This window comes from Pseudarthrobacter sp. CC4, assembly GCF_048957775.1.
Lineage (GTDB): Bacteria > Actinomycetota > Actinomycetes > Actinomycetales > Micrococcaceae > Arthrobacter.
This window is the reverse complement of record NZ_JARCCZ010000031.1, coordinates 1-50,960: the sequence shown is the minus strand read 5'-3', so window position 1 is coordinate 50,960 and position 50,960 is coordinate 1. Positions and strand designations below refer to the sequence as shown.

The following is a 50,960-nucleotide window of genomic DNA, read 5'->3' as shown; positions in this document are numbered from 1 at the left end:
GCGCCCAGGCCAAGGCCCAGGTCGGTGCCGAAGGAACCGTTGTCAGTACCGGTGGTGGTGCTCTCGGACTGGACAGCCGTTGCTGCGTTCAGGTCCGCGCCCAGGCCAAGGCCCAGGTCGGTGCCGAAGGAACCGTTGTCAGTACCGGTGGTGGTGCTCTCGGACTGGACAGCGGTGGAAGCGCTCAGGCCGGCGCCCAGGTTCAGGTTGGTGGTGTTTCCGGTGTCTGCTGATGCTGCTCCGGCTCCCAGGACGAGGAGGCTGCCGGCAAAGGCGGCAGAGCAAAGGCTGGTGCGTAGAAATGACTTCATGTCTGGTTTTCCTCACATTGAATGATGATTCTTTTCCCTCGGTCAACATGACCGGGTATGCCTGCGTGTGCCGCGCCTGTGGTGGCGTGGCAGCGGGCGTCATCAGTCGGGTGAGTACCCTGGATCCTGGTCCGGCGCCCCGGCCAGCGCAAAGCTGAACGGTGAGCCGTCCCCCCGGGATCCGGTGGGGAGAATGAAGCGGTAGGAAAGATCAGCCACGTGTTGCCCGAAACCGGCAGAACCGTTCCCGTTGCTTTGCGAAGCACCTCCGGCCCCTGACGTCAGAGGAACCGGCAGGTTGGCCCGGTTATCCGGCACAGGGAACTGGAACGGGTCAGAAGTTTGCAGTTGCTGAAGGCTATGAGGAGAACGAACTGGTGTGCCGGGAAGCCGCACGGCATTAGGCGTTCCAACCGTCGCCAATTCGGCGGTCTTAGAACTAACACCGTTAACGGCAGTCGATGAATCCGATGCCGCACCAACGGGATCCGAAGCCGGTGCAGTCCCGGCGGAGGGACCGTTGTTACTTCCTGCTGGCTGCGTCAGGACCGGGTTAGTAAGACCATCCTGCGCCGGGCCCGTCAGTCCAGGACCGGACACATCCACAGCAGAAACCACGGGGGCAGTTACAGCGTCAACAACGGGGATAACAGAACCAACGACGCCGCCTACCGGGACCGCTACCGCGTCCAAGACAGGAGTCACGGGAGCTGCCACCGCACTGACAACGGAAGTGACAGGGGCTGCCACCGCGCTAACAACGGGAGCCACAGGGGCTGCCACCGCGTTCACAACGGAGGTGACGGGGGCTGAGACTTCATTCACTAACGAAGTGATGGGGGCTGCCACCGCGTTCACGTTGGGAGATGCGGGAGCCGTGATGGAGGCGACGGTTTGGGTTGCCGGAGCGCTTACCGCTCCTGGAACAGGGGCCGTTGGGCCGGCTGTTTCCTGTGCAGGCTCCGGAACGGCGGCAGCTGCAACCGAGGGAACCACCGTAGAGAGTACAGGCGGTGAAGGGAGGGAAAGAGATGAGCCAAGCCCGGATCCCCGGTCACTGCCAGCCGTGTCGGAATTGGCCGCCCGGGCCTCGCCGGCACCAAGAGCAAGCCAGAAAACCGCTAATAGGCCTCCGAGCAGAAGCAGGCGCAGAGCAGAGAAAGGGATAGCAGCTTCGCGTCCCATTCCCACCTCCGTTCTGCTTGCGCTTCATGCGGCCACCAACAACGCTAACGGCTCCTGCCGAGGCCCTGTCAACCGCAGACGTAGCCAGTGGCAACTAGGCCTACCTCTCATTCGACACGACAGCACAAACGGATGGGTCGACTCTTGAAAACCCATACCAGGACCCATAGCTCGTGCTTCCTCTGTCTCAGAAAACAAAAGCTTTTCAAGACACCGTTACGGACCTGAGGAGGGGTTAGCGGCCGGCTGAGATGTGAATCGCAGCGGTAAGTGGCCGCTTTTTCGCAGCGCTACTTGTCACCCTCGGTGCCCCGAGGCGGCCCTTCTATCCGTCTCTCCTTACGAGATCGAGGACGTGGGCGTAGTTTTCTTCGAGAGTGGGATTCGGGGTAGCCAAGCGTCCCAGGGCAATGTGAACGACGTCGATAGCGACGTTTCTGGTGACACGAACCAGAGGGTATCGCTCCTGAACCACTTCCCAGTGGGCGCCGGGGACAGTATGGGTAAGGAGGTCTCCGTAGAACATCCCGATCGGGCGGACCAGCTCGGCCGGCAAGCCTTCGGCAAATGCCTGGTCAAGAGCGGTGAGGCTGTCTGCCTGGCGGGGCAATGCCTGGCCTCGCTCTTGAAAGTAATCCAGGAGTTCGTCGTATCCGCCGACGTTGGTTGGCAGCGGTCCTGCGCTGCCCGGAATGACTGCCTTGTAGGCGGCGTACCTTCGCGGCATTCCCTGTGGAAGCTTTTGAAGGGGTTCGGCGGAATCCCTGGCAACGCCCATGCGGTTATCCTAGCGCTGCGAATCGTGAGGGCCGAGGACCCATTCCGAAGCCTCTACGGGACAGTTTGTGGAGGGGCAGTCCGTAAGGCGATCCTCCACCGGGCACTCCGATTTTCCACTGGGAGGCGAAGACCGGCAGTTGGGACCCGGCCAGAGACCCTGAGGAGGTGCCTACCGTGTAGCTTCCTTTAACCCGGGGTCCTGTCGGGCGGAAGGTGTCCTGGAAAGCGCTCCGGATGCTTGGGATCCCGGCCCCGCTCGCGCCAGTACTCATCACGCTGCCAGAGCGAGAACCTGATGACGGCGACACCGAGAACAATAACGAAGACGATCTCGACAGCGACCTTTGCAATCACCCAGGGCAGCGGTATGTCCGGGAAGAAGTTCAGGACTCCGAAGATGATCATGAACGGCAACGACCAGTAAGTAATGCGGGTGATTTTCCGTCTGGCCGCCTCCTTAGACGCGGGAGGATCGGCCCTCTCTGGTTTCTCCGCAGATCGTGGCATGAAAGAACTGAACCACCCGTCGGGGCTTCCGGCAAGGTGGCCGCCGGCATGCTTCTACATCGCGTATGAGGAACCTCAACCGGACGCTTAGGACGTCCGTTTGGCCACCGGCTTACGGACCGCGGACCAGGTATCGAGAAAGTCCCACTCGCTACCGAGCTCCCACCGCAGCGCATTCATCTTCCCGTTCAGTTACCCGTCCACGGAGCCAGTAGGAGCATCCTTCTCCTCTGGGTCCGCATATCGGTATTCATCTCGGAGCTTTCGGAGCTCCCTTATGCAAAGAAGCAACAACAAGGCCCCGATAAGTAGAGTCGCCATGGCTAGCACAACATGATCGGCCGTCGGCTGTCGCAGCAGAAGAACAGGTATCACGATCATCGCTGCCACACAGACGAGAATTTGAAGCGACCAGTAGATCCTGGAACGCCTCTCCTGTGGGTGAATCCAAGGTCTCATTTTGCCCGCTTTCCACCGCTAATCCGCCAAGTGACCGTGATGCCGAGAATAGCTGGAGCTTGCGCTTACTGACAGGGAAAACAAAGCGGAGTGTGGATGGCCGGGCAATTCTTGGGGTTTCCTCGACTCAGGTGCCCGGTAATGGATCCCTAACCGGGCGCTCTTGTCATGGCCGCGTCCGGTAGCCCGGCAGGTAGCGTTCGCGAACCTCGAACCAATCGTTGGGTCCGGGCTTCCCGGGGTAGGGCAGCGGAGTCATCGCCAATCGCGACGAGGGAATGACGCCCACCTGCCATTGATCTTCATAAACGATCTCACCTGGATCAGCTGAAGTTTCGCACTCCCAAAAGACGCTCTTGGCATCAAGTATCTCTAGAAGAGGCTGAAGGCGGGCTGTGGCGTAGAGCGTGATTTCGTTCTCACTAAGTCGTCCGGTGCGGCGTAGATGATCCACCGCTACGAATATGCCTACAAAGGCTCCCGTGCGCCCCACATAGTCTGACTGGAACCGTTGGAATTTAGCCATACGGGCATAATTCCAGTTCGGGCCTTCGCCGCCTAGTCCATCGATCTGCACGCCTGTAAGGAAGTCCCTGATGGAACGCCAGCATAGCTGCGTCCATGACGGTGTCCCGCTGTGGACTCTTACCCTCTTAGGCAGAAATACGCCATCCCGAGTACGCCTCGGTAGCCGTCTTCATATGCAGCGCGCTGTTCCTCGTTTTGCTGACGCATCTGCTCTGCGGAAGGATGGTCGGCATCATGTGCTTCCAGCCAGCGGGTAAACCTGGCGCGATACCCGGCCTCGAAGACGTCCCACTCCTGAATAGTTGCCTGGTCGGCTTCTACTACCTCGAAACCAGCGGCGCGGATCTGCTCGCGTAACGCATCTTCTGTTAGGTACTCGTCGTCACGACCAGCTAGAGGGGCGGTGGCAGCCGGATGAGGTGCTGCTGACCAGATCGCCTCGCCGTAGACGAGTCTGCCGCCGGGAAGCACCAGAGCCCGAAGGGCGCGCAGAGCTGCGGCGTAGTCGAGCGGTTGCGCGTCCTCTAACGGCGGCCCCCAGATCTGGCTCGCGCCGATGCAGATGACAGCGTCTGCGGGGCGTTCCTGGGCTTCCAGCCCAGGCACCGAATCAAACGTCACTCTGTCGAGCAGCCCACGAGTCAATGCCTGTTGCCTCGCCCGGTCGATCGACGCGGCAGCACTGTCCACTCCGCGTCCCCGCGCCTGCGGGGCCGACGTCAAAACCCGAAGCAGTAGTTCACCCCATCCGCACCCCATGTCCAAAACCTCAGCCGGCGCCGGGTCGGACAGGAACGCCACAAGGTGTGCAGCGCGTTCCTCGGAGAGCGGGGTAAGCCACGTCAGGGACTCGTAGAGCCGCGGTAGTTCAAGTGAAGTGCTGTCGGTCACTCAATGATGTTCTCATGGTGCACGGAAGCGACTGCCTGTCCGTGAGCCGATCCCCCTACGGGCGCTGCTGTGACGCGTAGCAACCAAAAACGCCGCCACTAGCATTCGCCAACCACCACCCCCTAGTGAAAGAGAACGTAGAAGACGATTGCCAGCGCCGGGAAGAGCGCCTGGCCGATTGCGCTGACCAAAAGGCGCTTCTCTGTGACCCACAGCCAGAAACCAAGGAAGACGTGGCACGAGCAGCAGAAGATAACTATGGCCGACCCGCTGGCGGGATTGCCTGAGAAGTTCACCAGCCACAGGCCCACTGCGATGCCCAAGCCGAAGGTGATGTTGTAGGCGCCAACATTCATCGCCCACATCCGCACTGCGCGCACGTCTTCCGGCCTAATCAAGAAGATCCGGTGGAACCGTTGATCGCCATGGAAGAAGATCTCCAGGATGCCAACGCTTATCAGCGCCAGGCCGGTGGATCCGGCGAGTATCTGGCTCAGCACATTCATGCCGCGCTCCTAGGCCAATCGTGCAATCTCCGCTTCTTGCGTGCAGGTTACGCTTCAGGCGCGAAGACCTTCAAGGAGCGGCTTGCAAACGCAGTCCACTACCCATGCCCGCCCGCCTCCAGCCCGGCCCCAACAGCCCGCCTTAAACACATCCGTCTCCGCTGACCTACGGCTCTTCAACTACAGCGCCGACATCCGCCGAGCCAACGGATCGCTGACCAGCGGCCGCCACACGATCCTTCACCGGACACTAACCTGGTTGCTTTGACCCTACTGTTGCCCACTTGACGCTAAGCTCAGTCTGGTTTGAACGAACGTGAACATCCTTGGGGGAGTTATGGATGCTGGTCCGCTGAACTTCGTTGTCCTCTCGGCGGTGGTTGCCGCCGTCTTTTTCTATGTCCTCTATCTAGTGATTAGAGCGGCGGTTCGTGACGGTATCGTCCGTGCTGATGAGCGAAGGACCGCTGATATTCGGGACTCGGAGCTCCACTAGAACGCAACGTCCGCTGTCGCGCCGGCGGGTCGGTAAGCGCGGCCGCTCGGTAGAGCCTGCGACTATCTAATTATGGGAAATGGGAACACTGCGAAGCTTCACCACTACGTGCCGCAGGGATATCTACGTGGATTTGCGACCGTCAAGGAACGCATCACGGCTGTCCCGCTCGAACGGACTCGCTCGTCATTCACCACATCGGTGAAAAACGTTGCGGCGCGAACGCACTTCCACACGATCCCAGGCGTAGAGGAGCCGGACGGCTTCGAAAAGATCTTGAGTCGCGTTGAAGGGGACGTAATCGGGATCATCAGACGCATGGAAGGCGGCGAGTTCCCTCTGTCTGAGGAGAATCGCAGCACGGTGTCTTTCTACCTGGCGCTGCAAGCGGTGCGCGGGCCTGACACCCGAAAGACAATCGAGCGGCTGCAGGCGAAGATGGTTCGAGTTGAGGTGGGCGCCGGTGGCCGGAGAAACGTAAGGCGGTGGATCAAGGAGAACCTAGGCTTCGACGCGACTGCAGATCAAGAACAGCGCATCTGGGACGAGGCCACTCAGCCCGGCGGACCACCCATCACAATCTCCGTCGCAGCCCACATCTCGCACATGATCGACACAGCAGATCATCTCGCAAAGTATCTTGCGACGCGACCCTGGTCTCTCGTTCGGTTCGAGAAGCGTTCCCTCATCACGTGCGATTCGCCGGTCAGCCTAATCAGGAATCCGAAAGATGACGACTTCTATTCGGGCGTTGGGTTTGCAACTGCCTGGGGCATCACAGTACCTCTCACGCGCAAGCTCGGCCTGCTCATGAGTGATCCGATGGTTATCATTGAGCGCCTCGATCCCTCCGATCCGATGATTCAAGAGATCAGAACACGAGTCATGAGTGGCAGCTTTGACCGCGTCGAGGCCGGAACCACGGCTATGGAGCGCCTCTTCAACGAGCACACGGCTGAGAGTGCTCGGGAGTACATCTACTGCCATCCTGACGACGAAAAGTTTGTGCCCTCCGAGCTCCACGAGCCGACGCTCATCAACATGGATGCCAAGGGTTTCATGGATGATGAATTCGATGGGGAACCATGGTTCGGTCGACAGTCCGAGAAAGCCGACTGACAACACCATCGGGCACGACTGGCTATCGGACGGCGTGGTTCCCGCGAAACATCAGGGCCGTCCAAGCCTGCTACCAACGACTAGGGCAATATCTCCTGTGCGTTGTATGCGACGCACTAAGAGATGCAACCCAGCTCTGACCACCCCCGGGTGATTTCGCTTGTCGTCGCGATGGCGCCCATGACGGTCGCCCGTAAGCCGGTCCTCCACCGGCCGCGGTTCAGTCCCACTTAGCGTGCGTCAAAATTCACGGCGTTCCGGGCTTCCCGGATTCCCGTAAGACCCGCCCGCAAAACTGCCCGGTGATGGGGCCCTAAACGCTACACTCGTCGTCATGCTTATCGGCTACGCCCGTGTCTCCACCAACACTCAAGATCTGACCGCCCAGCGCGACGCTCTCGCGGCCGCCGGCGTGGATCCCGACGCTATCTACGTCGATCATGGATTCACCGGCACCCAACGCGAACGGCCAGGCCTTGGCAAGGCCCTGGCCGCATGCCGTCGTGGTGACACCCTTGTGGTGACCAAGCTTGATCGCCTCGCTCGGTCGCTGCCCGATGCCAGGGACATCGCGGACGAGCTCACCCGCAAAGGGGTCGCCCTCAACCTTGGCGGCAGCGTCTACGACCCTCACGATCCAGTAGGGAAGCTGCTTTTCAATGTCCTAGGCATGGTTGCCGAGTTCGAAGCCGACCTCATTCGCGCCAGAACGCGGGAAGGAATGGCAGTGGCAAAAGCCAAGGGCCGGCTGCGAGGGAAGCAACCAAAGCTCTCGAAAGCCCAAGAGGCTCACCTCGTTAGCCTCCACCAAGGCGGGGTGCACACCACCACCGAGATTGCCGAACTATTCGGCATCGCTCGCTCCACGGTCTACCGCGCCATCCAACGAGGGACACCAACGCCACCCAGGTGACAAATAGCACCGCAAAAAGACCGCCATTTATCGCCGAAAGTCACACCGGGGGTCGGTCGCTCACCGAAGTCACACGATGCCCTGCCGCGGAAAATTGGCTCGACAAAGAAAAGCGGCAGCCCGCGCCCTGGTTCTCACAAATAGTTCTCGAATCTGTACAGTCGAACTAACACCCCGAACCGAGTTTCGAGAAGAGAACACCCGCCATGACCACGCACCGCATCGGCTACGCCCGGGTGTCCACCCGGGACCAGAACCTGGACCTGCAGCGCGACGCCTTACAGAAGGCCGGATGCGACAAGATCTACAAAGACACGATCAGCGGCACTAAGTCCCAACGCCCCGGCCTCGACCAAGCGCTGGACAACCTGCGCAAAGGTGACGCCTTGGTGGTGTGGAAGCTGGACCGCCTGGGCCGGAGCGTAAAAGACCTTCTGGATTTCGCCGGCGGACTGAACGACTGCGGCGTAGGATTCGTTAGCCTCACCGAGGCGATCGACACCACCACAGCGTCCGGACGCTTCTTTTTCAATGTCATGGCCTCCTTGGCCCAGATGGAACGGGAGCTCATGATCGAACGTACCCAGGCCGGCCTGCAGGCCGCTCGCGAACAAGGACGGGTCGGCGGCCGCAAACGCATCATGACGGATGCCAAGATCCGCTCAGCTCGAAAGCTCCTCAACCAGGGCACCCCGCCCCGGGAGGTTGCCGACACCCTAGGGGTCTCCGTGCCCACCCTCTACCGATGGGTCCCGGCAACAGGCGCGACCGAGGCACCAAAGAAGTAGTTCCTGCAGGTTGGTGCGGACGACTTCTGAAAAATGACTGCTGGTGCAGAGGACTATTGAGCAGAATGCACTTCCGTGCAGGGCACTCCTGACATTTCAATGTCCATACTCGCCTGCACTACCCCGGAATTCCGCGGGTTCCTGTGCAGTCGACTTCTGAAAACGACACGCACGTCAGCACCAGGTTGCCCCGAAAGGGGACCGGCTAACGGGACGCGACTTCGAAACCGACCCGCAAGACCTTCTTCAAATAGTTACTGCTGACCAGCCTGTTAATAGGCGCATCTGTGGGAGGGTTTGAACCATGAACCTCGTCCTGGTCATCATTGGTGTCGTAATCGGTGTTGGTGCTGCAACATATGGTGCGAGAAAGCCTCGGGCAAAGGGGGAACCATTTGACACGAGGCGCAAAATCTCCCTGGTTATAACTTTGTTTGGGTTGCTCTTCGTCATTTGGGGTGCGGTCCTGACGATCCGAGGAGCGTAGACGGCAACGACGCATCTGAGCCGCAGTGCTGGCTGGTTCCCCGCCCCCGCACGGATAAACGGAAAAGATCCCGATGAGCAGGATTCAGCTATCGGTTATCCTGATTGCCGTTGTCATCATTCTTGGATTCATCGTGCTCGTTTCTTCGGAGGGCTCGGCAATATCCCGGTGCAATAGGCACGAACGATGGCCAACCGATAGAAGAAAAATCTCGTCACAGGTGTAGGAGAGGTTCAGCGGGTGACCTCTGAAAGAGGCCCGCCGGCAACCCGTCCCGATAGCCCGATCGGCTTACGGGCGCCTGTCTCCGGTGGAGTTCATGACGCCTTTCATGGCCGCGCTGAAAGCTGGGGAGCGATGCCAGGACGATCAACCATAGGCTGATCGCGCGCGGCCAGCTCAGCGCCTGTCGGGCAACATCGCCCTGAGTTCTTCTGCACGAAAAGCGCTGCGCTGGCGCTGGCCTCGAGTGAATCTTCTGGCCTGCAAATCCAGGACTGCCCGGCCTTCCACCGTTCCCACGCCCAACAGCTGACCCACGCGACGGATTGCTTCGTCCACGTCCTCTGAATCCTCAATCACCTGGAAGACCTCGTCGCGCCGATCCATCGCCTGCATCAGAGCCTCGAGGATCATCAATTCTTCCCTGTGCCGCTCATCCTGATCCATACGGCGATTCTTGCACGACCGGCAGTCTGCGAAACAACTCCATCCCGTTCGGGGATCCTTCACCGGGCGGCCGTTGAAGTGGCTCAGCCGGGCCGTTTCACTGATCGTCTCCAATACCCCAGGGTAATGAGGCTGCTTTGGCGCCCTCGGGGGAAAGGGCGCGCTGATTTTTGTTGTTCTGGACCCTGTCCGCGTATTATTCGCGGCTAACCTTATTCGGATGGGACAAAAGCGCGCGATCCGAATCAACCAGGATGTAGTTGAGCGGCCAGCGAAACCATGGACACCGACGGTGCATGCCCTGCTCAAGCATTTGAACGATTCGGGGTTGCCCGTTCCCAAACCGATTAGCGTCCGCGGCGGCCTGGAGTACGTGACACTCATCCCCGGTGAGGCCGGCTTGGGTGCGTGGGGCCAGCAACTCAGCAACGAATCGGTTCGTTCTGCGGGTCGGCTGCTGCGCAGGGTCCACGATGCAACAGCAGGTTGGGAGCCTCCCGCAGATGCGAAGTGGGCGGTGCCCTTCTCGCCCGGCGACGTAATTTGTCATGGCGACCCGCAGCCTGCGAACTTTGCCTGGCGCGACGGTGTTGCCGTCGGCCTGTTCGATTGGGACGTCGCCCGCCCCGGCCACCGACTGAGCGATGTCGCATATGCTCTCGAATGGTTCGCACCCTTCGAGGACGACCCAACAGAGCTCCGAACCCGCGGATTCGATGAAACCTTGGACCGTGGAGCCAGGATCACGGCGTTTCTTGGTGGATACGGTTGGGACGGACCGCTTGATCTGGTTTCGGCGGTTACCGCCCGACAAAGGACAGCCATAGACGAGGTTGTCTATCTCGGCGGGCTGGGACACCAGCCCCAAGCCGAGTGGGTCGCGGCTGGCTGGCCAGATCGGTGGACTGCAAAGCTAGCCACCACTCGACGCGTGGGTAAGGAAATCGGCGTCTAGAGCAAGTGGAGACCGTCGACGCGAACTCAGCCGGGCGTTCCCGCCGTAGCCTTGTCGAAATCCCCGCGCATGACCAGAACTGGGCATAGATCGGGGGTGTCTCGGAACCCTTCTGCCTCAAAACCCCAGGACTTCGAAGTGCAGAGGCTTCGAGAACACTCCGAGTCGGATATGGAGACAGGCTCCATTGTCCGTAAGGGGCCTTCATCGGACGTATGGAACTCTGCCAGTTCTCACGGCGTTTCGAACCCGAGCGCCGCTTGGGAGCAATTCGGATTCTGATCAGCGAGAGCCAACGACGGCGTATTCGCCGTTCAGTTCGTTCGCCAAGCGTTCGATGTTCCGCGTCGAGGGTTGGCCCGTTGCCATTTGGCTGAAATCTACAACCATCCAATTGATGCCCTGCACGAGATGAATCTTGCCCTGATGTGAGTCAGACAAGAGCTGGTAGCTTTCCTGAAGGGCATTCTGGTCCGGGTAGAGGTCCAACTGAACAGTCTCGAAGCACAGTTTCTGTGCTGACGTCAGCGGGACGCCATCACCCATAAGAACAACTGGCTCACCAGCAGGATCAGATTCACAGCCCAAGATGCCATCTACAGCAGTGTAGGCCTCATCAATGGAGCTGAAGGTGTTTACATTCCCGCGCGATGGCTGGTCCAGGGGCGCGCAGCCCGTAAGCGGGATTACCGACAAAAGAGCCGCAAATGCAATGTCTTGCAAACGTACACGCATCATCCTTTTACCCCCCGGTTACGACGGAACTATTCCACATGGGCGCGAGCAGGGCGAGGTCTTGAACAGCCCGGTAGAGGATCCTCGATTGGGACGGGCTTGCGCAATGGAATGCCGTCCACTGCGTACGCTCATTGAATGGGAGAGTTCATTCGATACCAAAGTGCAGTCCCAAACCGGAGGGGACGTTTCCCGGGCGTTTTCGCGATGGCCAACGGCCTCCGAAATGAAGGGCTTCTCAGCGAAACAGACCGGCAATGGCTTGAGGTTTCCAACGCCATTGCGACCGAGAGCTACACGGATCCCACGACACTGGCGGCGGATTGCTACGACTCGGAGCTGAACCCCGGCGCCCGCTCCTGGTTCAAAGCCGAGGCCTCGCAACTTTTGGAAATGACAACTGAATACCTGCATCTCCTTGACCGGTACGGTGTCCCCTGGATGGCACTTCGCACCCGTAGTCCCGGCCGCCTTGTGTACGAGGACGCAGTGCAAGTAGTTGCAGTTCCTCACACTTATCCAGAGCATTGGCCCTTCCAACCCGCCCGATAAAGGATCCCCCTACGGGACAGCAACCCCACGTGTGTCTCGTAACCTCCCGCCTCATATCCCTAGGGTTTTGAGTCACGGCGGTTGAGCAATAGGTCAATCGAAGCTTTTGAGGTAGCTGTCCACATCGGCCCAAATCTCAGCGTCGGTCCTAGCCGGGTCGTAGGTGCTGCCGAGCTCGTCCCACAGATACCAAAGGTGCCAGGCTTCCTCGGCGTCCCTGTCTTCATATTCGACTTCTCGAAGGTATTTAACGGCGTCTCGGAGGACTTGCCCCTTGGTTCGCTCGCCAGCTTTCCAGGTGGCTAGTTCGTATGCCCAGATCAGTGGCCATCGATCTTCAAGTGGTATGGGCTGGAGTTCGAGGTCTTTTAGGGTTGCTGTCCATAAGTCGCGGATGTCGTTGGGATCCTCGTTGTCGGCGCCGGCAAGCATGCGAAGGTTCTCCGAATCCATGCCATCTGCTAGCCACTATGCCGCAATGTCAGACAACTGCTACAAGGCGGTAATCACCGCAACAGCCGGGTCGAAGCCGGTCGCGGACGCCGTCAAGCGAATCTCGCCCGGACCGGTCCGGCGCACAATGGCCAGCAACCGGCCGTCGTACGTCGTGCATGAATGGCCCGCGAAAGACTCCTCAGTGCGCACCCGTCCCGAGCCAATCCCAGCGAGTTCACCCCCAGAGACTTCGACGGTCACGAGCCGGTCCGAGTCGCAGAGTACTGTTCCCCCGGCATCCTGAATCGTGATCACGACGTATCCGAGCACCCCGTTGCTGGCAATCTCTCCGCACTCGGCACGAGCTACAAGTGCCGGCCGGCCGGCGGTGTGCAGGCTGGTTCTGGAGACCTCTGCGCCGTCTGTGTAAGTGACGGCGGTGAGCGCCCCGGGATGGTATTCCGTCTCGAACCGCGCAATCAACGGCAGTTGGGTTCCGATGGCACATCGGGCGAGTACGGTCCCGTCGAGGCACAGTTCGACTTCGTCAGCGTCGGCGTATACGTCAACGATCACCGGAGACCCCGCTGGTACGCCCCATGTCCAACTGGAGACAACATCGTCCCAGGACCACGGCGTTTTTATTGTGGGTCTGCCGTGATGCTGCGGACGATGCACCGCGATCGCCGGATCCGTCCGCAGTCCATAGGCAATTTCGCGATAGTACGACGCCGGAAGACGGTGGCCGGTGATGTCGATGTCACCACATGCGCCCAGCAGGTACGGATAGGGGCCGGCCGTCCCGGTTGGCTCGTAGTCCTCACCGTCGGTGTAGTCCACCCGGCCAATGCCTGCCTCACCAATGTAATCCCAGCCCGTCCAGGTGAAGTCGCCGATCACGTGTGGGAACCGACGCACGTCGGCCCACAGCGACGCGATCCGGTCGGGGAACGTTTCGGATCCGACGATCACGCGATTGGGGAAAAGCTCCGCGTCAAGGGCATAGCGGGAGTCGGCATAGTTGAAACCGACGACGTCGAGCACCGCGGCGGACTCTTCGGTCGAGTCGGTCACCAACGACGAGGCGTTCGCAAGTGCCATTTTCTCGCCCATGTTCGCCATCATTGTGTTGGGATCGGAGGCTTCAGCATCAGCCATCGCCTCGCCTATCCGGTCCAGATTCGCGATGATCCCGTTGATGCCGTTGGTGATGAACCGAGTGGGATCAAGCGCACGGAACTCCTCGGCAAGACGCCGGCTCCAGGTGGCCCCGTGCGGCGTAGCCAGTTCAAGAATCTCGTTTCCGATTGAGTACAGCACCACACTGGGGTGGTTGATGTCCTTTGCCACGAGAGCCGCAATGTCGCGCTGCCAGCGCTCATCGAAGCCGATGGACGCATCGAAGGACGTCTTCGACTTGGTCCAGACGTCGGTCAGTTCATCCATCACGATCACACCGTGCAGGTCGCATGCATCAAGCAACGCACGGCTGGCCGGGTTGTGGGCGCTGCGGATCGCGTTGAACCCGGCGGCTTTGAGCAGCCGCACGCGGCGTTCCTCCGCATCCGCGACCGAAACCGCGCCCAGCGGGCCATTGTCATGGTGGATGCAGGCACCGCGCAGGTCCAGGGTGACGCCATTGATTCGCAAACCGTGTTTCGTGTCCAGTTGCAGACGGCGGATTCCGAAGCGGGTCTCGTCCGCATCGGATTCAGCGCCGCCGTCGAGTTCGGTCAGCACGGATTGGACGCGGTAGAGGTGCGGGGCATCCGGACCCCACAGACGGGGGTTCCACAGAGGCAGGCGCACCCGCGCGACGGAACTGCCGCCGGGAAGCACCGTCACCGGCGACGTGCCGGAAGCCGACTCGGCACCATCCTCGTCGACCACGACCCAGTTCAGCCGCCGGGTGGCCGTATGACGGGTCTTGTTCTCGATGCGCGTGGCGATCTCCACGATCGCCCGCTCATCATCGATGTCGGTACTGGTGACAACCGTGCCGTCGAGCGCTATGTGCACGGGGTCAGCCACAATGAGGTGGACCGGACGGTAGATGCCGCCGCCGGTGTACCAACGGCTGTCCTTGTGGACGCGGGCTTCGACAGTGATGGTGTTCGGCTCACCGAAGCGGAGAAAAGGATCAGCGTCCACGACGAATGCGGCGTAACCGTTCGCCTCATGGACCGCGAAATCACCATTGATGTAGACGGAGGCGTCGCGGTAGACGCCCTCAAACTCGACGCGCACTGACTTGTCCCGCCATTGGAGCGGGACATCGAAGGTCTTCGAGTACTCGAAGACTCCTCCCGGGATGTAGCCGCTGTGCACGCCCTCGTCCGCAGACCTGGGCAGGTCCCGCAGTGCATCATGCGGGACGGCCACCGGTACAGCTGCCGTCGCGGCATCCCGCGACTCGAAGGCACCGAGCTTGGGACCGGCCGTCCAGCCGTCAACAAAAGAAATGCGGTTCAATGAAATGCCTCCCGGCATAGGGTAGGTGGGTCAGGATTCGAGTCGAAGAATACCGGCGGCTCCGCACTCGGGTTGAGGCACGTTCACATGGCCACACAGCCGATGCAGGGCTACACTGCCCGGAACCTGACTGCCATGAACTGCCTGCCCGGGAGCTCCACGCGGAACCGTCCCGCCACCGTGTCCGGAAGGGTTTCAATGGTCATATTCCAGGTGTCGATGACGTCCACTTCGTACTTCCGTCCGGCGGGCATCACGAAGTTCCGGTAGGTGGGCTGGTTGAACCCGAAGTAGCTGATCTCGTATTCGTACCGGATCCCGGCGGTGGGCACGTCCCAGGCGCCGGGCAGCGGCTCTAGGAATCCGCCCGGGGTTTCCTCCATGATGCGGCGGAGGAAGGCGATGCGCTCCGGGCTGCTGCCGTGGAACTCCCCGCCCTTGGCCCACCACAGGATGTCCTCGGCGTGCATGTAGGTCTCGCCGTGGCCGACGTAGCCGCCGCGGAGGGAGCCTTCCCAGAACCGGCGGGTCATTTCCTCGCCGGTGATGTTGCCCCAGCCCTGATCGATGTTGCCCTCGTAGGCGCACTCGTCGATGACCACCGGCTTCTGCCAGCGGTCCCGCCACTCCCCCGTGAACTCCGCGGTCTTGTGCACGTCCTGCCGCTGGATGCTGCTGTGGGTGATCCACGGCCGGCTGTAGTCGTAGAAGTCCTGGCAGTTGTGGATGGACAGCAGGTGCCCGGACGGATCGTTGGCCTGGACAATGCCGGCGAAGCGTTCCCAGTCCCCGGTGGTCTTGCGGAACAGCAGGTCGTATTCGTTGGCCAGCGACCACCAGACGTTCCGGTGCGAAGCGAGCCGGGCCACCACGTACTTCAGGTAGCGGTCGTCCTGGCCGGGAGTCATGGTGGAAAATCCCCAGCGGTCGTAGGCATGGAACAGGATGAGATCGGCCTCGATGCCGAGCTCGTCCAGTTGGGTGATGCGTTGTTCGAGGTGGCGGTAGAACGCCGGGTTGGGCCGCTCATAGTCGAAGCCACCTGCCAGGGAGCCCTCGAACGCGTACAGGTCCGGTTCGTTCTCGTTGAACAGGTAGGACTTGGGGAAGACGCACATGCGCATCTTGTTGAACGGTCCTGTGGCGAGCGTCTCCAGGGTCTGCTTTTCGAGGGCATCGCCCTGATGGGTCCACGCGTAGGCAGTGGTGCCGATCGGCAGGTAGGGGGTGCCGTCGTCGTACGCGAAGTGGAAGGTGCCGGCCACGCGCACCACGCCCTTGGCACCTGCTGCGGCTTCCGCGGCACGGAACGAACCACTGACGCCATCCAGCGAGCGTGCGTTGCTGGAGGTGACGAAGGTCCACTCCCCCGCTTCGGGGATCAGGAGCCTGACCTTGTAGCTGCCGTCCCCGTCGTAGAAGCCGGGGACGCTGAGTTCCTGGCCGGAGGGGGCGGTGAACACTGCGCGGAGCTCGACGTCGGTGAACGGGTTGCCGTGCGAGGGGCCGGCGAAGGCGGCTTCGAAGCGTTGCTGCGCCGCCGCCGTCGTGGGCAGGAAAACAGCCGCGCTGCCCCGCAGCACGGTTTCCGGCTCATAGCCCGCGCCCGGAGCCGGAACGTCGACGGCGGCTGCCGCAGCGCGTTCCGCTGCAGAGTCCTCCGGCTGCAGTTCACCGATGAGCCGGAGAATCTCGGCCATCTCGGCGGGCCGGCCCTTCAGTGCCTCCTCGGTTCCCAGGATCATGCCCACCTCGTGGAAGTACAGCGTGTGGAGCAGGGGATTGTTCGTCAGTGTGGGGACGTGTTCAGTGAGGATGCGGTTGCCCTCGGCATGCCGCATCACAAAGTACAGCGGGCTTTCTGCGGTGAAAGTAGTCATCGAGACCTTCTGGATTAAGGGGCTTGGTTCAGGAGTTTTCAGGATTTCCGGCAGAGCGCCGGTCGGCCAGCGCGGCCAGCGCAGCGGCAATGTCGTGTTTGACGGCGGGCTGGGTGAAGAGCAGGCTCTGCTCCAACGTGGTCTGCCGGTACCAGATGGTGTCCCTGCGGAAAGCTACAGCCTCGGCGGGATTATGCGCGTCGATTGCCTTCCACGCGGCGGCATACGCCGCGGGGTCGTCCATGACGTCCGCGAGCGGGGAGGACAGGGACACCGTGCCGGATGCAGCTGCCGGCTCCGCACCGGCAACGTCCCAGCGATGCCGGCCTGAGCCCACCTCAAACTCCGCGGAACCACCAGGGAGCGATACCACGGCGCTAGTGCCCGGCGGCACGGTGGCCTCCACCAGGATGCGGTCACCCACGCGCTTCCAGGCAACCCGGGCCAGGCCGTAGGGGGTCTCGTGCGACGTCGACGCGTGCGTGAGGCTGCTGAGCGGACGGGGCGCGATGGCCAGTTTCCGGTACCCGGGAGTTGCCGGGGCCAGGCCGGCGACGGTGCGGTGCATCCAATCGGCGATCGCACCCAGCGCGTAGTGGTTGAAGGACGTCATTTCGCCGGGGTTGACGCTGCCGTCCTCGAGGATGGAGTCCCAGCGTTCCCAGATGGTGGTGGCGCCCTGCGTGACCGGGTACAACCAGGACGGGCACTCCGTCTGGGTCAGCAGCCGTTCGGCAGCGTACAGGTGGCCGGTGACGGTCAGGGCATCGGCGATCAGCGGCGTCCCCACGAATCCGGTGGCGATCCGGTAGCCGCCCAGGCGGGCGAGCTCGGCCAGCCGGTCCCCGAGAGCCTGGCGCTGGGACGGGTCGGTGCTGATCCCGAACATCAGGGCCAGCGAGTAGGCAGTCTGGGCGTCCGAGACCATCCGGCCGGCCGGAGTGACGTACTCGGCCAGGAAGGCGAGCCGGGTCGCCTCAGCAAGGGCCTCGTACTTACCCCGGTCAGTGTCATCACCGAGGACGGCGGCGCCCCGTGCCACCAGGTCCAGGGACCGGAACAGGTATGCGCTGGCCACAATGTCTCCGTGCGTGCGGGCGGCGCCGGGCTTGTCCGGCGGCGCGGCGGGGTCGAGCCAGTCACCCAGCTGCATCTGGCCCTGCCAGAGTCCGGAACTGTCCCGGACCTTCAGGAGGGCATCGGCCCAGTCCCGCATGCTGGCGTACTGCCGACGAAGCAGGCCGGTGTCACCGAAGCGTTCGAACAGCACCCACGGGACCACGGTTGCGGCGTCGCCCCACGCGGCCACAGGCGATTCGAGCATGTCGAGCACGGACGGCACGATAATGGGAACCACGCCGTCGCGGTGGCCCTGCTCAAGGGCCAGGTCCTGCAGCCAGGAGCCGAGGAAGCCCAGCGAGTCATAAAGGTAGCTGGCGGTGGGGCTGAAGACCTGGATGTCGCCGGTCCAGCCCAGCCGCTCGTCGCGTTGCGGGCAGTCAGTGGGCAGTGCCAGGAAGTTGCCCCGCATCCCCCAGAGGGCGTTTTCGTGCAACCGGTTCAGCAGCGGGTCCGAACATTCGAACCAACCGGTGCGGCGCATGTCGTTGTGGATGACGACGGCGGTGATCGCCGCCGGGTCCAGCTCGCCGGGCCAGTTGTCCACCTGGGCATATCGGAAGCCGTGGAACGTGAAGCGCGGCTCCCATTCTTCTTCGCCGTTGCCGGCCAGGGTGTAGGTGTCGGTGGCGGCGGCTTGGCGCAGCGGGCGGAGGGACAGTTCACCGTCCTCAAGGACTTCGGCATGCCGGAACGTAATGGTGTGGCCGGCTTCGCCCGAAACGCGGATCCGCAAACGGCCCACCAGGTTCTGGCCGAAGTCCAGCACGGTGGCCCCCGACGGCGTGGTCAGGACCTCCCGGACGGGCACCTCCTCGATGCGGCGCACGGGCGGGGCTGTGGCCGGGGTGGCCTCCGCCCAGCTCCCTCCCGAGTCGACAGCGGCGGGGAGCCAGTGCGCGTCGTCGAAACCGGCTTCGGACCAGCCGGCCTCGGCGCGCCCGGCATCGTAGGCCTCGCCGGCGTAGATCCCGCTGGACACCAGTGGGCCACCGGTGAAAGCCCGCCAGGCCGGCCCGCTGGCCACGGTTTCCCGCGTTCCATCGGTGTATTCAAGGCGCAGTTCCACCTTGACCGCCGGCTGTTCCCCGTAGAACGGTTTGGCGAAGCCATGGAAGCCGTACTTTTCGGTGAACCAGCCGCCGGCCAACCAGACGCCGATGGCGTTGGGGCCCGGAGCCAGGAGCGCCGTAAGGTCGGTGGTTTCGTGGTTGAGCCGGTCCGCGTACGCCGTCCAGCCCGGCTTCAGGACCTGGTCATCCACCTCACAGCCGTTGATTTCGGCCTGGTAGACACCGTGGGCGGTAGCGAACAGGGTGGCTTTGGCCAGTCCCTCCCGCACGGTGAACTCGTGCCGGAGCTGGCCGGGCTGGCCCGGCGGGTGTTCCTCCCCGGCCGCGGCCGGGAGGCTGAGGGCCTGGGCCTGCCACGGGCCGTCCACAAAACCACTCTCCAGGGAAAGGGGTGCGCTCCAGTCCGTGGTGCCGCCGTCGTTCCCGGTGACCCTGACCTCTACCTCCACCTGCTCACCCGCGGCGATGTCCCCGAAGGGCCAGTCCACCAGCACGGACTCCGGGCTTTCGTGCACGGTGGACTCCACCGTCCCGGCACGGGCCAGCCGAAGCTCGGCCCGGACCTGCCGCCAGTCCACGTTCCCGGTGGTCGTGGTCCAGCTGAGCCGCGGCCGGGGAACGGCGACGAACGGCGTGTCCGTCCGGTACTCGGCGGTCAACCGCGCGACCGCGGGCTGCTGGCTGATGGCTGACTGCGGTGTCAGGAAGGTGGATGTCACAGAAGACCTTTCAAGGGGGCGCGGGTGTCGAGACGGCTGGGGCGGTCCCGGAGCTAGCGGGGTTCGCGGCCCTCGCTGCGGAACCAGTCAAACGAGACGGTTCCGCTGCTGGCAAAGACGCCCGCCACCCGTCCGGTGAAGGACGCAGCGGTCTCGGCCGAGAGGTACCGGCCGTCGAGCTCGGCCAGGGTGACGGGTTCGCCGTCGATGACGGCCTGCAGTGCGATGGTGTCCGAGCTCAAGCTGCCGATGGCGTTGTCCGGGTTCGGCTCCCGGGTTTCGATCCGCAGTTCCACCGGACCGGCGGGCGCCGGTCGGGTCCAGCTCTGTTCGATCGAGGAGATCCTGGCCCGGGCCGTGATGGTGGCTCCGTCCGTTTGGATCGAGTAGTGGTGGGCCTCGTCGTAGCGGACTGCCAGGCCGCCCGCACCCTTGCCGGACTCTGGCGATCCGGCATTCACCAAAGCAGCGATGGTTTCCACTTGGGATTGCTGGCGGCGGCCCAGGAACGCGGGACGGGCATCGTCCAGGTCCGCGCCGTCGCTTGTCAGGGTGAGGCTCCCGGGGACTTTTTCGGTGGAGGCGAAGGCGCCAGGGAAGCGCCGGACGGCGACCCAGCCGCCGTCGAGGTCCGTGTTCGTAAAGTCATCCTGATACGCGAAGCCGCCGTCGCGGGGGTTCAGGATGACCGGCTCGGCAACGGGCCAGCCGTCCTCCCACGCGACCGGGGTGATGAACGTTTCCCGGCCCAGGGCGGAGAAGGCGCGTGTCATGCCCTTGGGCCGCATGCCGAGGAGCACCATGGCCCAGCTGCCGTCGGGGGTCTCCACCAGGTCACCGTGGCCCGTGTTCTGGATGGGCCTGTCGGTGCTCCGGGCACTCAGGATGGGGTTGCCCGGGTTGCCCTCGAACGGGCCGGCCGGGGAGGTTCCGCGGGCGATGCTGACACTGTGGCCGCGTTCGGTGCCGCCCTCGGCGATCATCAGGTACCAGTAGCTGCCATGCCTGTAGAGGTGCGGCGCCTCGGGGAACATCAGGCCGGTACCGGACCAGACGCTGCGCGGTTCCTCCAAGGCCTTGCCAGACTCAAGGTCAACCCGGACCTGGAGGATGCCGCCGTGCTCGTTGATGTTACCGGTGACCGTGTCCAGCCCGGAGTAGGTCATGTAGGCGGTGCCATCCTCGTCCCAGGCGAGGTCCTGGTCGATGCCGATGGCACCTTCGATGGCGAGCCCGTCGCTCCAGGGGCCGGCGGGGTTCTTGGCGGTAAAAACCAGCGTGCCGCGGGCCATGGCGTCCGTGACGGCGACATAGAACAGGCCGTCGTGGAAGCGGATGGTCGGTGCCCAGGCGCCGCCGAGGGTGGGCACGTCCCGCGAATCCAGCTGGCCCTCCCGGTCCACCACGTGGCCGATCCGGGTCCAGTTGACCAGATCGGTGCTGTGGTAGACGGGGATTCCGGGGAGATATTCGAACGTGGAGGTAGCCAGGTAGTAGTCCCCGCCCACCTTGACGATGCTGGGGTCCGGGTTGAAGCCGGGGATCAAGGGGTTTGGCAGGCTCATGCGGCGTCTTTCTGGTCTGCTGCGGACAGCGTCAGCGCGGTTTCGAGTGGCACGTTGGTTACGGAGGTGCCGATGCGGAGGGTGTAAGTTCCGGGTTCGTAGGTCCAGCCGTTGTCCCAGTAGGCCAGGAGGCGGGTGGGTACTTCCAGGGCGGCGGTGGCGGTTTCGCCGGGTCCGGCCCAGACCGGAGCAGAGGCGACGAGCCAGCGGACCGGGCGGTCGACGGCGGAGCCCGGTTTTTCGGCGTAAACCTGGACCACGTTCTTGCCCGGCCGGGTACCGGTGTTGGTCAGGGTCACGGTAAGGGGGACGACGGCGCCCGGGCCAGCGTGTGCGGGTGCGTCGGCTTTGTCCAGGGTCCAGCCGGTGTAGCCGAGGCCATAACCGAATTCATAGGCAGGTTCCGTGCCGGCTTTGAGCCAGGCGCGGTAGCCGATGTGGATGCCCTCGTCGTAGGTCAGGGTCCCGTCGGGTGCCGGGGTGACGTTGATGACGGGGACGTCCTCCTGGGTGGCTGGCCAGGTGGTGGGCAGCCGGCCGCCGGGTTCGCTGGCGCCGGTGAGGATGTCGGTGAGGGCGTGGCCGAACTCCTGGCCGCCGAAGTAGCCGATCAGGGTCGCCGCTACCTCCTCGCGCCACGGCAGCAGGACAGGTGAGCCGGAGTTGACGATCACGATGGTGCGGGGGTTGGCGGCGGCGACTGCGTGGACCAGGCGGTCCTGCAGGCCCGGAAGCGCCAGGGACGTCCGGTCGTAACCTTCGGATTCGACCCGCGAGTTGGTGCCCACGACGACGACGGCGGCCTCGGCCGCGCGGGCAGCCTCCACGGCGTCGCGGATCAGGGCGTCCGGGTCGGCGTCGTCCGCTTCGATGCCGATGGTGACGGCCAGGGCGTTGGACAGGGCGCCCTCGCGGTCATGGGTGTCCAGTTCGATCCGGACCTCCAAGGGGACGCCTGCCGTGGCCTGGACCTGGACGGACGCGGACGGCGGGGCGAGGAATGCCGCGCCGAGGTCCGTGCCGGTGGCTTCGATAGTGGCTTCACGGGCCAGGATGCCGTCGACGAAGATCCGGCCGTGGCCCACGGTGGAGAAACCCAGGTTGACCGGTCCAGTCTCCTCGGGCGTGAAGAAGGTGTGGAACTGGACCATGGAGGAGGCTGCGATGGGGGCGTCCCCGCCGAACCAGACCAAGGCAGTTGAGCGGCGGTCCTCGGCGAAGAGTTCGTTCCCGTTGGAGTCCAGGAACCGGACCCGCAGGCCGGGGGTTCCGGTGGCGGGGTTGGTGAGCTGTTCCAGCGGCAGTTCCGAGATGCCTTCCTGGACCACGGCGCCCACGCTGTAGGTCACGTTGTCGGCACCGAACGCTTCGCGGATCCCGTCCAGCGGGGTGATGACCTTTTCCGGCACCACCGTGGCAGAGCCGCCGCCCTGGGCCCGGGCGTAGCGGGCGTTGTGCCCAATCACCGCGACCTTCTTCACTGAGGCAGGATCCAGCGGCAGCACGCCGTCGTTCTTCACCATGACGGTGCCGGCGGCGGACGCTTCACGGGCGAACGCGGTGGGGTCCTCCCGGTCCGCCGGTTCGGCAGCCACCGGCTCGAAACCCTCCAGGGCGCCGACACGGGCGGCGAGCTGCAGGATCCGGAGCACCTTTCGGTCAACCGCGGATTCCGGAACCCGACCGGCTTTCACTGCCACCACCAGGGCTTCGCCCCAGGGACCGTCCGGCCCGGGCATGGCCAGGTCCTGGGACGCGTTCGCGGACTCAAGGCTACGGACGGCGGTCCAGTCACTGATGACCACACCGTCGAAGCCCCATTCGCTGTTCAGCGGGGTTTCCAGCAGGTCGTTTTCGGTGGCGGTGGCGCCGTTGATGGAGTTGTAGGCGCTCATCACCAGCCACGCCTTCGATTCAACGATGGCCTTTTCGAACGCGAGCAGGTAGAGCTCGCGTAGCGGCCGGTCCCCCACTTTCACATCCACGGTGAAGCGGTCCGTCTCGGAGTCGTTGGCGATGTAGTGCTTCGGGGTGGCTCCCACCCCGTTACGCTGCACTCCGGCAACGTACGCCGCGGCGAGTTCGGCGGTGAGGACCGGGTCTTCGCTGAATGCTTCGAAGTGCCGGCCGCCCAGCGGGGAGCGGTGCAGGTTGATCGTGGGACCAAGGACGACGTCGACGCCCTTTCGCCGGGCTTCAACGGCGGAAGCTGCGCCGAGTCGGTCAGCGATGGCCGGGTCCCAGGACGAGCTGATCGCCGCGGCGGACGGGAAGTTCATCGACGGCTCCCGCTCATCCCACACCTCGCCACGGACGCCGGTGGGGCCATCCGAGAACAGCATCCGGCGCAGGCCAATCTTCTCCAGCGGCCAAGTGGTCCAGAAGTCACGGCCGGTCAGCAGCTGGACCTTATCTTCGAGGGTCAGTTCAGCCAGGAGGGCTTTGAGCCGGACGTCGGTGCTCTGGTCAGTGTTCGTGTCAGTGGTGAGGGTTTCCATCGTGGCTTTCTTGGCTGTTTTGTGGAGGACGTGGTGCGTGTGCGGCTAAAGAGACCAGCTGGCCTCGGGTCAGGCGACGCCGGCCTGGAGGTCCTGCTGATGCTGGAGTTCCAGGAGGCGGAGCCGGTCAGCACGGTGCTTGGTCTGCCGGTCGGGATCGGGAATAGGGGCGGCCATGAAAAGCCGCTGGGTGTAGGGGTGTTCGGGAGCCCCGGTAACCTGCTCGCCGTCGCCCCATTCCACGATCTCGCCGTGGTACATCACGGCCACGCGGTGGCTGAGGTGCCGGACCACTGCGAGGTCGTGGGAGACAAAGAGGTAGGCGACGCCGGTGCGTTCCTGGATCTCGATGAAGAGTTCCATCACCCTGGCCTGGGTGGAGAGGTCCAGCGCGGACACGGGTTCGTCGCAGACGATCAGCTTCGGATCCAAGGCCAAGGCCCGGGCGATCGCGACGCGCTGGCGTTGGCCGCCGGAGAACTCGCGTGGCAGGCGGTGCGCGGCATCGTGCGGCAGCCGGACCTGGTCGAGCAGTTCAGCGACGCGCTTGTTGGCGGCCTGCCGCTCCACCTTGCGGACCGTCAGCGGCTCGGTCAGGATCTGCTCGATCGTCATAGATGGGTTCAGCGATGTGTACGGGTCCTGGAAGACCACCTGGATCTCGTGGCTAAGTTCCTTGCGCTGGGCCCGGCTGGCCTTGGAAATTTCCTGGCCGCGGTACTTGATGCTGCCGCCGGTGACCGGTGCCAGTCCCAGTGCGGCACGGCCCAGGGTAGTCTTCCCGGAACCGGATTCGCCCACCAGTCCCACGGTCTCGCCCGGCCTGATGTCCAGGGAGACGCCCTTCAGCGCCCGGAACGGTTCCCGGCGGAAGCCCTTGAGCGGGTATTCGACCACGACGTCCTTGACGTCGAGCAGCGTCTCTGTCATGACGTCACTTCCTTCAGTTCCTTGGTTCCGTCTGTCGCCGCGTCAGCAGGGCCGAGCGGGCCGCGGGGTGCGGTGTCCTCGAGGATCGCGTCCAGCACCTGCCGGGTGTAGGGGTGTTGTGCGTTGTTGAAGATGGCCCGGACGGGTCCGGTCTCCACCACGCGGCCGGTCTGCATGACCGAGACACGATCACACAGATCGGCCACCACGCCGAAGTTGTGGGTGACCAGAATTACCCCCATATTCAGTTCGCCCTGGAGTTCGCGGAGCAGGTTCAGGACTTCGGCCTGCACGGTGACGTCCAGGGCAGTGGTGGGTTCGTCGGCGATCAGCAGGTCCGGCTCACAGGACACGGCGCCGGCAATCAGGACACGCTGGGCCATGCCGCCGGAGATCTGGTGCGGGTACGCATTGAAGGTGCGTTCCGGGTTGGGAATGCCCACCTTGGCCAGAAGTGCCAGCGCCCGTGTCCGGGCCTCGGCTTTGGAGATTCCCAGGCAGACGCGCATTGGCTCCATCAGCTGGCTGCCGATCGTGAAGGCTCCGTCCAGGTTGGACATGGGTTCCTGCGGGATATACGCGATGCGCTTCCCGCGGACCTTGGTCATCTCCTTCTCGGAAAGGTGTGCCAGGTCCTGGCCCTCGAAGAAGATGGACCCGCCGGTGATGCGCCCGCCTTGGGGCAGGAGCCGGAGGATGGAGAACGCGGTCTGCGTCTTTCCGGATCCGGACTCCCCCACCAGGCCGTGGACTTCGCCGCGGCGGACCGTCAGGTTCACGTGGTTCACCACGTGGGTGGTGGAGCCGTCGGACTGGTCGTAGCCGACGCCGAGGTCGGTGACTTCCAGCAGCAGCTCTCCGGCATTCTCATTCAACTCTTCGGCGTGGACGACGGCGGCCGCACCGCGTTTCTCGGCGGCACCTTCTGCGTCGGCTGCATCGGCTGCTGCCGCGGCCTTGCGGCTCTTCTTGACCGGTCCGCGGCTGCGTTCCAGCTCGTCGCGCATGGCGTTGGCCAGGAGCGTCAGGGCGATGCAGACCAGCCCAATAATCAGGGCGGGCCACAGGACCAGGGTGGGGGATTTAAAGATATTGATGAAGCCGTCGTTGAGCATGCTGCCCCAGGTGGGGATGTTCAGGTCGCCCAAGCCGAGGAACTCCAGTCCAGCCTGGATGGCGATGGCGATGCCGAGGACCATAGCGGACTGGATGATGACAGGGGCCCGGACCACGGTCAGGATATGCCGGCCGATGATCCGGAAATCGCTGAGGCCGGAGACGCGCGCCGCATCAACGTACAACTCGTTGCGGACTGCAGTGACGGATGTATAAACGAGCCGGAAGAACGCCGGCGAAAGCAGCACACCGAAGATCACCATGGACAGCCACATGGAGGGGCCAACTACGGCGCGGGCCGCCAGCAGGACCACCATGCCCGGCAGAGCCATCATCAGGCCGGTGAGCCAGGAGGAGACCGAATCGAACCAGCCTGCGTAGTAGCCGGCGATCAGCCCGGCCGTGACGCCGATGACCAGTGCCACGGCAAGGGCCACCAGGGCTCCGGCGAGGCTGAACTGGCCGGCGAACAGCAGGCGGCTGAAGACATCGCGGCCCGCGCTGTCAGCGCCGAGGAGGTGTTCGGATCCGGCCTTGGCCAGCACATCCTTGAGGCTGGCTGCGTTGGGATCATGCGTTGCCAGCACCGGGGCCAGGATCGAGGCCAGTGCCACCAGGAACAGGACCAGCAGCGAAGCAGCACCCGTCGGGTGGGTCAGGAGCTTGCGGAACAGGGAAACCTTAGCTGCCGTGGTAGGCAGTGCGATGGGAGCTTCGATCATGACAGCCGAACTTTCGGATTGAGCCAGCCTTGGGCGAGGTCGATGATGAGGTTGACGGTGACCACGATGGCAGCCGTCGCAACGACGACGCCCATCACCACCGGAATGTCACCCTGGCCGGTGGCGGCGACGGTGATCTGCCCAAGGCCGGGCAGGGCAAAGATCTGTTCAACGATGACGGCGCCGCCAAGCAGTCCAATGAACTGCACGGCCAGCACGGCAAGGGCCGGACCGCCGGCATTGCGCAGCACGTGTTTGTAGACCACCCGGTTGAAGGACAGGCCGCGGGCGCGCAGCGTTCGGACGTAGTCCTGGCGGAGCGCATCGATCAGTGACCCGCGGATCTGCTGCACCACGGCAGCGATGCAGCCGATCGATAGCGCGATGATCGGCAGGGTGACTGTGGCCGCCCAGCCGCCGAATGACGTCGTAATTGGTACATACCCTGTGGCCTTGAACCACTTGAGGTTGAGGGCGAACAGGGACACCAGCCCCAGCGCGATCAGGAACCCGGGGATGGCGAAGCCAAGGACGCCCACGAACTGGACCATACGGTCCACCCAGCCGCGGCGCACTGCCGCCCAGACGGCCACTACCACCGACACGACCGCAGCGATGATGGTGGCACCGAGGACCAGGGAGATGGTGACGGAGACGCGGCTGCTGACCCCGACGCTGACGAGCTGGCCGGTGAACCAGGATCTGCCAAGGTCGCCCGTCAGGGCCCCGCCCAGCCAGTCCCAGTACTGGACAACAAGCGGGCGGTCCAAGCCCAGCTGATTGGCCTTCAGCGCAACCTGGGCATCGCTGGCGGTGGGTCCCACGATGCGGCGGGCGATGTCGCCGCCGCCGGCGTAGAGCAACAGGTAGGCCACCGTGGTGATGACGAACAGCAAGAGGACACCGGCAAGCAGGCGCCGCAGCACGAATCGGTACATTCGAAATTCCTTAAGGAAGGTTCCTGAGGCTGCCGGGCCGGGCGAGGGGCCCGTCCGGCAGCCGGTCCGCTAGGAGGCGGGGGTGAAGGACCAGAGGAACGGGTAGGCGTTGCCCGTCTGGACCTCGACGTTGGTTTTTGCGTCGGTCACGAAGCTGGACTGGGGGCGGTACCACGGGGCAAACCAGGCCTGTTCCACGATGTACTTGTTCAGTTCCTTGGCAGCGGACTTCTGCTCTTCAGCGGAACCCATGTGAATCTTGTTGACCAGTTCGTCGACCTTGGGGTCCTCGTACTTGTACGGGTTCCAGGGGGCGTTGGGGGTGAGCTTCATGTTGATCAGCTGCCAGTCTGACTGCTGTTCAAGGATCATGTAGCTGACGCCGAACTTCGGGGCCAGGAGGTCGGCGATGAAGTTGTTTCCGACGTCCGTGAACTTTACGTCAATGCCCACGTCCTTGAGCTGCTGGGTGATCAGCGCCGGGATGGTGTTGCCCAGCAGGGTGGAGGACGGCAGTTCCAGGGTGAGCCCGCTGGCGTAACCGGCTTCGGCCAGCAGGGCCTTGGCTTTGGCGGGGTTGTAGGTGTAGCGGGAGTCAAGGGACTTGTCATAGGCGTCCGACGACGGCGGGAACACCTGGGTGGTCAGCTCACCGTAGCCCTGGCCAATGGATTCCAGCATGGCCTTGGAGTCGAAGGCGTAGTTGAGTGCCTGGCGGACGCGGACGTCCTTCAGTGCCGGGTTGGTGGTGCCGGCGCGGTCGAAGATGAGCAGGCCGGACCAGTTCAGCTCGAGGGGGTTGACCTTGTAGCCGGCTGCTTCGATTTCCGACAACGTGTTGTTGTCGATGGTATTGGCGGCGTTCAGGGTGCCGGATTTGATGGCATTCAGCAGCGAGGTCTGGTCGCTGTAGACGTTCAGGACCAGATTGTCATAGTGACGGAGGTCTTTGGCCCAATAATCCGGGTTGCTCTTGTAGGTGTAGGAGGTGCCCGTGACCGTTGCGGCGGTATCCAGGATGTAGGGCCCGGAGCCGACAGGATTGGTGGCGATGTCCGCGTTGCCGAAGGAAGCCGGGCTCTGCATGAACGATGCGTCCTTGGACAGGTAGTTCAGGAAGGCCGGGTCCGGAGCGGAGAGGGTCAATTCCAGTGTGGTGGCGTCCACGGCCTTAGCGGTCTGCAGGGCGGCGAGGAACTGCGCGTCCGGGGAGGTGCCGGCCTTGAATCGCTCGAGGTTCTGCTTGGCGGCGTCGGCGTTGAAAGCTGTGCCGTCAGTGAACTTCACGTCATCGCGCAGCTTCAGGGTAAGGACGGTCTTGTCCTCGTTGTAGTTCCACTCCGTGGCAAGCATCGGGACAAGCGTTCCGTCCGGCTCCATGCGGATGAGGGTGTCGTATACGGCCTGGTAGAACGGCGAGAGGTTGGCGAACTCGGACTGGTCGGCGGCAAAGGTCTTCGGCGCCAGCAGGGCGCCAAGGGTGAGGGTTTCGGAGGACTGTTCTCCGGAGGCATCTCCGCCCGCGGAGCAGCCTGCGAGGCTCAGGGCAACGGCGGCAACAATTGCGGCCATTCGCTTCGATCGGAACATCTTTGGTCCCTTTCACGGTCAGTGGCGTCCACCATGGACGGCCATTGGGAAAGACCGTAACATGAAAACCTAGTGCCTACTAGGTTTTCATTCTGGAATCTTGAATCGATACGAAATGTGACGCCCCACACAGTGGCCGACCCGCCCGCGCCACTTGTCCGGCGGCTCGCTTGATAGGGTTTTGTGATGACTGATTCTCCTGCCGTGGCGGTTGCCGATGCTCCCCGCAGGGGCCGGCCGCGGGGCAGCTATGCCAAGACTGAGGCCCGCCGGAAGGAGATCCTGACGGCCGCGTTCGAGGTTTTCGCGGCGTCAGGCTACCGGGCGGGGTCATTGAAGGATGTGGCTGACAAAGTGGGCCTGACCCAGGCTGGGCTCCTGCACCACTTCCCAAGCAAGGAAGCGCTGCTGGAAGCGGTGCTGACCCTTCGTGATGAGGAGTCCGTGGACCGGCTTGGCACCGCCGACGCCAAGGGCATGGACCTGTTGCGGGGGCTGGTTGAGCTGACGCGCTACAACACCACTATCCCGGGCCTGGTGTCCCTGTACTGCATACTCTCGGCGGAAGCAACTGACCCGGAGCATCCAGCCCACGAATACTTCTTGCGCCGCTATACCTGGGTCCGGGACACCATCTCCGGGGCCTTTGCGGAAGTCGCAAGGCTTGGCAGGCTCCGCCCCGGCATCGCTCCCCTTGCAGCCACGCGGCAGCTCATCGCCCTGATGGACGGGCTGCAGGTGCAGTGGCTGCTGGACAACGACTCTGTGGACATGCCCGCCGAGGTGGCTGCGTTCCTGGAGGCCATCACCACGGAAAAGTTCTAGCCGGGCCGCACGGTCAGCGCGGCCCGTGGGCGCCGCCCTACAGCGCCGTCAGGCCGCCGTCCACCGTGAAGATCCCGCCGGTTGCGTAAACCGAGTCGTCGCTGGCGAGGAAGACCATGATGCCCTCCACGTCGGCAGCCGTCCCCGGACGGCCCAGCATGGTGGAATTCACCAGGCCAGCGCGACTGACAGGGTCGTCGGCGATGGCCTGGACCAGGGGTGTTTCGGTGTAACCCGGGACCACGATGTTGACGCGGATGCCGGCGTGCGCGTAGTCGGCGGCCACAACTCGAGCGAGGCCATGGACGCCCGCCTTGGAGCTCGTGTAGGCGGTGAAGGTCTGGCCGCAGGCCACCACGGCGGTGGGGCTGCCCGTGCAGATGATGGACCCGCCGCTTCCTTCCATGGCCCGGACGGCGTGTTTGAGTGTCAGAAAGGCTCCGCGCTGGTTGATGGTAACCGTCTTCTCCCAAACGGCCAGGTCCAGGTCGCCTACTTTAGCGTCCTGGCCGAACAGCTGGACTCCGGCGTTCGCCACCACCACGTCGAGCTGGCCGGCCGCTGCAACCTCAGCGTAGGCAGCAACCACACTCCCTTCGTCTGAAATGTCCATCCGGAGGGCGTGGGCCCCCGAAGCCCCTGTAGCGGCGGCGGCTTTCTCGACGGCTTCCACGTTGATGTCGGCGAAGTAGACAGTGGCTCCTTCGGCGACGAATCGCTGGGCAACGGCCAGGCCTATCCCCGAGCCGGCCCCCGTGACGAGGGCAGTTTTTCCTTCAAGACGCAGACCCATTGGGGTCTCCTTTCACATAGGTGGCGCCGCCGGCTGAAGGCGGCAGCAAAACGAGATGGGGTGGTTCAGTCGGTGCCGGAAACTTGGTGTCCGGGAAACGGACGACGCCGGCGGACCAAGGCCCGAGCGTCAGCCGCCCGCCCGCGGGGTCGCCGTCGCTGTTGGCATTGAAGCCGATGGCAGCGGAGGTCGCCTGCCCGAAAGCGGCCCACGTGGCGCGGCCAGCGCCCACGCCGTCCGGAAGCCGGACATCCACAGCAATGGCCGAGCCGGAGAGATTGCCTGCGAAAATGACAACGCCAGCCGCCGCCAGCACCGGATAGAGCGTCACCGGCCCCAGCTCGGCGTCGACCGACATGACCACGGAGTCCCGGAGCCCGGCGAGCTCCCTGAGCAGTTCACCGGCGGGGTTCAGCCGGCCATCGGCGTCACAAAAGCCCCGCGGGCCGGACGCCTCAAAGTAACTGACGGACGCCACCCCGTCCATGGTCAGCGCATTGATACTCGCCAGCGTCCACGCCGCGGTGAACGGCTCGCCTTGGAGTTCGTCAGCTTCGGCCCCGGTGTCGGCACCGGACGTGGCTACGGCGTTGAACCGCGGCAGCAGCGTAACCGGACCAACGTGGACGGGTCGTCCGCCGCCCAGGCGCAGCGCGTTCCGGGCCACGAGCCGCTGCATGGGCACGCTGTCGATGACGTGTGCAGCCTCGGTACTGTGCATCTGCGGCGTGATGCTGAACGTCAGGGCGTCAGAATCCGACGGCGTGCGGCCGATCTCGCGGTTCAGTTCCGTGAAGTGCGCCCGGGTTCCGGCCAGGAGGCTTCCGCCGAACCCTGCGTCACGCGCCGATTCCTTGAGTTCCGGCCAGGTGTCCGGCTCAGTGATGTGGCTGGCAGGATGGAACACCGCGAGCCTCTTGGCTTGCGGCAGATAGGGCGCGAAGTCTGCGACGGCGGCTACCGGGTCCGCGGTCACTGCCCGGATGTCCAGCCCGGCTCTATGGATGGAGGCGGCGGTCGCCGCGGCCGCCAGCTGGGCTGCCCAGTGTGATCGGTCGGCACCGCCGTCCTGTTCTTCGACAAGTTCAACCACAAGGGCGTCGAGCCCGGGGATCGCAGGGAGCACCCCTGGCTGCGACCCGGCCCCCACAGCCAAGGCGGGAACCCGGCCGGCATCGGCATCAGCGCCAATCCGCGCCGAAACCACCGTGGACACAATGAAAGTGTCGCCGTGGGCAGCGACAGCAGCGAGTTCCACAGCCTCCTGTGGCTCCAGCGCGGCGGCCTCGAGGAGGACGGACTGCCGAACAGTGTCCCCGGCAGCCACGTCCACCGGAAAGGGCAGCGACAGCGGCGTGCCGTACGTCTTGAAGGACGCGTCCGTCCAGTTCCGCTGGTCCTCCGTCTCAAAGACGTCACCGGTGAACGAAAGACGGAGGGCAGTACCAGCGTCGGCCCACTCAAGGGCTGCGATGTCCGTAAAGGGCTGGTGCGGGCTGATGTCGCGAGGAAACTGCGCGGATGTAGTGCCGCCGTCGCAGTGTTCCACTGTGATTTCCCGGCCGGCCTCAGCCGGAGGGTGGAGTACCACTAAGCCGATCCGGTTGCTGCGGAAGGCATGCGCAGCAGCACCTTCAAAGGAAATTTCCACGGTCGCGGGAGTGAATTCGGCCGTCAGTACGCCGTCGTACTCCACGCCGTGGCCGGCGAACGCTACGGTCCAGCGCGCCCGCAGGCCGTCGTCGTCCCGTTTGACTTCGACGTCTCGAATCGAGGGTTTCGGAGTCCGCCAATCGTGGTCCCGAACTACCGCCTTGACAGCTCGCAGGACCTCCCGGCCCGCATAGCTGATGTGTGCGAGTTCGTCGCCCACAAGCCGGGCGGTCCACGGACCTGCGGAGAGAACCCGGACTGGGGGTGCAACGCGGGCCTGGACGGAAGTTGACTGTTGCGGCTGACCGGTCAGGGGCTGGGAAGACACATCACTGCTCTCTGCCTTGTCCGGGGCTGCCATGGCCCGGATGCCCGGCGTCGCTAAGGCAAATTCATAGAGGACCTGTGAGGCAGGCCCTATCCGATTATGGAATTACCCCCACAACAAGTCAACCGGTTGACCAATGGCCGGTCGGCAGTCGGACCAGCAGGAGCCTCCTCGAAAAGCTACTGCGAGGCGTCAAAGCCGGCGAGCAGCCGCCGGGACGCGGTCTGCATGTGCGAGCGCATGGTCTTGGTGACCGCCTCAGAATCACGCGCCTCAAGAGCGGTGAATATTTCGGCGTGTTCCTTGAGCGCGGCCGCCGCATGCCCTTCGTCAGTCAGCGCGCGGTCCACCCAGATCCGCAGCAGGGAGCGAATGCTTTGAAGTAACTCCTTGAGAACCTGGTTTCCGGAGCTTTCGGCGATTTCGCGGTGGAATGCGGCATCGGCTTCCACAAAGACCGCCAGGTCATTGAGCGTCTCGGCCATGGTGGCCAGGTTGCCCCGCATGCGCTCAAGGGCCTCATCGGTGATCCGGTCTGCGGCGAGCTGCGCGGCCTGGACTTCCAGGCCACTGCGCAATTCCACGAGCTCACGGGTGCGCGGCGCACCCAGCATCAGGCCCCAGCTCAACGTGCGCGGCAGGAGTTCGGAGATGCCATCGCGAAGGTAGGTGCCGGACCCGGGGCGCACAATCACAATCCCCAGGATCTCCAGGGCGGCAAGCGCCTCACGCACCGCGGACCGGCCAACACCCAGGGACGCGGCCAACTGGCGCTCCGCCGGGAGGCGCGTCCCGACGGCGATATCACCACTGGTGAAATAAGCCAGGAGGCGCTCTGCGACTTCAGAGACAACGGAGCCTTGGCCCACGGAACCGAGCGCTGCACTGATCTTGGCCGACGACTCGGCAGAGTTTATGGACACATCCCAAGCGTAACAACAGGGCCTCCACGGGACGCCAATCTTCACACTCAAGAAAGGGAACACATCAACCGGTTGACCAATTTTGGTTACGCTCTTATCGTTGAAGTCACACATGCTTTAGCCGCCGGCCCGATCCCCCTGCGTTTCCGGCGTTGAAACAGCCCAAGCCTCCAGTGACGGACGCTGCCGGAATAACAACATCTAGGAGTCAACGTGGACACCATCCAATCGGTGGTCGAAAAATCAGCAATCAGGAAAGTGGCGATCCGGCTTGTCCCGTTCGTCGCCCTGATGTTCTTCATCAACTACCTGGACCGCACCGCCATCTCGTTCGCCGGCCCCAACGGCATGAACACGGACCTAGCGCTCTCCGCCGCACAGTTCGGCTTCGCGTCAGGCGTGTTCTTCATCGGCTACATCCTGCTGGAGGTCCCCAGCAACCTGGCCCTGCACAAGTTCGGCGCCCGCCGCTGGCTCGCCCGCATCATGGTCAGCTGGGGCATCGTGTCCCTGCTGTTCACCTGGGTGGGCAACGTGGAGCAGCTCTACATCCTGCGCTTCATTTTGGGTGTGGCCGAGGCTGGCTTCTTCCCGGGCGCCATCCTCTTCCTCAGCCTCTGGGTCCCATCCCGGCACCGCAGCAAGATCCTGGCCCTCTTCTACCTGGCCCAGCCCCTGACCACCGTGATCGGTGCACCGCTGGCCGGCCTCCTCATCCAGCAGCACGGCCTCTTCGGCCTTGAAGGCTGGCGCGTCATGTTCTTCGGCGTTGCCCTCCCCGCCATCATCGTCGGCGTCATCGCCTGGTTCTACCTGGCCGACTCCCCCGCGACTGCCACCTGGCTGACGCAGGAGGAGAAGACCTGGCTGACCGGCGCCCTGGAAAAGGAAAAGCAGGAAACCGCCGCCAGCAACAAGCATGTCAGCGTCCGCACCGTCTTCGGCAACGGCCGCGTCTGGATGCTCTCGCTCATCTACTTCGGCTTCATCTACGGCCTGTACGCACTCGGGTTCTTCCTGCCCACCATCATCGCCGGCTTCGAAGGCATCTACGGCACCAAGTTCGACGTGTTCCAGAAGGGCCTGATCACGGCAATCCCATACCTGCCCGCGGCTTTCGCCCTGTACTTCTGGTCCAAGGATGCCACCAAGCGCGGCGTCAGGACCTGGCACATCGCGCTTCCCGCCCTGACCGGCGCGATCAGCATCCCGCTGGCCCTGTTCGCCGGTTCCCCGGCAGCCACCATCGCCGTCATCACCATCACCGCCATGTCCATCTTCGCGGCGCTGCCCAACTTCTGGACGGTGCCCACGCAGTTCCTCACCGGCGCCGCGGCAGCAGCGGGCATCGCTCTCATCAACACGGTGGGCAACCTGGCAGGCTTCAGCGCCGGCTACATCACCGGCTGGCTCAAGGACCTGACGGGCAGCTACACGGTTCCCATGTTCGTCGTCGGCGGCTTCATGTTCCTCTCCTGCATCCTCATGGTGACCCTCAGCCGCGCCGGCAAGGTCAGCGAAGGCGGCCAGGCCGAGGCGCTGGACCCGGCCGGAGCCGGACAGCACGCAGAGCCGTAAATACCGCGCCACACAAAACCCGGTGGCGTCCCCCTCACCCGGGGGCGCCACCGCCCCAAACTGCACCACCGAACGACCTCCCACCACGTCAGTCCCAGGAGCTTTCCCATGACCCGCCTGTTCAACGAACCCGCAGCCTTCGCTGACGAAATGATCGAAGGCTTCGTCGCCTCCCACGGCCGCTGGGTCAAGCGCGTCTCCGGCGGCGTGGTCCGCAACACCAAGAGCACCCCGGACACGGTGGCCCTGGTGATCGGCGGCGGCTCAGGCCACTACCCTGCCTTCGCAGGGCTGGTGGGACAGGGCCTCGCGCACGGCGCCGCGATGGGCAACCTCTTCGCCTCCCCGTCCGCGCAGCAGGTCTACAACGTGGCCAAGGCAGCGGACAACGGCGCAGGCGTGCTGCTGGGCTACGGCAACTACGCCGGCGACGTCCTGCACTTCACACAGGCCCAGGAACGCCTCCGCCGGGAAGGTATCGACTGCCGGAGCATCGCCGTGACCGACGACGTCTCCTCGGCCCCGCTGGCCGAACGCGCCAAGCGCCGCGGCATCGCCGGCGACCTGACCGTCTTCAAGGTGGCCGCCGCAGCCGCAGAGGCCGGCTACTCCATGGACGCCGTGGTGGACATCGCCGAGCGCGCCAACGACCGCACCCGCTCCTTCGGCGTCGCCTTCAGCGGCTGCACCCTGCCGGGCGCGGACCACCCGCTGTTCTCTGTCACGGAGGGCCGCATGGCCGTGGGCATGGGCATCCATGGCGAGCCTGGCATCGGCGAGACAGACATTCCGACGGCGGATGGACTCGCCGAGCTGCTGGTGTCCAGGCTGCTCACCGAGATCCCCGACGGCGTCACCCTTGCCGGGGACAAAACGGGATCCCGCGTGGTTCCCATCCTCAACGGCCTGGGCAGCGTGAAATACGAAGAGCTCTTTGTGGTCTACCGCCGGGTTGCCCAACTCTTGGCCGAGACCGGGCTGGAAGCGGTGGACCCACAGGTGGGCGAACTCGTTACCAGCTTCGACATGGCCGGAACCTCCCTTACCCTGTTCTGGCTCGACGACGAACTCGAAACCCTGTGGAACGCCCCCGCCGATGGTCCCGCTTTCCGCCGCGGCGCCGTCACCGCCGATGCCCTGGAGGCAAGGGACGCGGTTGAAGAGGCCGACGTCGAACTTTCCATCCCCGGTGCCACAGCGGACTCCCGGGCAGCCGCCACGCGGGTCCTCGCCGCGCTGGATGCTGCGAAGACCGTGGTGGACGCCAACGCCCACGAGCTGGGCCGGATCGACGCCATCGCCGGCGACGGCGACCACGGCATTGGCATGGAACGCGGCGTCCGCGCCGCAGTCGAAGCCGCAACGGACGCCGTCGGACGCGGGGCTGGGGCAGCCACCACCCTGTACTTCGCCGGTGACGCCTGGGCCGACAAAGCAGGCGGCACCTCCGGCGCGCTCTGGGCCGTCGCCGACGCCGTGGGTGACATCAAAGCGCCCGACGGCGATGCTGTCGCCGCCGGGGTCGCAGGGGCAGCTGCGGCAATCATGGAGTTCGGCAAGGCCAAGCCCGGCGACAAAACCCTGGTGGACGTCCTGGTCCCGTTCCGCGACGCCCTCACCTCAGAGGTGGTCGCCGGGAAGAGCCTCACCGAAGCCTGGGGCACCGCAGCCGCCACCGCCCAGGAAGCCGCCGACGCCACAGCCAACTTGCTTCCCCTGATGGGCCGGGCACGTCCGCACGCCGAGAAGAGCCTGGGCACCCCGGACGCCGGCGCCGTCTCCATGGCACTGATCATCCGGGCAATCCACAACACTTTTGCCGAGAACACCCCAACTAAGGAGAAAGCATGAGCGCCAGACTGCGCCTGGTCATTGGAGCCGACGACGCCGGTTTCGAGTATAAGGAAGCCCTAAAAGCTGACCTGGAAGCCTCCGAACTGGTGGAATCCGTGACCGACGTCGGTGTGGACGCCGCCAGCCACACCCCCTACCCGTCCGTGGCTATCGCCGCCGCCGAGCTCATCGCCGCCGGCAAGGCAGACCGCGCACTGCTCGTCTGCGGCACTGGCCTGGGCGTGGCCATCGCAGCTAACAAGGTCCTCGGAGTCCGCGCCGTCACCGCGCATGACAGCTTCTCGGTAGAACGCTCCATCCTCTCCAACAACGCCCAGGTCCTCACCTTCGGCCAGCGCGTGGTCGGCCTGGAACTCGCCCGTCGCCTCGCCAAGGAATGGCTCACCTACACCTTCGACGAAAGCTCCGCGTCTGCAGAGAAAGTCACGCTGATTAAGGACTACGAAGGTGTCACTTCCTGCTAACAACCCGAAGGCCATCATCGGCGTCAGCCTGAAGATGTACTTCGGCTACCAGCGCTCGGTGGACTACTGCCGCGACGTGGCGGCGATCGCCCTCGCACACCCGGCAGTCCGGAAGGACGGCGTTGAACTCTTCGTACTGCCCACCCTTCCGGTTCTTCCCGAGGCCGCCCGCATCCTGGGCCCCGCGGGAGCCGCCACCGGCGCGCAGGATATCTTCTGGGAGGACGAAGGCGCCTTCACCGGCGAGGTCGGCGGCAAAACCGTGGCTGAACTCGGCGGCCGCTACGCCGAAGTGGGCCACGCCGAACGGCGCCGCATCTTCGGCGAGGATGACAGGATCATTGGCCTGAAGACCGCCGCCGCCTACCGCAACGGCCTCACCCCGGTCCTGTGTGCCGGTGAGCTGCATCAGGGAACCGTGGAGGAGGCAATCACACGCTGCTCCGCGGAGATTGACGCCGCGATCAACCGGGCCCGGACCCTCGGACCGGCCGGCCGGACCATCGTGGCCTACGAGCCGCAGTGGGCCATCGGCGCCCCGGAACCCGCGACGCCGGAGTACATCAGCGCCGTCATCACCGGACTGGACGCCCACCTGCGCGCACTGCCCGGCCAGGAGAACAGCCGCGTGATCTACGGCGGCAGCGCCGGCCCGGGCCTGATCACCAAACTCGACTCCGCCGTCGCCGGCCTCTTCCTGGGCCGCTTCGCCCACGATCCCAAGGCGCTGAAGACCATCCTGGACGAGACCGCCGCACGGCTAGCCGCAGCGGAGGTGACAGTATGACGTCACGCAGTGGGCAGGGTTCGAGAATTGGCCTGAGCAGCTACGCATTCTTCTGGCAGCTCTCGGACAAGGTCTCGGAGCCGCTAAGCATCCACGACGCGCTGGAGCGCACAGCGGACCTGGGCGTGGACCTCTTCCAGGTCTGCGATTATGCGCCGCTCGACGCCATGGCCGATTCCGAACTGGAAGCAGTCCGGGCCACAGCGGACCGGTTGGGCATCTCCCTGGAGCTCGGCACCAAGGGCATCCGCCCGGAGCACCTGCGGAAGTTCCTGCACATCGCCGGGATACTGGGTTCTCCCCTGCTGCGGACCATGTTCAACACCCTTGGCCACACCCCAACGAACAAGGAGGCGGTGGGAATCTTCAAGGAGGTCATGCCCGCGTTCGAGGCTGCAGGGGTGAAGATTGCGGTGGAGACCTACGAGCAGGTTCCCACCTCCCGGATCCTGGACGTGATCCGGGGCGTGGACAGCCCGTACCTGGGCATCTGCAGCGATCCCGCCAACACGGTCGCGGCGCTGGAAATGCCGCGCGAGGTGATTGACGCCGTCGCGCCCCATGTCCTGAACATGCACATCAAGGATTTCGCGTTCAGCCGCAAGGACGGCTGGGTCGGCTTTACCTATGCCGGGGCCCCGCTCGGCGAGGGCCTGCTCGACTACGACTACATGGTCAGCGCCATCAAGCCCCACCAAAGAAATATCAACCAGATCGTCGAACACTGGCTGCCGTGGCAGGACTCCGAGGCCGAAACCATCCGCCTCGAAAACCAGTGGACCCGGCACAGCATCGAATTCCTAAGGAGCAAATGAAATGTCAGCAGAAAAATTGACCGTCGCCGTCATCGGAGCCGGTGGCAAGATGGGAATGCGCGTTTCGCGGAACCTGCAGAAGAGCGCCCACACCGTGTTCTACAGCGAGAACTCCCCCGCCGGGCAGGAACGCATCAAGGCCGAAGGGCGCGACATCAGCACCACTGACGACGCCGTCAAGGGGGCCGACGTGGTCATCCTCGCTGTCCCGGACACCGTCCTGGGCATCGTCTCCGAAGGCGTCGTCCCGCAGATGAAGGCAGGCGCGATCCTGCTCACCCTGGACCCCGCCGCCGCCTACGCCGGCCTGCTGGCAAAGCGCGACGACGTCGTCCAGGCGGTTGCGCACCCCTGCCACCCGTCCGTGTTCCTGGAGCGCACCACCAAGGAAGAGTGGGCCGACACCTTCGGCGGCGAAGGCGCCCCGCAGAACGTGGTTGCCGCGATCGACGACGACGCCTCCGAGGAGGCCAAAGCAGCTGCCGAGGCAACCATCCGCGTCATCTACGCCCCCGTCATCGACGTCCACTGGGTCACCGTCAAGCAGCTCGCCATCCTGGAACCAACCCTGGTGGAAACCGTGGCCTGCATGATCGGCACCCTGCTGAACGAGGCACTGCACGAGACCGTACACACCGCCGGGGTGCCCGAGGAAGCCGCCAAGGCCATGCTGTTCGGCCACGTCCAGATCGCCTTGACCAACGCCCTCCGCGGCTCCAACCCGTTCTCCGAGGCCTGCGAAATCGCCATCCAATACGGCAAGGACACCATTATCAAGGACGACTGGAAGAAGATCTTCGACGACTCCGAACTCGACAGTGTCATCGCCAAGATGCTCAAGCTGGACGCCGTCAAAGGCTAACCCGCGGAGGAGGCAGCTCAGCGCTGCCCCCTCCCTCCAGGAATCCAGGCGATGAATACACCTGTAACATCCGGCGGTGCGGCCCTCGAGAACTACAAACCCTGGCAACCAGCCGAGGATTGGACCCTGCTCGAGGGCTGCGACGTCGAGGTTCAGCACCGCAAGGGACTGCTGGACCAAGGACGGGTCGGTGCTAACTGCTGACGGAAACATCCTCTGGCTTCTGTGCCATCTGTTGGCAATAGGCAGAAGCGCAGCAAGCGGGCGGCCCGGACGCGGTCCCGCACAAGCGCACGGACCGTTCAACCCTGGCGCAGCGCCGCTGCCGTGGGCGTAACGGCTGATGCTTCCGGTGGCACCGATTACCAGAGCGGTGGAGGGCCGGTGGTTCATTGTTTCTCTTTGACTGGGGCCGCTGTGGTTTCGCGCTGGGTGGCGGCCCAGCTGGCCAGGACTTTGAGGGCGTCCTCGGAAGGGGTGGCCGGCTCTGCGGTGTACACGTTGATGCGCAGGCCCGGGTCCGCGGGGAGTTCCAGGGCCTCAAAGCTTAGGTCCAGGTCCCCCACGATCGGGTGATGCAGGCGTTTGCGGCCGGTGCGGTGGTACTTCACGTCGTGCCGGGCCCAGCGGGTGCGGAACTCCTCGCTGCGGGTCGAGAGCTCGCCGATCAGGTCCGACAGGTCCTTGTCGTACGGGTTTTTCCCTGCTGTGGACCGCAGCACGGCAACAATATCGTCCGCGGCGCGTTCCCAGTCGGCGAAGAACTCCCGCGCTTTCGGATTCAGGAAGGTGAACCGTGCGCTATTGGGCGGGGTGCCGCCGTCGGTCATCATCTCCAGGTACAGCGCCCGGCCGAGCTCGTTCGAGGACAGGATGTCGCCGCGGTCGTTGCGGACCCAGGCCGGAGCTGTGGTAATCGCATCAATGACGCGCTGCACGCTGGGCCGCACCGTATGCGGGCTCCGCTTGCGGCGCACCCGCGGCGCAGACATGGACGCGCGGGCCAGATCAAAAAGATGAGCGGTCTCAGCGTCGTCCAGCTGCAGAGCGCGGGCAAGCGCCTCCAGGACGCTGTCCGACGCGCCGGAAAGGTTCCCCCGCTCCAGGCGGATGTAATAGTCGATGCTCATTCCCGCGAGCATCGCGACTTCCTCGCGGCGCAGGCCCTTGACCCGCCGATTGCCGCCATAGACGGGCAGCCCGGCTTCATCGGGCGTTAGCCGGGCCCGGCGGGAGGTCAGGAACTTCCGCACGTCGTCGTTGTGTGTCATGGCATCCACGCTACGCCGCCGCCCCCGGGGCGAGGGAGGCACTGGCGTTACCCTGACAAGCCGTGACTCCCGGGGGCCAGGAGATCACGGTTGAGTGGAAATCATGAAACCTGCATCCGCACCCACCGCCCACCCGGCGGCGCCTGCCCGCCCGGCGGCGATCCTGGCGATCATCCTGGCCAGCTACTTCATGATTCTGCTGGACAACTCGGTGATCTTCACTGCCCTGCCGAATCTGCAAGAAGACCTGCGGCTCACCACTGTTGAGCTCACGTGGGTCCAGGACGCCTACGTCCTGGTCTTCGGCGGCCTGCTGCTTCTCGGCGCCCGGGCCGGTGACCTGCTGGGCCGGCGGCGGGTGTTCGTGTTCGGACTGGTGGTGTTCTCGATCGCGTCGCTGCTGATCGGCCTGGCCCCATCGGCAGGGTGGGCCATTGCCGGCCGGGCCGTGCAAGGCGTCGGGGCTGCCATCGTGGCGCCCGCGTCCCTGTCCCTGCTGACGGCCAGCTTCCCCGAAGGCCGTGAACGGACCCGGGCCGTGGCGCTGTATGGCGCCACGGCAGGGATCGGCGCCAGCCTGGGACTGGTGATCGGGGGCGCCCTGGCCCACTGGATCTCCTGGCGCGCCGGGTTCTTCGTCAACGTCCCCATCGGGGCTGCCATGATCGTCCTGGCCCCCAGGTTCCTCCGCGAAACCGGCCGCGCCACCGGTCGCTTCGACATCGCCGGAGCACTCACCGCCACCCTCGGCGCCGGGGCCCTGGTGTTCGGCATCATCAACGCCGCCGAAGCAGGCTGGGACTCGCCGCTGACCCTCTCAACCGTCAGTGTCGGCGTCGTACTCCTCATCGCCTTCGTCCTGATCGAACGCAAGGCCGCCCAGCCCATCATGCCGCTGTGGCTCTTCGCCAGCCGCCGCACCGGCGCCTACCTGGCCCGCTTCCTCTACCTGGGCGCGATGATCGGATTCTTCTTCTTCACCACCCAGTTCATGCAGGAAGTCCTCGGCTTCGACCCGCTCCAGGCCGGCATCGGATTCCTACCCATGACCGCCGTCAACTTCGCCGTCGCCATGGCCAACCCACGCATCACCCGCCGGATGCCCGGCTCCATCCCGCTCCTGGCCGGGATCCTCCTCACCCTCGCCGGAATGGCCTGGCTCAGCCGCGCCGGCATCGACTCCTCCTACCTTCCCGGCGTCGCCGTGCCCATGGTCCTCATCGGCACAGGGCAGGGCCTGGCATTCGCACCCCTGACATCCTTCGGCATCACAGGCGCACCCGCCGCCGACGCCGGCGCCGCCTCCGGACTGCTGAACACCTTCCACCAGATCGGCACCTGCCTGGGACTCGCCGTCGCGGTCGCCGCCGCCGCAACCGCCCCCACCGCCCCATCCGGACTCGCCGCCGCACATCTGGCCGCCCATGTCAGCGCCGCCCTCACCGCCGGCAGCGTCCTCCTCCTCCTGGCCCTGGCCGTCACCGCGGCCCTCATCCTGCCCGCCGACCTCGCCGCACGCCGGACGGAGAAACGGCCGACGGCGGCACGCACCACACAGCCCCAGCCCGCCCGGTGAGTACTCACCCGAAAAGGGGTACTGGCCGCCCCTCCCACAAACCCGTCCACCCCAATACCGTGAAAGGCATGGTTATGGAACTCACGCTCAACAACGGAATCACAATGCCGGCGCTCGGCCTGGGCGTCTTCCAGAGTCCCCCGGAAGAGACGACGGCGGCCGTCCAGACCGCGCTCGAGGTGGGCTACCGGCACATCGACACCGCCGCCGCCTACGGCAATGAGCGGGAGGTTGGCGAGGGCATCCGCCGTTCAGCCCTGGACCGGGCCGACGTGTTCATCGAGACCAAGGTCTGGGTGAGCGACTACGGCTACGACCAGGCGCTGCACGCCTGGGACAAGGCCGCCGGCAAGCTGGGCGTGGAGCAGCTGGACCTGTTCATCCTGCACCAGCCCGCCCCGGACCGGTTCGAGAAGACCATCGCCGCGTATAAGGCGCTGGAAACCCTGCTCAAGGACGGGCGCGTGCGGGCCATCGGCGTCAGCAACTTTCTGCCGCACCATCTCGCGCAGCTGCTCGACGCAACGGATTTGGTTCCCGCCGTCAACCAGATCGAACTGCACCCCTACTTCGCCCAGCGGAAGGTCCAGGCGGCGGACGCGGAACATGGCATCCTGACCCAGGCGTGGTCGCCGATCGGCGGCATCACCTTCTACCCCGGCTGGGGCGAAAACCGGAAGAACGTCATGCGGGACCCGGCGATTGCCGCCGTCGCGCAGGCCCAAGGCAAGACCCCCGCCCAGGTGATGCTCCGCTGGCACCTGCAGCAGGGCCGCTCCGCCATCCCCAAGTCCACCAACCCGGCCCGCATCGCCGAGAACTTTGACGTGTTCGACTTCGAGCTTTCCGCGGCCGAGCTCGAAGCCATCGACGCGCTGGACACCGGCATCCGCAGCGGTCCGGACCCGGAGGTGGCCCGCCCGGAGCGGTTCGCCATGGTCATTCCCGAAGCCTAAAACCGCCAGAGAGAAGGAACCATCATGGAATACCGCCCGCTTGGCCGCACCGGCGTGCAGGTCAGCCCCCTCTGCCTTGGCGCAATGATGTTCGGCCCGTGGGGCAACCACGACCGCGCCGATTCCACCCGCATCATCCACCGCGCCCTGGACGCCGGCATTAACTTCGTCGACACCGCCGATGTTTACTCGGGCGGCGTATCGGAAGAGATTGTTGGCGAGGCGCTGGCCGGACGCCGCGACGACGTCTTCCTTGCAACCAAGTTCTTCATGCCCATGGATGAGAACGACCCCAACCGGCGCGGCGGCTCCCGCCGCTGGATCATGCGGGCCGTAGAGGACTCGCTTCGCCGGCTGAACACCGACTACATCGACCTCTACCAGGTCCACCGGCCCAGCCCCGACACAGACGTGGAGGAAACCCTCGGCGCGCTCACCGACCTGGTCCGCCAGGGCAAGGTCCGCTACATCGGCTCCTCGTCTTACTCCGGCTCCCAAATCGTCGAAGCCCAGTGGGCCTCCCGGGACCGCAACCTGGAACGGTTCGTCACCGAACAGCCGCCCTACTCCATCCTGACCCGCGGCATCGAAGAGGACATCCTCCCCACAGTTCAGCGCCACGGGATGGGCACCCTCACCTACAGCCCGCTGGCCGGCGGCTGGCTTTCCGGCCGCTGGCGGAAAGACTCCGCATCCAGCCCCGCGTCCAGTGCCCGCCCCAGCTCCCGGTTCGACATGACCCAACCCGCCAACCAGCGCAAGCTCGACATCGTCGAAGAACTCGCCCAGGTGGCCCAATGGGCCGGCGCCACGCTCATCGAACTGGCCATCGCGTTCGTGATCAACCACCCCGGCGTCACCTCCGCCATCGTCGGTCCCCGTACCATGGGACAGCTCGAGTCCTACCTGCCCGCGGCAGAGACCACCCTCGCCCCCGAGGTGCTGGACCGCATCGACCAGCTCGTGGCCCCCGGCGTCACCATCAACCCCGACGACAACAGCTACGGCGCCCACGAACTCACCGTACAGGCACGACGACGGAACCTGGCGTGAGCGACGACATCATCCCCGCGGAGGTGCGGGAGCTCCACGACGTCCTATGCGAAGCGATGGTGTCCAGCGATGTAGCACAGCTGGACAGCATCCTCGCCCAGGACTACACGCTGACGCACATGACGGGGTACGTGCAGCCCAAGGCCGAGTGGCTTGAGGCCATTCGAGCCGGCGAGATGCGGTACCACCGGATGGAAACGAGGGAAGCCACCCACGGCGCAGACCCCGCGGCGCCAGAACTGACCGCCCGAACCCTCACCGACGCCACGATCTGGGGCCCCGGAGCCACATGGCGACTGACGCTGCACCCTCGTTTGAACCCAATGGAGACATCTGGGTGATCACACGCACCGTGACATCGACCTGGTAACCGCCGCACCTGAAAGCCTTCTGGGAAAGCCTGACTACCTCGATCCGGGCCATCCGGCGGGATCTGCGCGGCATCGTGTTGCTCAGCACTTTGCTGGTCGTTGCCGCCGTCGCGCACCTTCTGGGCTCTGTCACGCCCTGCTGGAGCGGAAGCGTGAAGTGCTTCTGGAACTTCGCCTCGCCGGCACGGCGGATCACGCCGTAGCCCCGAATCCAGACCCGGCTCGATGTCGAATAGCAGCGCCTCACGGGCGTCGAAACCATCGATTGACAGTCATCCGAACAACCGACCAGCTGTGGGTCCAAACCAAGAAAGGGAAGATCATGACTGACCAGCATCGGGATTCGAGATGTACATGCCGCGGCTGGGGCCCTTCCCTTTTCTCAAGGTCAATGCACAAGTGATCGCCAAAAGTGTTCGATGTATCGTTTCCCCAGCAGGAGGGACGGCGGGTTCACCGGCCATTTCCTCTGGATCCGAATCACCTGGCAGCTGCCACCGAACTCGCTGTCGTACCAGATGTGGAGCACAGATTCTTCTCGTTTCAGACTATGGCGCGGTGTCCGCGTACTTTTCTCGTTACACCGATCCCGGACACCTGATGATGCCCAGCGGGCGAGCCCACCAATGTTCGGGCGGCTGTGGCTCTGAAGTGGCTGCCATATCGTTCCATTAGAGCCACTGCATCAGGGATGCGTCCAAGACCCAGAAGCAATCGGCCTGATAGGCGTAGGCTATCTAGGCCGATGTCCCGCGTCCGGGTATGGAAGCGTTTAAGGCCCCTCGCAAAAACCCGAGGTTGGGATTCCCAGTAAGGAGTTGCGTGGATACGCGAAAGTTGAAGTATTTTTTGGCAGTCGTGGATCACGACGGGTTCAACCGCGCGGCAGAGCATTTGCTGATCGCCCAGCCCTCGCTCTCGCAGACCATTGCGAGTTTGGAAAAGGACCTGGGCGTGCCGCTGTTCCACCGCATCGGCCGCCGCGCCGTCCTCAGTGAAGCGGGAAAGGAACTCGTCGGACCGGCCAGGCTGGTGATGCGCGATCTCGATGCTGCCCAGTCGGCGGTGCAGGCTTTGCGCGGGGTCCGAAGCGGGCGGCTGGACATCGTTTCCATGCCCTCCCCCGGCATTGAGCCGCTGACGTCCATGATCGCCGGCTTTACCCGGCTGCACCCTTCTGTCCGGCTGAACGTCAGCGCGGCCTTCACTCCGGAAGAAGTTATTGACTCTGTCCGGTCCGGCAGTACGGAGATCGGCCTCGCCGGCTCCCCCAGCCCCATCCGGGTGCCCGGAGTACAGGTTCTTGAGCTGGAACGCCAGCCCCTGATCCTCATCGTCAACCCGCACGCAGACACCTTCAGCCCCGGGGAGTCGATACAACGGAAAGATATGGGCGGCCACCGACTCATCGCGAGCCAGCGCGGATCTCTGATGCGCTGGCTGGTCGATGACGCGCTGGCCCACGGAATCGACACCGAAATCGTCGTCGAAGTCGCTCACCGGACCTCGATCCTCCCCTCGTGCTCGCGGGTGTGGGCCATGCGGTCATGCCTTCATCCTGGGCACCCCTGGCCCACAAATCAGGACTTAGAACCCTGCTGATAGAACCCGTCTCTCACCTGGACGTTGCGGTCCTCAGTCGAAAAGAAGACCTCACGCCAGCTGCCCGGGCCTTCCTGGCAGTGGCAGAACTCCACGCCTCCCCCGGACCCTAAGACGGCCGCCAGCCTGTCACCGCATCGATAGGCAGATCCTATTTATCGGATCGAATCTTGGTCTTGGACGCCATATAGGAGCAGGCCGTCTACTTGAAGAGGAAGAACAGTGTGACCCCACTAACAGGCTCACTGCTAAATACTCAACGAGGAGGTAGGCACATGAGCGCCACCCAGAATTTCCGCATCGCATCCATCCCCGCCGACGGCGTGGGCAACGAAGTTGTATCGGCAGGACGCCGCGTCCTGGACGCACTGGCCGAGAACTCCAATGGCAAGTTCGCCTTCGACTGGACAGAGTTCCCCTGGGGCTGCGGCTACTACGCAGAAACCGGCACGATGATGGCCGACGATGGCTTGGAGACGCTGAAGGACTTCGATGCGATCTATTTCGGCGCCGTGGGTTGGGAGAACGTTCCGGACCACATTAGCCTCTGGGGCCTGCGCCTGAACATCACCCAGAACTTTGACCAGTGGGCCAACATTCGTCCGGTGAAGTTCCTCCCCGGTGTCCAGTCCCCGCTGCGCAAGGCCGACAACACTGAGCTCGACTGGGTTGTTGTCCGCGAGAACAGCGAGGGCGAATACGCCGGTCTCGGCGGCCGGAACCTTAGCGGCCGCGGCCCCGGCAACGAGGTCGCCCTGCAGACCGCGCTGTTCACCGAGAAGGGCTGTGAGCGCATCATGCGTTTCGCTTTCGACCTGGCCCGGACCCGCACCGTGAAGAAGGTTTCCTCGGTCACCAAATCCAACGCCCAGCAGTACGGCATGGTCCTCTGGGACGAAGTGTTCAACCGGGTGGCCCTGGACTACCCGGACGTCCAGACCGAAAGCGTCCTGGTAGATGCCATGAGCGCCAAGTTCATCCTGAAGCCAGAGGACCTGTCAGTCGTTGTGGCGTCCAACCTGAACGCTGATATCCTCTCCGACCTTGGCTCGGCGCTGGCCGGCAGCCTGGGCCTGGCGGCCAGCGCCAACCTGAACCCGGAGCGCCGCTTCCCGTCCATGTTCGAGCCGGTCCACGGCTCCGCCCCGGACATCGCCGGGCAGGGCATCAGCAACCCGATCGGCGCCATCGCTTCCGCCGCCCTGATGCTGGACCACTTCGGCCTCCACGAGGAAGCACGCAGGGTCGAAGCCGCCATCGAAGCTGCCACCGGCTCAGGGCACCTGACCCGCGACGTCGGCGGGAACGCCAACACCGACGACGTCACTGAAGCCATCGTCAAGGCCCTGACCAACACCCTGGCCGCCGTCTAGCCAGAAAAACCGCCGGGACGACCCCGGCGGTCAGTACCCAGCCCGGAGTGGACGGCGGCAGAACACCGCCGCCGTCCACTCCGTCATGCCACCTTCATCAAGAACTTCCAGCTACATTCCACAACGAGGTAGGAATCATGGATCACATCAGCTCAGTCGGGACAGCTTCGGCGGCCCGCAAAACCCCTTTGTACCGTCAACTGTATTTCTGGGTACTGACGGCCATCGTTATCGGCATTCTCGTCGGCTGGCTCGCGCCAAGTGTCGGGATCGCCATGGAACCCATCGGCACCACCTTCGTGGATGCGATGAAGATGCTCATCGGCCCCATCGTGTTTCTGACCATCGTGGGCGGCATCGCCAGCGTCGCTGACCTCAAGAAGGTCGGCATGACGGGACTGAAGGCCCTGACCTATTTTCAGGTCGGCACCATTCTGGCCATGATCTTCGGCCTGGTGGCCATCAACCTCTTCCGGCTGGGCGATGGAGTCAATGCAGATGCTGACAGCATCGAGACCTCCGAGTCCGCCGCGAAGCTGATCGACGCCGGAGCGAACCAGGAATGGTGGCAGTTCCTCACCAAGGTCATTCCGGAAAGCATGGTTGCGCCCTTTGCTGAGGGCAACATCCTGCAGATCATCTTCATCGCCGTGATCTTCGGCATCGCCCTGAACGCCATGGGCAAGGTCGGCGCCCCGGTCCTGGACGGTGTGCAGCGCCTCACCGGGGTCATGTTCAAGATCCTCAGCTTCATCATGAAGGCAGCCCCGATCGGTGCTTTCGGCGCCATGGCCTACGCTGTGGGCAAGTTCGGCGTCTCGTCCCTTACCAGCATGGGTGGATTGATCGCCCTGTTCTACATCACCTCCATCCTCTTCGTGGTGATCGTGCTCGGCTCCATCATGTTCTTCCTGAAGCTGAACATCTTCTCGATGATGCGCCACCTCAAGGAGGAGTACATGCTCATCCTGGGCACCTCCACCGCCGAACCGGCCCTGCCGGGCCTGATGCGCAAGCTCGAGCACGCCGGCGTCAAGAAGGAAACCGTGGGCCTGGTTGTCCCCACCGGTTACAGCTTCAACCTTGACGGCGCCGCGATCTACCTCTCCCTGGCTGCCCTCTACATCGCCCAAGCCACCAACACTGACCTAACCCTGGGCGAACAGCTGGGTCTTCTGGCCGTCATGCTCCTGACCTCCAAGGGCGCTGCGGGGGTTGCAGGCGGCGGCTTTATCGCCCTCACCGCCACCCTGACCACCATCGGCACCATTCCCGCAGCGGGCATCATGCTCATCTTCGGCATCGACAAGTTCATGTCCGAGTGCCGCGCGCTGGTGAACTTCACCGGCAACGCCGTGGCCACCCTCTTCATCGCCTGGTGGGACCGCACACTGGACGCTGACCGTGCCCGCCGGGTCTTCGCCGGTGAAACTGTGGAGCCCATGCCCTCCGAGGACCCCGTCCATCTGGATGAAGTCGTCGACATCGATGACGATCTCACTGAGTACGGACACCATGGGCCCGGGGAAGCTGTTTCCAAGCACGCGGGCCCGGTTGCCGAGCTTGCCCCCGCGGGCTCTCGTCCCATCCACTCGGAGACTGTCTAACCAACATGAGCACAACTACTGCCCCCAAGACCGTGCGGATCCTTATCGCCCCCGACAAGTTCAAGGGCAGCCTTACAGCCAGCGAGGTAGCGCAGGCCCTGGCAACAGGGCTTCGCTCCCCGGTTGACGTCCCAGGCACGGCCGGAGCGGTTCAGTGCGAACTGCTCCCCCTGGCGGACGGAGGTGACGGCAGCGTCGACGCGGCCGTCACCTCCGGCTTCGCTCGCCACAGCTACACCGTTGCCGGCCCCACCGGCCAACCCGTACAGTCCAGCATCGCTTTCGACGGCACCACCGCCGTCGTCGAGGTGGCCAACACCTGCGGACTCGGACTCCTGCCCGCGGGCAAACTGGAGGCATTGAACTCCTCCAGCCGCGGGTTCGGCGAAGCCGTCCTGTTCGCGCTGAGCCTTAACCCTGCACGGATCGTCCTGGCACTGGGCGGCAGCGCCAGTACCGACGGCGGAATGGGAATGCTCACCGCCCTGGGCTACAGCTTCCACGACTCCGAAGGGCGCCAGCTCTACGGCAGCGGAGGAGCGTTGGATCAGATCCAGTCCATTCACCGCACCGCCCTCCCGGAACTGCAGGACACCGAACTCGTCGTCGCGAGCGACGTTCACAACCCCCTCCGCGGCCCCAACGGTGCACCTGCTGTCTTCGCCCCCCAAAAGGGTGCCACCGCGGAGGACGTCGCATTCCTCGACGACAGCCTAGGGCACTTCGTAACCAAAATGGCAGAAGCCGGATCCGCCGACGCGGAGTCACTGGCCGCACACGAAGGCGCCGGAAGCGCCGGCGGCATCGGCTACGCCTGCCTCCTGCTCGGCGCCAAACAAGTATCCGGAGCCGACTACTTCCTGGACCTGCTGGACTTCAACGCCCGCAAGGACAGCTGCGACGTGGTGATCACCGGCGAAGGCAGCATCGACGAGCAGACCCTGGCAGGAAAACTGCCCGCCGCCGTTGCCCGAAGGTCAGGCACCCGCCCCATCATCGCTGTAGCCGGCCGCTCACTGCTTCCCAAGGACCGATGGTCTGAAATGGCCCTCACCCGGGTTTACACCCTGGCCGAGTACACCGATCTGGACTCCTCCAAAGACCCTCGCCTCTCCGCCACTTTGCTCCGACAAATCGGCAGAGACATCGGAACAAGCCTCCTGTAAACGAACTTCAAAACTACGGGAAGCAGAAACACCCGCCCGGGGTAACGCGGGCGGGCGTTTCCGTGTCGGAACTCATGCAAAAGATACAAGGGTAGGTATATGAGACGCGCAAAAATTGTGGCTACGTTCGGCCCGGCAATCGCCAGCTACGAGAACACCCTCGCG

41 protein-coding genes and 1 pseudogene are annotated in these 50,960 nt (G+C 64.3%); 20 read left to right on the top strand and 22 right to left on the bottom strand.

The features are described 5' to 3' along the window. From PV768_RS19020 to PV768_RS18995, 6 genes are all read right to left on the bottom strand, one after another. Positions 1-311 (bottom strand): hypothetical protein (locus PV768_RS19020; RefSeq protein ID WP_421093887.1); only part of this gene is annotated, 311 nt, incomplete at its 3' end. Between the two features lie 1,510 nt (positions 312-1,821). Continuing rightward, positions 1,822-2,274: a DUF6278 family protein gene (locus PV768_RS19015; protein ID WP_421093886.1), complete on the bottom strand. Its 453-nt coding sequence runs from the start codon at positions 2,272-2,274 to the stop codon at positions 1,822-1,824. A 188-nt stretch (positions 2,275-2,462) separates the two neighbouring features. Continuing rightward, entirely contained in the window at positions 2,463-2,681 is a 219-nt protein-coding gene (locus PV768_RS19010) for a hypothetical protein (RefSeq protein ID WP_421093885.1), read from the bottom strand. A 727-nt stretch (positions 2,682-3,408) separates the two neighbouring features. Next, entirely contained in the window at positions 3,409-3,819 is a 411-nt protein-coding gene (locus tag PV768_RS19005; RefSeq protein WP_421093884.1) for a hypothetical protein, read from the bottom strand. 68 nt (positions 3,820-3,887) lie between these two features. Then, entirely contained in the window at positions 3,888-4,661 is a 774-nt protein-coding gene (locus tag PV768_RS19000) for an SAM-dependent methyltransferase (protein ID WP_421093883.1), read from the bottom strand. Between the two features lie 122 nt (positions 4,662-4,783). After that, positions 4,784-5,167 (bottom strand): DUF1304 family protein, encoded by a 384-nt coding sequence (locus PV768_RS18995; RefSeq protein WP_299169048.1) that lies wholly within the window; start codon positions 5,165-5,167, stop codon positions 4,784-4,786. 568 nt (positions 5,168-5,735) lie between these two features. Between PV768_RS18995 and PV768_RS18990 the strand changes: the two genes are divergently transcribed. The 3 genes from PV768_RS18990 to PV768_RS18980 all read left to right on the top strand — a co-directional run bounded on the left by PV768_RS18990 (position 5,736) and on the right by PV768_RS18980 (position 8,483). Continuing rightward, a complete protein-coding gene (locus PV768_RS18990) occupies positions 5,736-6,782 on the top strand; it encodes a DUF4238 domain-containing protein (RefSeq protein ID WP_400593391.1) in 1,047 nt (348 codons plus the stop codon). A 334-nt stretch (positions 6,783-7,116) separates the two neighbouring features. Beyond that, the gene (locus tag PV768_RS18985) at positions 7,117-7,695 is read left to right on the top strand and encodes a recombinase family protein (RefSeq protein WP_421093882.1); all 579 of its coding nucleotides are present in this window, start codon (positions 7,117-7,119) and stop codon (positions 7,693-7,695) included. A 206-nt stretch (positions 7,696-7,901) separates the two neighbouring features. Next, complete coding sequence (locus PV768_RS18980) at positions 7,902-8,483, top strand: recombinase family protein (RefSeq protein ID WP_421093881.1); 582 nt, start codon at positions 7,902-7,904, stop codon at positions 8,481-8,483. Positions 8,484-9,369: 886 nt separating this feature from the next. On the opposite strand, the gene PV768_RS18975 is transcribed toward PV768_RS18980, so the two are convergent. Next, entirely contained in the window at positions 9,370-9,639 is a 270-nt protein-coding gene (locus PV768_RS18975; RefSeq protein ID WP_421093880.1) for a DNA gyrase subunit A, read from the bottom strand. A 220-nt stretch (positions 9,640-9,859) separates the two neighbouring features. Between PV768_RS18975 and PV768_RS18970 the strand changes: the two genes are divergently transcribed. Further along, on the top strand, positions 9,860-10,594 hold the full coding sequence (locus PV768_RS18970; RefSeq protein WP_421093879.1) for a phosphotransferase enzyme family protein: 735 nt from the start codon (positions 9,860-9,862) through the stop codon (positions 10,592-10,594). 282 nt (positions 10,595-10,876) lie between these two features. On the opposite strand, the gene PV768_RS18965 is transcribed toward PV768_RS18970, so the two are convergent. The 11 genes from PV768_RS18965 to PV768_RS18915 form a co-directional block, all read right to left on the bottom strand. Next, positions 10,877-11,317: a hypothetical protein gene (locus PV768_RS18965; RefSeq protein ID WP_421093878.1), complete on the bottom strand. Its 441-nt coding sequence runs from the start codon at positions 11,315-11,317 to the stop codon at positions 10,877-10,879. A 657-nt stretch (positions 11,318-11,974) separates the two neighbouring features. After that, positions 11,975-12,334 carry a hypothetical protein gene (locus PV768_RS18960; protein WP_421093877.1) on the bottom strand — a complete coding sequence of 120 codons (360 nt, stop codon included), beginning with the start codon at positions 12,332-12,334 and terminating at the stop codon, positions 11,975-11,977. A gap of 39 nt (positions 12,335-12,373) precedes the next feature. Continuing rightward, positions 12,374-14,788: a glycoside hydrolase family 2 TIM barrel-domain containing protein gene (locus PV768_RS18955; protein ID WP_421093876.1), complete on the bottom strand. Its 2,415-nt coding sequence runs from the start codon at positions 14,786-14,788 to the stop codon at positions 12,374-12,376. A gap of 110 nt (positions 14,789-14,898) precedes the next feature. Further along, positions 14,899-16,668 (bottom strand): DUF5605 domain-containing protein, encoded by a 1,770-nt coding sequence (locus PV768_RS18950; RefSeq protein WP_421093875.1) that lies wholly within the window; start codon positions 16,666-16,668, stop codon positions 14,899-14,901. 28 nt (positions 16,669-16,696) lie between these two features. Next, positions 16,697-19,579 carry a family 78 glycoside hydrolase catalytic domain gene (locus PV768_RS18945; protein WP_421093874.1) on the bottom strand — a complete coding sequence of 961 codons (2,883 nt, stop codon included), beginning with the start codon at positions 19,577-19,579 and terminating at the stop codon, positions 16,697-16,699. A 53-nt stretch (positions 19,580-19,632) separates the two neighbouring features. Next, a complete protein-coding gene (locus tag PV768_RS18940) occupies positions 19,633-21,144 on the bottom strand; it encodes a family 43 glycosylhydrolase (RefSeq protein ID WP_421093873.1) in 1,512 nt (503 codons plus the stop codon). Then, positions 21,141-23,642 carry a beta-glucosidase gene (locus PV768_RS18935; protein WP_421093872.1) on the bottom strand — a complete coding sequence of 834 codons (2,502 nt, stop codon included), beginning with the start codon at positions 23,640-23,642 and terminating at the stop codon, positions 21,141-21,143. The genes PV768_RS18940 and PV768_RS18935 overlap by 4 nt, the downstream gene beginning before the upstream one ends. 69 nt (positions 23,643-23,711) lie before the next feature. Then, the gene (locus PV768_RS18930; protein WP_421093871.1) at positions 23,712-24,572 is read right to left on the bottom strand and encodes an ATP-binding cassette domain-containing protein; all 861 of its coding nucleotides are present in this window, start codon (positions 24,570-24,572) and stop codon (positions 23,712-23,714) included. Then, positions 24,569-26,410, bottom strand: coding sequence for a dipeptide/oligopeptide/nickel ABC transporter permease/ATP-binding protein (locus tag PV768_RS18925; protein WP_421093870.1), 1,842 nt, complete (start codon positions 26,408-26,410; stop codon positions 24,569-24,571). Before PV768_RS18925 ends, PV768_RS18930 begins: the two co-directional genes overlap by 4 nt. Then, positions 26,407-27,348 (bottom strand): ABC transporter permease, encoded by a 942-nt coding sequence (locus tag PV768_RS18920; protein ID WP_400575626.1) that lies wholly within the window; start codon positions 27,346-27,348, stop codon positions 26,407-26,409. The genes PV768_RS18925 and PV768_RS18920 overlap by 4 nt, the downstream gene beginning before the upstream one ends. A 69-nt stretch (positions 27,349-27,417) precedes the next feature. Further along, a complete protein-coding gene (locus PV768_RS18915; RefSeq protein WP_400575627.1) occupies positions 27,418-28,938 on the bottom strand; it encodes an ABC transporter substrate-binding protein in 1,521 nt (506 codons plus the stop codon). Positions 28,939-29,124: 186 nt separating this feature from the next. On the opposite strand from PV768_RS18915, the gene PV768_RS18910 reads away from it, so the two are divergent. Beyond that, on the top strand, positions 29,125-29,763 hold the full coding sequence (locus PV768_RS18910; RefSeq protein ID WP_421093869.1) for a TetR/AcrR family transcriptional regulator: 639 nt from the start codon (positions 29,125-29,127) through the stop codon (positions 29,761-29,763). Positions 29,764-29,800: 37 nt separating this feature from the next. Here PV768_RS18910 and PV768_RS18905 read toward each other — a convergent pair whose 3' ends face one another. From PV768_RS18905 to PV768_RS18895, 3 genes are all read right to left on the bottom strand, one after another. After that, positions 29,801-30,556 carry an SDR family NAD(P)-dependent oxidoreductase gene (locus PV768_RS18905; RefSeq protein ID WP_421093868.1) on the bottom strand — a complete coding sequence of 252 codons (756 nt, stop codon included), beginning with the start codon at positions 30,554-30,556 and terminating at the stop codon, positions 29,801-29,803. Further along, on the bottom strand, positions 30,540-32,570 hold the full coding sequence (locus PV768_RS18900; protein ID WP_421093867.1) for a hypothetical protein: 2,031 nt from the start codon (positions 32,568-32,570) through the stop codon (positions 30,540-30,542). The genes PV768_RS18905 and PV768_RS18900 overlap by 17 nt, the downstream gene beginning before the upstream one ends. 146 nt (positions 32,571-32,716) lie before the next feature. Beyond that, positions 32,717-33,460, bottom strand: coding sequence for a FadR/GntR family transcriptional regulator (locus PV768_RS18895; RefSeq protein WP_421093866.1), 744 nt, complete (start codon positions 33,458-33,460; stop codon positions 32,717-32,719). 213 nt (positions 33,461-33,673) lie between these two features. Between PV768_RS18895 and PV768_RS18890 the strand changes: the two genes are divergently transcribed. From PV768_RS18890 to PV768_RS18860, 7 genes are all read left to right on the top strand, one after another. Further along, positions 33,674-35,038: an MFS transporter gene (locus PV768_RS18890; protein ID WP_421093865.1), complete on the top strand. Its 1,365-nt coding sequence runs from the start codon at positions 33,674-33,676 to the stop codon at positions 35,036-35,038. A 108-nt stretch (positions 35,039-35,146) separates the two neighbouring features. After that, a complete protein-coding gene (locus PV768_RS18885) occupies positions 35,147-36,889 on the top strand; it encodes a dihydroxyacetone kinase family protein (RefSeq protein WP_421093864.1) in 1,743 nt (580 codons plus the stop codon). Next, positions 36,886-37,356: a ribose-5-phosphate isomerase gene (locus PV768_RS18880; protein ID WP_421093863.1), complete on the top strand. Its 471-nt coding sequence runs from the start codon at positions 36,886-36,888 to the stop codon at positions 37,354-37,356. Before PV768_RS18885 ends, PV768_RS18880 begins: the two co-directional genes overlap by 4 nt. Further along, positions 37,340-38,143 (top strand): triose-phosphate isomerase family protein, encoded by an 804-nt coding sequence (locus tag PV768_RS18875; protein WP_421093862.1) that lies wholly within the window; start codon positions 37,340-37,342, stop codon positions 38,141-38,143. The genes PV768_RS18880 and PV768_RS18875 overlap by 17 nt, the downstream gene beginning before the upstream one ends. After that, positions 38,140-38,958: a sugar phosphate isomerase/epimerase family protein gene (locus tag PV768_RS18870; RefSeq protein WP_421093861.1), complete on the top strand. Its 819-nt coding sequence runs from the start codon at positions 38,140-38,142 to the stop codon at positions 38,956-38,958. Before PV768_RS18875 ends, PV768_RS18870 begins: the two co-directional genes overlap by 4 nt. A 1-nt stretch (position 38,959) precedes the next feature. Next, positions 38,960-39,820, top strand: a complete 861-nt coding sequence (locus tag PV768_RS18865; RefSeq protein WP_421093860.1) for a phosphogluconate dehydrogenase C-terminal domain-containing protein — start codon at positions 38,960-38,962, stop codon at positions 39,818-39,820. A 51-nt stretch (positions 39,821-39,871) separates the two neighbouring features. After that, positions 39,872-40,024, top strand: a complete 153-nt coding sequence (locus PV768_RS18860; protein ID WP_421093859.1) for a hypothetical protein — start codon at positions 39,872-39,874, stop codon at positions 40,022-40,024. A gap of 185 nt (positions 40,025-40,209) precedes the next feature. Here PV768_RS18860 and PV768_RS18855 read toward each other — a convergent pair whose 3' ends face one another. Continuing rightward, the gene (locus PV768_RS18855; protein WP_421093858.1) at positions 40,210-41,091 is read right to left on the bottom strand and encodes a helix-turn-helix transcriptional regulator; all 882 of its coding nucleotides are present in this window, start codon (positions 41,089-41,091) and stop codon (positions 40,210-40,212) included. Positions 41,092-41,194: 103 nt separating this feature from the next. Here PV768_RS18855 and PV768_RS18850 point away from each other — a divergent pair, with 103 nt between their 5' ends. The 8 genes and pseudogenes from PV768_RS18850 to PV768_RS18815 all read left to right on the top strand — a co-directional run bounded on the left by PV768_RS18850 (position 41,195) and on the right by PV768_RS18815 (position 50,795). Further along, positions 41,195-42,667 carry an MFS transporter gene (locus PV768_RS18850; RefSeq protein ID WP_421093857.1) on the top strand — a complete coding sequence of 491 codons (1,473 nt, stop codon included), beginning with the start codon at positions 41,195-41,197 and terminating at the stop codon, positions 42,665-42,667. A 74-nt stretch (positions 42,668-42,741) separates the two neighbouring features. Further along, positions 42,742-43,623: an aldo/keto reductase gene (locus PV768_RS18845; protein WP_421093888.1), complete on the top strand. Its 882-nt coding sequence runs from the start codon at positions 42,742-42,744 to the stop codon at positions 43,621-43,623. Positions 43,624-43,647: 24 nt separating this feature from the next. Further along, a complete protein-coding gene (locus PV768_RS18840) occupies positions 43,648-44,676 on the top strand; it encodes an aldo/keto reductase (RefSeq protein ID WP_421093856.1) in 1,029 nt (342 codons plus the stop codon). Then, on the top strand, positions 44,673-45,017 hold the full coding sequence (locus tag PV768_RS18835) for a nuclear transport factor 2 family protein (protein WP_421093855.1): 345 nt from the start codon (positions 44,673-44,675) through the stop codon (positions 45,015-45,017). The genes PV768_RS18840 and PV768_RS18835 overlap by 4 nt, the downstream gene beginning before the upstream one ends. Positions 45,018-45,809: 792 nt before the next feature. Further along, positions 45,810-46,762 (top strand): annotated as a pseudogene (locus tag PV768_RS18830) (LysR family transcriptional regulator). 162 nt (positions 46,763-46,924) lie between these two features. Further along, positions 46,925-48,022 (top strand): tartrate dehydrogenase, encoded by a 1,098-nt coding sequence (locus tag PV768_RS18825; RefSeq protein ID WP_421093854.1) that lies wholly within the window; start codon positions 46,925-46,927, stop codon positions 48,020-48,022. A 137-nt stretch (positions 48,023-48,159) separates the two neighbouring features. Beyond that, the gene (gene dctA / locus PV768_RS18820; RefSeq protein WP_421093853.1) at positions 48,160-49,629 is read left to right on the top strand and encodes a C4-dicarboxylate transporter DctA; all 1,470 of its coding nucleotides are present in this window, start codon (positions 48,160-48,162) and stop codon (positions 49,627-49,629) included. Positions 49,630-49,634: 5 nt separating this feature from the next. Next, positions 49,635-50,795, top strand: a complete 1,161-nt coding sequence (locus PV768_RS18815; protein WP_421093852.1) for a glycerate kinase — start codon at positions 49,635-49,637, stop codon at positions 50,793-50,795. Positions 50,796-50,960: the final 165 nt, after the last annotated feature.

Coding starts and splice junctions, on each gene's coding strand:
- PV768_RS19015 (WP_421093886.1), bottom strand. CDS start 2,274: ATGGGCGTTGCCAGGGATTCCGCCGAACCCCTTCAAAAGCTTCCACAG.
- PV768_RS19010 (WP_421093885.1), bottom strand. CDS start 2,681: ATGATCATCTTCGGAGTCCTGAACTTCTTCCCGGACATACCGCTGCCC.
- PV768_RS18995 (WP_299169048.1), bottom strand. CDS start 5,167: ATGAATGTGCTGAGCCAGATACTCGCCGGATCCACCGGCCTGGCGCTG.
- PV768_RS18990 (WP_400593391.1), top strand. CDS start 5,736: ATGGGAAATGGGAACACTGCGAAGCTTCACCACTACGTGCCGCAGGGA.
- PV768_RS18985 (WP_421093882.1), top strand. CDS start 7,117: ATGCTTATCGGCTACGCCCGTGTCTCCACCAACACTCAAGATCTGACC.
- PV768_RS18980 (WP_421093881.1), top strand. CDS start 7,902: ATGACCACGCACCGCATCGGCTACGCCCGGGTGTCCACCCGGGACCAG.
- PV768_RS18975 (WP_421093880.1), bottom strand. CDS start 9,639: ATGGATCAGGATGAGCGGCACAGGGAAGAATTGATGATCCTCGAGGCT.
- PV768_RS18970 (WP_421093879.1), top strand. CDS start 9,860: ATGGGACAAAAGCGCGCGATCCGAATCAACCAGGATGTAGTTGAGCGG.
- PV768_RS18960 (WP_421093877.1), bottom strand. CDS start 12,334: ATGGATTCGGAGAACCTTCGCATGCTTGCCGGCGCCGACAACGAGGAT.
- PV768_RS18950 (WP_421093875.1), bottom strand. CDS start 16,668: ATGACTACTTTCACCGCAGAAAGCCCGCTGTACTTTGTGATGCGGCAT.
- PV768_RS18940 (WP_421093873.1), bottom strand. CDS start 21,144: ATGAGCCTGCCAAACCCCTTGATCCCCGGCTTCAACCCGGACCCCAGC.
- PV768_RS18935 (WP_421093872.1), bottom strand. CDS start 23,642: ATGGAAACCCTCACCACTGACACGAACACTGACCAGAGCACCGACGTC.
- PV768_RS18930 (WP_421093871.1), bottom strand. CDS start 24,572: ATGACAGAGACGCTGCTCGACGTCAAGGACGTCGTGGTCGAATACCCG.
- PV768_RS18925 (WP_421093870.1), bottom strand. CDS start 26,410: ATGATCGAAGCTCCCATCGCACTGCCTACCACGGCAGCTAAGGTTTCC.
- PV768_RS18920 (WP_400575626.1), bottom strand. CDS start 27,348: ATGTACCGATTCGTGCTGCGGCGCCTGCTTGCCGGTGTCCTCTTGCTG.
- PV768_RS18915 (WP_400575627.1), bottom strand. CDS start 28,938: ATGTTCCGATCGAAGCGAATGGCCGCAATTGTTGCCGCCGTTGCCCTG.
- PV768_RS18910 (WP_421093869.1), top strand. CDS start 29,125: ATGACTGATTCTCCTGCCGTGGCGGTTGCCGATGCTCCCCGCAGGGGC.
- PV768_RS18905 (WP_421093868.1), bottom strand. CDS start 30,556: ATGGGTCTGCGTCTTGAAGGAAAAACTGCCCTCGTCACGGGGGCCGGC.
- PV768_RS18900 (WP_421093867.1), bottom strand. CDS start 32,570: ATGGCAGCCCCGGACAAGGCAGAGAGCAGTGATGTGTCTTCCCAGCCC.
- PV768_RS18885 (WP_421093864.1), top strand. CDS start 35,147: ATGACCCGCCTGTTCAACGAACCCGCAGCCTTCGCTGACGAAATGATC.
- PV768_RS18880 (WP_421093863.1), top strand. CDS start 36,886: ATGAGCGCCAGACTGCGCCTGGTCATTGGAGCCGACGACGCCGGTTTC.
- PV768_RS18870 (WP_421093861.1), top strand. CDS start 38,140: ATGACGTCACGCAGTGGGCAGGGTTCGAGAATTGGCCTGAGCAGCTAC.
- PV768_RS18865 (WP_421093860.1), top strand. CDS start 38,960: ATGTCAGCAGAAAAATTGACCGTCGCCGTCATCGGAGCCGGTGGCAAG.
- PV768_RS18860 (WP_421093859.1), top strand. CDS start 39,872: ATGAATACACCTGTAACATCCGGCGGTGCGGCCCTCGAGAACTACAAA.
- PV768_RS18855 (WP_421093858.1), bottom strand. CDS start 41,091: ATGACACACAACGACGACGTGCGGAAGTTCCTGACCTCCCGCCGGGCC.
- PV768_RS18850 (WP_421093857.1), top strand. CDS start 41,195: ATGAAACCTGCATCCGCACCCACCGCCCACCCGGCGGCGCCTGCCCGC.
- PV768_RS18845 (WP_421093888.1), top strand. CDS start 42,742: ATGGAACTCACGCTCAACAACGGAATCACAATGCCGGCGCTCGGCCTG.
- PV768_RS18840 (WP_421093856.1), top strand. CDS start 43,648: ATGGAATACCGCCCGCTTGGCCGCACCGGCGTGCAGGTCAGCCCCCTC.
- PV768_RS18825 (WP_421093854.1), top strand. CDS start 46,925: ATGAGCGCCACCCAGAATTTCCGCATCGCATCCATCCCCGCCGACGGC.
- dctA (WP_421093853.1), top strand. CDS start 48,160: ATGGATCACATCAGCTCAGTCGGGACAGCTTCGGCGGCCCGCAAAACC.
- PV768_RS18815 (WP_421093852.1), top strand. CDS start 49,635: ATGAGCACAACTACTGCCCCCAAGACCGTGCGGATCCTTATCGCCCCC.